The organism is Lactobacillus sp. WILCCON 0059 (assembly GCF_057197985.1).
This window is the reverse complement of the sequence record NZ_JBUBHN010000001.1, coordinates 2292007-2348144: the sequence shown is the minus strand read 5'-3', so window position 1 is coordinate 2348144 and position 56138 is coordinate 2292007. Positions and strand designations below refer to the sequence as shown.

The window sequence follows — 56138 nt, the reverse complement described above, 5'->3', positions numbered from 1 at the left end:
AAAACATTCCCTCCAAAAAATTTTTTAGCAAAATTATTTTAGCATTTACTGACCAGGTTTTCCACAGGTGGAAGAAAGAAATCCAGAATCCACAGGTTGTGGACAAGAAATAAAAAGATGACTGTGAACTCTGCCGATAATTTTATCAAAATCGGCCAAAAGTGGATAAGTCTTGTGGACAACTTTTCTTAGAACGGCAAAAGGAGAGCCTGGTTTTGACCGGACATATCCACAGGGTGTTGAAAAAGTTTTTGACAGGGTGTGGACTGTGGATAAGTCTGCAAAAAAGCCTGTTGATTGCCGGGAAAAAATTTTTTCGCGGTCTGCTTTCTGTCCACAGGCGGGGGATTAGCTTCAGGCAGTCTAAGGAAAAAATCGGGCAAGTTTGCAAGAAAAAGCTTGGTTTTTTTTGATTTCCGTGCTATTCTAGATAAGAAATTGTGCACGTAGCACTAAAAAATGGAGGTGCAAATATATGTCAACTAAGAGAACTTACCAACCTAAGAAGCGTCACCGTTCACGCGTTCACGGCTTCATGAAGCGTATGGCTACAAGCAACGGCCGTAAGGTATTGGCTAGACGCCGTGCAAAGGGTAGAAAAGTATTATCTGCTTAAGCCACTGAATCCCAGTGGTTTTTTTAATTTGCAAGAGTGTAAAGAGCTTTGAGAAAGTCATATCGAGTTAAATCTGAACAGGATTTTCAGACCGTCTTTGAAAATGGCGAATCAGTTGCCAACCGGGCTTTTGTGATCTATGTCCTGCCTAGAAAGCAGAATAAGCATTTTCGCGTCGGCATCTCTGTCGGCAAGAAGGTCGGTCACACGGCCGTCGTGCGCAACCGTCTCAAGCGCTACATCAGGGCGGTGCTGACCGAGAACCGGGATCGGATTAAGCCGGACCTGGACTTCTTGGTGATTGCCAGACCCTACGCTCGCGATTTTGATTGGGAAAAGACGCGGGAAAACCTGCTTCACGCGCTGAACCTGGCCCACGTCATTGAAGAAGAGCCAAATAAAGAGGAAAAATAGTGAAGGACATTTTATCGAAGAAGAGTACCAAGCGCCTTCTGGCCGCTCTGGCACTGGTGACGGTTTTTGCCCTTGTTCTGAGCGGCTGCGCTTCGCAGACCACCAAGAAGCCAACGCCGATCTCCCATAATTCCAGCAACTGGTGGGATGCCTGGGTAGTTTACTACCTCTCCCAGTTCGTGCTTTGGATTGCCAAAGTCTGCGGGGGCAGCTACGGCTGGGCCATCATCATCTTTACGGTTATCATCCGGGTGATCCTCCTGCCTTTGAACGCGGTGCAGATCAACAGCACCAGAAAGATGCAGGAGATCCAGCCGGAACTGAAGGCCCTGCAAGAGAAGTACTCCAGCAAGGACCTGGAGACCCGGAACAAGCTGAATGAAGAAACGCAGAAGCTTTACAAGGAAGCGGGCGTCAATCCTTACGCCGGCTGCCTGCCGATGGTCATCCAACTGCCGGTTATGTGGGCCCTGTACCAGGCCATCTGGCGGACGCCAGAGCTGCAGAACGGTAAATTCTTGTGGATGGACCTGGGCAAGCCAGACCCATACTACATCCTGCCGGTTTTGGCAGCGGTATTTACCTTCCTGTCCTCATATATCGCGACTCTGTCGGTGCCTAAGTCTTCCCAGACCACGATGACCAAGGTCATGAGCTATGCCATGGCGATCATGGTCGGGATCGGGGCCATCGTCTTCCAGTCCGCGATCTCCCTTTACTGGGTGATCTCCAACCTCTTCCAGGTTGGCCAGACCCTGGTCCTGCAGAACCCATTCAAGTACCGCAGGGAACAGGAAGCCAAGGAAGAAGCTGAACGCGAGCGCCAGCGCAAGATGCGGCGGGCTTACAAGCGGATCAAGCGGAAATAATTGAATATTCATCTAAAGTTTTTTAGATAAAGTAGTGAAAGTGCTTTATCCATCATTTTTCATGGTGGAAATTGCGCTTTTTTTATTGGAAAAAAACGAGGTAACGAGATGGTTCAACGTTTAACTGAATTTGATACGATCGCGGCGATCTCAACGCCGCTGGGAGAAGGCGGGATCTCCATCGTCCGCGTCTCCGGGGAAGATGCGGTCGCCATTGTCAACCGCTTGTTTAAGGGCAAGGACTTGGAAAAAGTTCCCAGCCACACGATCAACTACGGCCACATCGTGGATCCGGCGACTGGGCAGGTGATTGACGAGGTCATGGCCTCCGTCATGCTGGCGCCGAAGACTTTTACCAAGGAAGACATCGTGGAAATCAACTGCCACGGGGGGATCGTGGTCACTAACGACATCCTGCAGCTGCTCTTGGCCAATGGGGCCAGAATGGCTGACCCGGGCGAATTTACCAAGCGGGCCTTCGTCAATGGCCGGATCGACCTGACCCAGGCTGAAAGCGTGATGGACATCATCCGGGCCAAGACTGACAAGGCCCGGCAGGTGGCGGTCAAGCAGCTCTCCGGCGGCCTCTTGACGGAAATCCGGGCCCTGCGCCAGGAAATCCTGGACGTTTTGGCCAATGTCGAGGTCAATATCGACTACCCGGAATACGATGAAGAAGAAGTGACGGCGCAAAAGATGCTGGCTTGCGCGGAAGATGTTAGCGGCAAGATTGATCGCCTCTTGGAAACGGCCCAGGAGGGGCAGATTCTCAGAAACGGCTTGAAGACGGCGATTGTCGGCCGGCCTAACGTGGGCAAGTCCTCTCTTTTGAACTACTTGACCCAAAGCGACAAGGCGATCGTGACGGATGTGGCCGGAACCACCCGGGACACCCTGGAAGAGTTCGTGTCCGTCAAGGGGGTGCCGCTGGAGTTGATCGACACGGCCGGGATTCACCATACCGAGGACCAGGTGGAAAAAATCGGGGTTGAGCGGTCGAAGAAGGCCATTGCCCAGGCGGACCTGATCCTGCTTTTGCTGGACGGCAGCCAGGAATTAACGGAAGAAGACCGGCAGCTTTTGGATCTGACAAATGGCAAAAAGCGGATCATCGTGCTGAATAAAACGGACCTGGGTCAGAAGCTGGCCGCGTCTGAGATCGCTGAAGAAAGCGGCAGTGAAGTGATCAGCACCTCGATCATGATGAAGGAAAACCTGGACGAATTGGAAGCCTTGATCAAGAAGCTGTTCTTCAAGGGGATCGAAAACTCCAACGACCAGGTTCTGGTGACCAACCAGCGGCAGGCGGGCCTTTTGGCCAAGGCCAAGCAGCAATTGGCCGACGTGGCCAGCGGGATTGAAGACGGGATGCCGGTCGACCTGGTCCAGATCGACTTTACCGGAGCCTGGGAAAGCCTGGGCGAAATCACCGGAGATAGCGCGCCAGATGAATTGATCAATGACCTCTTCAGTCAGTTCTGCTTAGGGAAATAGCGAGGAAGGCAAGGAAGACGAAAAAGATGAAGACTTATGTTTCAAACGAATATGACGTAATCGTGGTCGGCGCCGGCCACGCGGGCTGCGAAGCAGCCCTGGCCAGTGCCCGGATGGGGGAGAAGACCCTGCTTTTGACCATCGGCCTGGACATGGTGGCCTTTATGCCCTGCAACCCGTCAGTCGGCGGCCCGGCCAAGGGGACCGTGGTCAGAGAAATCGACGCTTTAGGCGGGGAGATGGGCAAAAACATCGACAAGACCTACATCCAGATGCGGATGCTGAACACGGGCAAGGGGCCGGCTGTCCGGGCATTAAGAGCCCAAGCTGACAAGTGGGACTACCACGAAGAGATGAAGCGGACCATCGAAAACACCCCTAATTTGACCCTGCGCCAGGCGGTCGTTGACGACTTGATCGTTGAAGACGGGGAATGCCGGGGCGTGGTGACCAACACCGGGGCCCGCTACCGGGCCAAGAGCGTGGTCTTGACGACAGGGACCGCGGCCAGAGGGCGGATTTTTATCGGGGAACTGAACTACTCATCCGGCCCCAACAACACGATTCCAGCCATCAAGCTGTCAGAAAGCCTGGAGAGACTGGGCTTCAAGCTGCGCCGCTTTAAGACCGGGACGCCGCCGCGGGTCAACAAGCACACCATCGACTACTCCAAGACCGAAGAAGAGCCGGGTGACAAGGAACCCCGCCACTTCTCCTTTACCAGCAAGGATGAAGACTACCTGACTGACCAGACTTCCTGCTGGATGACCTACACCAACCCGAAGACCCATGAAATCATCAATGAAAACCTGGACCGGTCACCGATGTTCTCCGGTGACATCGTCGGGGTAGGGCCGCGCTACTGCCCGTCAATTGAAACCAAGGTCGTCCGTTTCGCTGACAAGGACCGGCACCAGATCTTCCTGGAACCGGAAGGGCGGAAGACGGAAGAAATCTATGTCGGGGACTTTTCAACCTCCATGCCGGAAGAAATCCAGCTGGAAATGCTGCACACGGTCGCCGGCCTGGAAAAGGTTGAAATGATGCGGCCGGGCTACGCCATTGAATACGACGTGGTCGACCCATGGCAGTTGACCCACACTTTAGAAACCAAGCGGATCAAGCACCTGTATACGGCCGGGCAGATGAACGGGACTTCCGGCTATGAAGAAGCCGCTGGCCAGGGCTTGATTGCCGGGATTAACGCGGCCTTGAGCGCGGAAGGCAAGCCAGCCTTTACCCTGGGGCGCGATGAAGCCTACATCGGGGTTTTGATCGATGACCTGGTAACCAAGGGGACGGAAGAACCTTACCGGCTCTTGACCAGCCGGGCTGAATACCGCCTGCTCCTCCGTCACGACAATGCCGACCTCCGCTTGACGGAAAAGGGGCATGACCTGGGCTTGATTGACGATGATCGCTATGCTGAATTTTTGGCCAAGAAGGAACTGATCCAGGAAGACCTGGACCGGCTGGGCGAGATCACCGTCCACCCGACCATTGCCGTCAACGAATACCTGGCTGGTTTAGGCGAAACTGGCTTAAACGGCGGGGTCAAGGCAGATGTCTTCCTCAGACGGCCAAAGGTGACGGTTGAAGACGTTGAGCGCCTGACCGGGCAGAAACTGGCCGGGGACCGCTATGTCAAGGAACAGGTGGAAATCGACATCAAGTATGCCGGCTACATCAAGAAGCAGGAGATTCAAGTGGCCCGCCTGCGCCGGCAGGAAGCCAAGAAGATCCCGAAGGACATCGACTATGACCAGATCGAGGGCCTGGCTACGGAAGCCCGGGAGAAGTTCGCCAAGATCCGGCCGGAAACCCTGGCCCAGGCGGAAAGAATCTCCGGGGTCAACCCGGCCGATTTGGCCATCTTGAGCGTCTACGTGCAAAACGGAAAATACGCCAAGGTTCAGAAGTAAGTTAAAAGGCGAACCCGGTGGGGTTCGCCTTTTTTTGCTGTGGGGGGATGCATATGGCTTTTTTGAGTGGATAAAAAATGAGAGTAATTCTCAATTGTTTTTGTTCTTTCTAGTGAGCTTAGTTCCGATAGCGATAAGCAAAACGACTACGGTGTAGCCACCGCCAAGCAGCAACTCTGCAAACCAGAATTGGCTGCTGGCACTAGCGAGGTGCTCACCAAAAATCATGGGACCGAAGCAGTAATAGGCATTGTAGAGGGTGATTAAGACTAGACCAAATATAATGATCAAGACTAATCCACCAAGCCAACTGACTAACTTTTTAATGAAATTCATCCCAACCACATTCGGCGCCCCAAAGAGCTACAGATCCCCAACCAATTCCAGGCATAGCAAGTTTTGCAAGACGCTTAACGGCAAAGCTTGCTACTTTCTTAGATGCATATTTAGTTATTGTGCGTACCATTATAGAAGAGGCCTTTTTCCAGGCGTGTGATTTTAAATACTTAACTGTTAAAGGTTTAAATATTACTTTTGCTAGATTTTTAAGTTCACCCATACCCATTTTATTTAGCATACATTTTCCTCTTTTTTCGAAAAACTGTACTGCTCAATTTTTTCACTCTTAGCTAAGGCTATTTCTGTAGTACTAGTTATACTTTCAGAAGTAGCAGTTGCAAGAACGAGAACAATTAGACAAGAAATCAGGATATTTTTTAGTTTCATAGTTTTACCTCATAACACAACTTATTTATAATATGTATAATAATACGCGAGCAGGAACGTGTCAATATCATTATATAAATACTGGAATACAGGAGTGGGCAGTCAGGTTATAAACTAGTGTAGCGTCATACTGATATTTTTAAAATGTTGCTAAATTCTGGTATGATCTCTGTAGTATATCTATTAATTAGCTACGGAGGATTATCCTCCATGACGCCTACTTCTAAAAAATACATTGTTACTTAAACTTCCCACTTGCAAAAGTGGGAAGTTTAAGTTCTTTACAATAATTGTTAACTTCATTGTCGCTGCAGCCGTAATCATGACCATCGCTGCTAGAGCTGGTTACCGGCGGACAGCGCGGAACATCGGCATCGCCGGAGCAGTGATCATTATTATTGCTTTTTGCGGAATGAATTATTTTATCACGTTCATGTAGTCAAGCGGTCAAGTCCCTAGGGGCTTGACCGCTTTTTTACTTGAAATAATCGACTGCCTTTATACTTTTTTAAAAATTAATAAAAACTTTACCTAAAAATATTCTCCGTAAGTTAGCTACTTTTTCACAAAAAAGAAAGGGAAGATAGCACAAACTTTTTATCCGGAAAAAGCAAGTTTGTGAATTAACTAGCTTAAAAAGCGGCTAATCCTTGCTATAGTAGGTTTTGATAGCACTTGCAAAAGTGAAAAAATGTGGTTTAATAAAGGGCTGTAAGTAATAATTTTTAAGGAGATTCACTTATGGCAAAAATTAAGGGCGCAAACGCCGTTTTAGATGTTATGTACAAGTGGGGCATTGACCACCTTTACGGTTTCCCAGGTGGTTCTTTTGACTCAACCATGAACGCGATCTACGAAATGCAAGACAAGATCAAGTTCATCGAAGTTCGTCACGAAGAAGCCGGTGCCTTGGCTGCCTCAGCAGAATACAAGCTTACTGGCAAGCTTGGTGTCTGCATGGGTTCAGCCGGCCCTGGTGCCATCCACTTGATGAACGGCTTGTACGACGCTAAGTACGACAAGACCCCAATGGTTGCCCTGGTAGCCAACGTTCCAACTCCTCGTCAAGACATCAACTTCTTCCAAGCCTTTGACGAAATGCCATGGTTCCGTGACGTTGCCGTTTGGGTACACCAAGCCAAGACCAAGGAAGCTTTGCCAGTTTTGATGGACACTGCTATCCGTCAAGCATACGCAAAGAAGGGTCCAGCTGTTTTGGTAATTCCTAAGGACTTCGGTTGGCAAGAAATCGAAGACAACTACCGCGTTTCCGCAAGCAACCACGTTGCTGACAACTACGCTGCTCCAACTGCTGAATCAATTGAAGCCGCAACTAAGTTGATCAAGGAAGCTAAGAACCCAGTTGTTTACTTCGGTTTGGGTGCTTCAGGCGCTGCTGACGAATTGAAGGAATTCTCTGACAAGTTCAAGATGCCAATGATGTCCTCATACCTGGGCAAGGGTATCGTTGAAGACAGCTTCAAGCCATACCTTGGCACGATCGGCCGTATCGGCGCTAAGGCTCCTAACGAAGTTCAAGGCCACACTGACCTGGTTGTTTGGGTTGGTAACAACTCACCATTCTCAGTATTGTGGTTCCCTAAGAACGCCAAGGTTATCCAAATCGACGTTGACCCAGAAAAGCAAGGCAAGCGTCACTCAGTTGACGTATCAATCCTGGCAGACGCCAAGAAGAGCTTGCGTGCTTTGATCGACGCTGGTGAAGCCCGTGAAGAATCACCACTTTACAAGGCTGCTTTGGCTGACCGTGAAGAATGGGACGCATGGACTGCTTCATTTGCTGACGACCACTTGAAGGACGAAGGCCGCGTACGCCAAGAACCAATCTGGGACGTCATCAACAAGGAAGCCGCAGACAACGCTGTCTTCGCTATTGACGTTGGTAACGTCAACATGGACCACGTACGTCTGTTGAACATGAACGGCAAGCAACGCTGGACTACTTCCGGTTTGCACGCAACTATGGGCTACGGCGCTCCAGCTGCTGTTGCAGCCGCAACTGCTTACCCAGACCGTGAAGTATGGCACTTGGCCGGTGACGGTGGCTTCGCTATGATGAGTGAAGAACTGCTGACTTTGGCTCGCTACAACATGCACGTATTGACTGTTGTCTTCACTAACGAAACTTTGGGCTACATCGAAGCAGAACAACGTGACGAATCAAACCAACCTCTGTCAGGTGTTATCCTGCCAGACAACGACTGGGCAAAGGTTGCTGAAGGTATGAACATGAAGGCCTTCACTGTTCACGACAAGGCTGAATTCCAAGCAGCTGTAGAAGAATGGAAGAAGATGGACGGCCCAGCCTTCATCGACGTTAAGTACACTAAGCACATGGCTTACTCAACTGAACTTAACACTCTGGACGACCCAGAATTCGTGAAGTACTACCACGCAGAAGCTCTGCACCCATTCTCATACTTTGCTGAAAAGTTTGGTTTGGAAATCGACGCGGCTTCAGGTGCTTCCGGCCACTCAGAAGACAAGGCTGACGCTTTGCAAGTTCAAGCAACTTCAAGTGCTTCAGTTCCTGAAAACGCACCAGACACTACTTCAGGTGCTTCTCACTAAGAGAAATATAAATAAAGAAGAAAGCGAAACCTTTTGGTTTCGCTTTTTTCTTGCTTGCAAGTATAATAAAAGAGGCAGACATACTAGGAGGTAAATAAATGCAACAATTTGGTGTGATCGGTTTATCGGTCATGGGCAAGAACTTAGCCCTCAATGTTAGAAATCATGGCTTTTCAGTCTCCGGCTTCTCCATCGACAAGCCGGAAGTCGATGCTTTGGCCAAGTACGAGGACGACAAGCTGAAGCCTTGCTACACTTGGGAAGAATTCGTTGATTCTTTGGAAAAGCCCCGCAAGATTCTGGTGCAGATCATGGCTGGTGACCCGGTTGACCAAACCATTCAGAAGCTGATCCCGCTTTTGGACAAGGGCGACATCATTATTGACGGCGGGAACTCCAACTTCCACGACACCAACCGCCGCTACCACGAATTAAAGAAGCACGGCCTGCACTTTATCGGCATGGGCGTGTCCGGCGGTGAAGAAGGTGCCTTGAACGGCCCGGCCTTGATGCCAGGCGGGGACAAGGAAGCTTATGAAGAAGCTGCGCCAATCCTAACCGCGATGGCCGCCAAGACTGAAGACGGCCGTGCCTGCGTGTCCTACATTGGGCCAGAAGGGGCGGGCCACTACGTCAAGATGGTCCACAACGGGATGGAATACGCGATCATGCAGGAAATCTCTGAAGTCTACGACATCATGCGCAAGGTAGCCCACAAGTCCAACAAGGAAATGGCAGATATTTTTGCCGAATGGAACAAGGGGGACTTGAACGCCTACTTGATTGAAATTGCTTCACAAGTTTTGCGGCAAAAGGATGACTTGACTGACGACGACGTGATCGACCACATCTTGAACGTTGCTTCCTACAAGGGGACTGGCAACTGGATGCTGGAAGATGCCATCAAGCTGGGCGCTCCAATTACGGTGGTAGCTGAAGCCGTTTTGGCCCGGTTTATGTCCAAGGCAACGACCCGTGAAGGCAAGGAAGTCGTTTACAAGGGCGAAGTTGCCAGCGACTTGATCGACAACTTGGGCAAGGCAATGTACCTGGCACAGATCGTGGCTTACGCTCAAGGCTTCCAGCAATTGACCATGGCCGCTAAGGCTTACGACTGGGAATTGAACTACCCGGCAATCGCGCAGAACTGGGAAGCGGGATGCATCATCCACGCCAAGACCTTGTATCATATTGAAGATGCTTACGCTGATGGCAAGCAACTGGACAACCTTTTCCAAGACCCATACTTTGCGGGCGTGATGGAAAAGAACCTGCCAGCCTTAAGAGCAGTCGTTAAGCTGGCAGCGGAAGCTGGCGTGCCGACTCCAAGCTTCAGCGCGGCTCTGAACTACCTGGAATCAATCTTCAACCCAAGCCTGCCGGCCAACATGATTCAGGCGCAAAGAGACTACTTCGGTGCGCACACTTACTACAGAAACGACCGCGAGGGCGTTTACCATACCGAATGGTATGAGGAAAAATAACAAACGGTATTGATGAAAAAGAGTGAAACTTCGTTGGAAAGTTTCACTCTTTTTGTTTGCATAGCTAGTGAAGCAAGATGCTGGGGATATGGATTAAGGAAAGCTATTACATAATTAGAATAAAAAACTGGCCATGGCTATTTTATACTGTTCTTTTCATAAAATAGCTGTTAAATATATAGTTGACAAATAAATCTGTCAGAAATATACTGAAAGCGGTTAAAAAGATATAGGGGGAGCATGTTATGGAGTTTATTCGATCTCACAAATGGCTACTGGCTATTTCTGGCTTAATTGTCGTTCTGCTGCTTGGGACATTGTTGCTGTTAAAGCACGTCGACAACAGCGCTAGCGCGATTTTGGAAGCTAGAATAACGGCTGACGATGGCTCTGGAACTAGCTTCGCGACCATCTATGACAACGGGAAGGTCGAAAAAAGCAGTTCCAGCCAAAACAAGCAGTTTGTTAAGCCGATTGAAGTAGATCCACAAGTTTTTGTGGAGCATACGGACAAGAAAAACAATATTTACTTAACGGTAAACGAGAAAGCGCTGAGGAACAACAAACAGGTCTCTTCTGATGAAAACTGGGTCAAGCTAACTAAGCTGATCGCCAAGAGAAGCAAGCACGCTATCGCGATGCTGAGCCTGTTTAAGCTTGGCGATGACTACTATGCCTTTCTAAAATACAATGCCGGTCTTTCAGATGAGGGCAGCCTTTATCAGTACAGGGGCAGCTTGACCAAAGTGGCTACGCTTGATTCTGGCAAAATATCGGGCTTAAAGGAAAAATAAGCGAGCAAAGCAATCATTGATGAAAAAATGCTGGCGGAAAGAAAATTATCTTTTTTAAAATGATTGTTCTTTTTTTCAAAAAAGTAAGATAAATATATGACTGAATAAAAACAGCCTTAAAGCCGCGTCTACCATGATGCTAGAGCATGTGTCAATGACTTTTGCTTGAATTCTTTGTTGAAATTTATGTTGACAGGGATTATATGTGGAACTATACTGAAAGCGATTAAAGGGGAAGAAAAATATAAGGGAGGAGCCGTATATATGTATATTATTAGGCAACAATGGCTGCAGGACAATGCTATACGTAAGTGGTATTTCCTAGCAGCCATTTTAATTTTATTTGGGGGATGCAGCAATGCGATTGGAGCGAGAAATGCTCCACAAAGTCAGTGGCTGGAATTGACTATATTCTCACGCTTTCTTGTTTTCAGCTTGCTAGTCCCTGCTCAGATGTTGCTTTTACTGTGCGCTTTTCGAATTCGGTTGCAGGATATTTATGTTACTGGGAGCAGGCGGATAATTTGGAAGCAGCTAGAGTACCATTTGGCGATGGCTTTGCTCGTGACTCTTGTGCCATGGGGAGTCGGCTGTCTAATGGGCATGTGTCTCAATGGCTGGGGGCCAACTTTAGAAGCAATAGCAGGTGAAATACTGATTCGCTATTTGTATCTGGCCTTGTCTTGCTTGGCGACGCTACTGATTACTAGCTTTTTCTTGCTGGTAAGTAATCAAACTTGGGCGTTTTTATCTGGCTTTATTTTGAATGGTATTTCTTTTGGTTTAAACGTTAATCGCCATCTATCTTTATTCTATGATTTCCTGATTCCAAATACATATTTTTTGCTATTAGTTATGTTCCCAATGTTACTGGTCTTGATTTTGATCTTAGTATTTATCGTACGGTTAGAGATCTTTAGAAAGGATTGGTAAACCACAACTTGAAACTATAATCATGTTTGTGTGGACCCCAATTTGAGCTTTGCTGTACGTGTTAGTTGACAGCAAGCATGGCTGGGGCTAAAGGAGGAAGAATGTTTATTGAGTTAAAGAATGTAAACAAGGTCATCTCAGGCCGGCAGCTGCTCAGTCAAGTCAACTGCGAGATTGAAGCTGGCCAGATCGCAGTTTTTGAAGGGATCAACGGATCGGGGAAGACCTTGATTTTAAAGACGATTTTGGGCTTGATGAAGGTTGATGGAGAAGTCTTGTTAGCTGGCAAGCAAGTCAAGCCGCAAGATGCTTATCCGGTCAAGGCCGGGATTCTGATTGAAAATCCCAGCTTGATTACAGACTTCACGGCAACGCAGAATATGGAGCTTTTAGCCAAGCTAGATGAGCATATTTCTGCAACTGAAATTGCAGAACTGCTGAAATACTTTGACTTAAGCCGCTTTCCTAATGAAAAGGTCAAGAAGTTTTCTTTAGGGATGAAGCAAAAGCTGGGCATTGCCGAAGCCTTCTTGGGCACATATCCGCTGATTGTCTTAGATGAACCGACCAACGCTTTGGACAGCGACAGTATTGATAAGTTGGTGGATTTGATCAAGTTGCGGCAAAGCAAGGGATGCACTTTTGTCATCGCCTCACATGACCGGGATTTTGTTGAGCAAGTGGCAACCAAGCGCTTTAAAGTTGAAGAAGGTGTGGTTCATGAAGCGTAAAGTATGGCTGGCGGCAGCCATCGTCTTGTGCGTACTGGCAGGCCTGCGCTATTGGCAAGTAAACGCTAATCCTGTTTGCCGCGGGGTAGACAAGGAAATTTTGGTTAAGAAAGGGCAGGAGGTTCATGCTCCAGGAATTGACTTTAAGATTCTATCCGCCAAGATGGTCAAAGGGAAAGATAACGTCTATTTGACTGTAAAGGTTGATCTGAAGGACCGTGGCTATTACGCGGATGGCAAGCATGGAATAATCGCCGCGGTTAACAACATGTATTTCAATATGCCATACAGCCTCAGCAATCCATCAAATAACATAGCGATTGATGGGAGAGGGCATAAAATATCTATTTGGAATTTAACAAACAAGATACCTCAGCCATTGACACTGACATTTACCAATCTGAGAGACTGGTACGATACAGAAAACTTCCCAGCCAGATTCAGCTTTTTGGTCGGGGACGGCAATGGGTATAAGAAGTATTCACTGCTTTTGGAATGAGGGAAGACAGAATGAGTTTATTATGGTCAAGATTAAATAAGCACTGGTTTGTCGCGGCGATTGCTGTTGGAATGGCAGTAAGTTTGGGGCAGATAATCGTCAACTGCTACACTGGCATGGCGAATATCGACTCGCCTTACACTCGCTGGTTATCAATTAATACTGACTCATCCGCAACGACAATTTTCTTTATCCTCTTGCCCTTCTTAGCCAGTATTCCGGCAGGAAACATGTTAAAAGAGGACTTGGACAGTGGTCTATTCAACAAGTTTAAACTGCAGGTTCCTGTAGCTCGTTTGATTATGCAATATGCGGCTATGGCATTTGTGACTGGTTTTGTGACCATCATGATTCCTATGCTTTTTAACCTGCTGGGGTATCTGTTGATTCTTCCTAATTTTAAGCCGGACAATTTGCTTAATAGCAATATTGAGGTTGTCAACTTCAACACTATGCTGGTTTCTCTGTACTATAGTCATCCATTGGTTCACGCATGTCTTAATATATTGCTAGCTTCCGTCTGGGGTGGTTTGTTTTCGGTATTTGTCTTGGTCAACTCGGTTTGGATCAGAAATCGTTTTGCGTCATTGAGTACAGCCTTGGTTTTAGAGCTGATCTTAATGGAATTGGATACTGTTTTGCCGATTGATGATATGCCAAGCATATCACCTACTGATTTCTTGCCAGAGCTGGGGGACCGTCCTTTGTTGTGGCTGACAGCTCTGATGACGATAGTGTTAGCTGCCTACTGTATGGGGATGTATAAGTTGGCTTGCCGTCGGGCAGTGCTGTAACTAAAAAATGAGCGAGTAAAAAAGCAGTCAGCTTTCAAAAAGTTGACTGCTTTTCATCTGTAAACTATTATTTGCTGTTCTTCGCGAAGTCGCTGATCTTCAAGAATTTCTTTTCTTTGGTCGTCTTGTTGACATAAACGAATTTGCAGGTTTTGTTGTTCCAAGTGTAACTGTATCTTCTGTGCCAAGTGCCATCTGCCCGCTTGTAGTAAACGGCCGGGATGTAGCCATTTGGCGTTGCATCCGAGACGATTCTCCACACGCGTTCGTACTCAGCCTTGTTGAGCTTGTTAATGTTGGTGACTGGGGCCTTTTTCCCGTTGAGGTAAGTCTCAGAGTTGGCCAAGAGCCATTTGGCAAAAGTTACCTCACCCTTATTGCCGGAAAGAGCCTTTTGCGCGTTGCTGAGCGCGTAGTCCAGGTAGTCACGGCGGTAGGAAGATGACAGCTTGTAGACCGTCTTCTTCTGGACGGCTTCAGCCTTGGCGATTTCCTTCTTCAAGGCTGCCAGCTGGCTTGCGCTGGCCGGCTGGTCGCTTGTCTTGGCCGCCTTCTTGGAAATGATGGTCGGCAGCTTTGCTTTCTTAAATTCGCTGGCCTTTAAGAAGCCATTGTATTGATCAGTTGCCTTGAAATCTTCGTCATCTGCTTGAGTTTCAAACCAGAAGAACTCGCCGATCAGGTGCTGGTCTTGCAGGTGGTAGAAGAGCTCAATCTTCTTAGTCTGCGGGTTGAGCAGGTAAGCTTGCCCATCCACGTGAACAAATAAGTTTAAAATCTTCTTGCCTTTGATGGCGGTCCCGGTCATATCGTATGTTTGCAGTTTCTTAGCTTTTCTGTCTTTGGCTACAGCATATTCGGTCTTGCCTGGCAAAAAGTCGCCAGCATCCATGTGCTGCTTGATTTTTAGGTTGCTGTCATCGAAGAAGGTACTATCTTCGTATGTTTCAGCCCAATAATCCGTATCACCCCAAAGAAGGTATTCATGGGTCTTGGCAACGCGATAGTAGAAAAGGGTATTATCGGCACTGCCGGCACTAATACACTTGTCCAGCTTAACCTTTTGCCCTTTCTTGTAGAGATGGTTGGTTTCATATAAGCGGGAGTCAAAGGAGTACATGTTCTTTTTAACCGTAGCTGTGATAGGTCCCTTGACGGTCAACTTTTCTCTTTTTATAGAGAAAACGTTAACGGCTTTGATATAGCGGTTTTTCCCGATTTTAAGGTACTTTTTCTTATAAACCTTAGGTATTGCATATGGCTTCTTTGTATTGCCGCTATAGTAGGACCACTTGTCCTTCTTGCCTTCTTTACTGCTGTACTTAACTTTTCCAGCGTAGATCAAAGGCTGGTAGACCTTGTACTTCTTGCCGGTCCGCTTCAGCTTTGAATTGTAGACGTAGCTGTTGCTGTTTAAAGCAATTGCCGGCTTGCCGTTGATCAAAATGACAGAGTCTGCCGGGACATAGCCGCCATGGCCAATGTAGTAGTAAGCTCTTACTCTCTTGTGAGTTTCTTTGACATAGTGAATGCCGTAGTAGTTGACGGTTTTGGCTTTCTCGTCAAAAAGCAGGCTGGCGCTCTTTCCGCGGTATTTTTCCAGACTGTTGCCCTTCTTGTCCCTAACTGTAGTCATGCTGGTAACCTTGATGGTGCCTTTCTTCTTGGCCGCGCTTGCCGGCTGCGGGGAGGCAGCCAGGGTCAGCAGGCCTAAGAAGGCAGAGGCGATAACCATAGCTTTCTTTTTCATGATAAAACCTCCGAAATTACACACACTGTTCTACCAATATTATATCGTTTTCGGGAAGCGCTTGCGTTAGTTCTGGGCTGCTTTTTATATTAAGTAGAGGGCGATATTTTTGATTGCATCGTAATGGTAAACGCTGACAAAATAAACTTTTTCTCGGATAAGTAAAGATTTCAACCGCTTACTTCTTATAGTGCTATAATCAAAAAAGAAAATAACTGTTAGCAGATTTTTAGGAGGAATCATGAAAACGAGAAAACTGTTGACTTCTGCTGCTGTTGTAGCCTTGGCTTTGCCGGCATTTACCCTGGGCCAAGGCAGTCATGTAAACGCGGCAACCACGCCAGCCGTAACTGCTGTTAAGACCAGCTATAGCGCCAAGACCAAGTCATTGACGATCACTGGTAAGGCAAAGGGCGCAAGCAAGGTGGCTGTCAGCTACAATGCCAAGGCACTCAAGCCAGTCAAGGTAAGCAAGAAGGGCCAATTCAAGACGACCGTCAAGTTCACCGGCTACAAGGACTTCACTCTTACTGGCTTGAACGCCAAGGGGGCTGCCGTAACCAAGGCCTACGTTTTGGCCAAGGACAGCTACGCTGCCGCTAAGCCAACCCTGCTCAAGGCTGACCGGACCAAGAAGGGGCTGACCTTCACGACCGATGCCAAAAAGAAGACTACTTTGAACTTCTACTACAAGAACAAGCTGGTCAAGAAGGCTAAGCTGACCAAGGACAAGCAAAAGGTCTTCTTCTCAGCCAAGTCACTGAAGGGCAAGAAGGGGAACTTCAAGGTCGTTGCCTCAGTTGCTGGCAAGAAGAGCAGCCAAGCTGCCCAATTCAAGATCATCGGCGTTGGCCAGGCAACCGTAACCAACTACTAAAAGCGAATATAACTCTAGAGAGCGAGACTCCATCCGTGAGCTTCGCTCTTTTTCTTTTGCCCGTTTTCTGACGAAAATGACGCGAAAAGCGGCAAATTTGACGGCTTTCGTTTACGGCCAGCTCCTTGGCCTACAATTGCCTTGTAAGTTGATTAGATGAGGAGCAAAAACAATGTTCAATTTTATTTTGGAAATGGAAAAAATCCTGGAACGTGACGGCAAAAGCGCCAAGCGGCACCGCAGAAGACAGCATAGATACAGCTTCATCTGCTTCCACAGCAATGATTAAAGCTGGAAAAATCCGCCTGTTTTCCCTTGACCGCCGGCAAGTCCTGGCGATCCTCTTGAGCTGCCTGGCCACGGCCCTGTCCTTGAAAATTCCTCTCTTGCTAAAGCAAGTGATCGATCGCGGAAAAATGCTTTCCTGGACAAACAGCCTGGGCCAGATCGGCTTCTGCCTGCTCATTTCCAGCCTCTTGGAAGCCGGCAGCCAGTACCTGCTCAGCCTGGCCGGAGACGAGCGGATCAGAGATCTGCGCCTGCTTTTGCAGGAAAAACTCCTCCGCCTGCCCTGGAACTACTATAAAGAAAACAGTCGCGGCTCCCTGCTCAGCCACGTCCTAAACGACAGCTCAGTGGTTAAGGACTTTACCGTTAGCGTTCTGCCTTCAGCCTTGGTCAGCCTTTTGACGGTTGTTGCCAGCCTGGGAATCTTGTTCAGCCTGGACGTTAAAATGACTTTGGTGATCATTTTGACTTTTGCCTTGATTGCCAGCAGCGCCTTTCCTTTAGGAAAAATCAATGAGCACTTCGCCTACCAAAACCAGGCCAAGCTCAGCCGGGTATCTGCTGATTTGGATGAAAACCTGGCCAATATCAAGCTGATCAAACTGACCAATGCCCAAGCCGGCGTTTTGCAAAAATTCCGCGGCGACCTGCAGGACTTGTTTGCCCTGTCCCGGAAAACTGACGCGGTTTTCAGCGTGACTGGACCCCTGCAGACGGTCTTGACCCTGGCCGGCTTTCTCCTAATCCTGCTCTACGGCAGCCAGCGCCTGGCTAATGGCAGCCTGTCTTTGGGGATGCTGAGCTCATTTATCATGTACATGTTCGGCATTATTTCCCCGATCAATAATTTGGGCAACTTTTACATGAGCTACGCTGAAGCCCGGGGCTCCCTTAAAGCCATCAGTGAAATCCTGGCCCAGGCGGATGAAGCTGATCCCGGCCAAGAGCTGCCTAAGAAAGCCGCTGACCTCAAGGTCCGCGACCTGACTTTTGCCTATCCAGGCAGCCAGAGCCCGGTTTTACGGGACTTATCCCTGGACTTTAAAGAAGGGGCGAAAACAGCTTTAGTTGGCCCATCTGGGGCCGGCAAGACGACCTTGATCAACCTTTTGACCCGCTTAGAAGCTGGCTATCAAGGGCAGATCCTGCTGGGTGACCTGGAAGCTAAAAGCTGCAGCTTGCCTGCCTGGCGGGACCTCTTCAGCGTGGTTGCCCAGGACAACAATATTTTTGCCGGTACAGTCGCCGACAATTTGCTCTTTGGCTTGGAAAAATCCGTCAGCCGGTCGGACATGATCCAGGCCCTGCAAGTTGCCAACCTTTGGCCGGAACTGGACTTGGACACCCGGACAGGAGAGGGCGGCTGGAAGCTGTCCTTGGGGCAAAGCCAGCGCCTGCAGCTTGCCCGGGCCTACTTGCGGGATGCCCCTTGCCTGATCCTGGATGAAGCCACGGCTAACCTGGACCCCGAGTCAGAAGCCAAGGTCAGTCAGGCCGTTGACCGGATTGCCCAAGAAAAGATTGTCATCATCATCGCCCACCGTCTGTCGACGATCGCCAATGCCGATAAAATCTACTTCTTAGATCAAGGCCAAGTTCAAGCAGCTGGCCGGCATGAAGAATTGCTCAAGCAGCTACCGAAGTACCGGGCCTATGTCGAAGACCAGCTGCGGCCTTTGGAAAGCAGGTGAAAGTGGATTTTACATGTCCGCCTAAAAGGTTTATGCTGTTTTTATATGCAAAAAAAGGTGGGCAAACAATATATGGAGAGTGAAGACAGACAAACGCGCAAATCCAACCTGCGCTTATTATTTGAAGCCCTGGTCGTGGGCCTGGTGGCTGGCATCGTTGTCGGCAGCTTCCGCTGGCTGATCGGGCAAACCCTGGCCATGTGGCAAAAGGGCTACCAGGCAGCGCACGCTAACCCAACCCTCTTGTGGCTCTTAGCTGGGGGCGTTCTGGTCAGCGTGATTGTAGCCGGCTTCTTAGTCAAGCAGCAGCCCCATGCCGGCGGGTCCGGGATCCCTGAAGTAGAACTCCAGCTGCAGGGCAAGCTGCAACTGGCCTGGTGGCCGATCCTTTGGCGGAAGTTCATCGGCGGGGTTCTGTCGATCGGGTCTGGCCTCTTTTTAGGCCGGGAAGGTCCATCAATCCAATTGGGCTCAACGGTCGGCCAGGGGGTAGCCCAGGGCTTCAAGGCCTCGAAAAGCGACTCCCGGGTCCTCCTGGCAACCGGGGCGGCCAGCGGCTTGTCCGCGGCCTTCGGCGCGCCTTTGGGCGGGGCCATGTTCATCGTTGAAGAAGTCTTTCACAACTTTTCTCCCCGGGTCTGGCTGAACGCTTTAGCCGGAGCTATCATGGCCAACTTCGTGGTTTCCAATGTCTTTGGCCAGACTCCAGTCTTAGCGATCGACTACAAGCACAGTTTCCCCATCCTTCAGTACTGGCAGCTGCTCTTATTGGGGGCTTTTTTGGGCTTGATCGGCCGCTTCTACCAGTGGGGCCTGCTCAATTTCAGCCATGTCTATCAAAAAATCACCGTCCTTCCGCGCTGGCTGCACGGGATCATCCCGGCCCTTATCTTAGTGCCGGTCATGTACTACTTCCCGGGCTATGTCGGCGGGGGCAACAACTTGATTTTGAGCTTGAACCAAATTCATGCCGTAAATGTCCTGGTCTTGATCTTCCTCTTGCGGATCAGTTTTTCCATCGTGTCTTACGATTCTGGCCTGCCGGGCGGGATCTTCCTGCCGATCTTGACCATGGGGGCCCTCTTAGGGGCAGTTTATGGCCAGTTCATGGTTGACCTGGGCCTTTTGGACCAAAAATTAGTCGTCAACTTGATCATTTTTTCCATGGCTGGGCTTTTTTCAGCCATCGTCCGCTCGCCTTTTACCGCCATCATGCTGATCGCGGAAATGGTCGGGTCACTGCTGCACCTCATGCCTTTGGCCGTGGTTTCAGTTGCTGCTTATGTCGTCAACGAACTGCTGGGCGGGGTGCCGATCTATGAAAGCCTGGCCGGCCGGATGCAGACCAAAGAAGACAACGACTATGTCGGTGAAGCAGACCAGCTGACCGTTTCTATTTATGAAGGCAGCCAACTGGCTGACCACCAGGTTAAGGAAATCGCCTGGCCGGACCGGACCCTGGTCAGAGTCATCCACCGGGGGCAAAAGGACATTATCCCCGACGGGAATACCCAGCTGCTAGCCGGCGACCTTTTAGTCTTGGAAATCGACGAAAACCAGCGGGGTCTGGTCTATGACAAGATGGCCAGCCTGCAGGAAGCCAAAGAGTAAAGCTGAAAATGCATAAGAAAAAGCCTCGACAGCAGTCGAGGCTTTTTAGCTTGGCAAAAATTGTTATTGTTATCGTTTAGACGTTCAAGATCAAGAAGTAGATCACGAAGACTACAGCCAGGATCCACATCATTGGGCTGACTTCCTTGGTCCGCTTGGCAGCAGTCATGGAGATCGGGTAAACGATCAGACCCAGGGCCATCCCGTCAGCGATGGAGTAGGTCAAGCCCATGCCGATCACGATCAAGAAGGCTGGAACAGCGATTTCCAGCTTGTCCCAGGAGATCTTGGCCAGGTTGGCCGCCATCAAAACGCCGACGATGATCAAGGCTGGAGCAGTAACCGTAGTCGTTACCACGCTCAAGAGCGGGCTGAAGAACATGGACAAAAGGAAGAAGATACCAACCCAAACGGCAGTCAGACCTGACCGGCCGCCGGCAGCGATCCCGGATGAAGATTCAACGTAGGCGCCAACCGGTGAAGTACCGATGATGGAACCAGCCATCATGGCCGTTGAGTCAGCCGCCATGGCCTTGCCGATTCTTGGCATCTTGCCGTCCTTGTCAACCAGGCCAGCCTGGTGAGCCAGACCGATCAAGGTACCGGTGGTGTCAAAGAAGGCCACCAAGAGGAAGGTCAAAACGACCGTCCACATCTGCACCGTGTTGATGTCGCCCAGGTGGAAGATGGCTTGGCCGAAGCTTGGCTTCAAGCTTGGCGCCAGGGAAACGACAGAAGTTGGCATCTTGCTTTGGCCAACGATAATGCTGAAGATGGATGACAGGACGATCCCGATGAAGATCGCGCCTGGAACCCGCCGGATCATCAAGAAGATGGTGACCAGCAAACCGAAGATGGTTACCCAGGCAGCCGGGTCCTTGAAGGAACCGATAGTTACCAGAGTAGAAGCACTGTTGACGACCAGCTTGCCGTTTTGCAGGCCCAGGAAGGCGATGAAGATCCCGATCCCGGCGGAGATGGCAAATTTCAAGTCGTTAGGGATGCTGTCAACGATCAGTTCCCGCAGCTTGAAGACAGTAATCAAAATGAAGATGATTGAGGCCACGAAAACAGCAGCCAGGGCAGTCTGCCACTTCACCTTCATGCCGATGCAGACAGTGTAGGCGAAGAAGGCGTTAAGACCCAAAGACGGGGCAGTAGCGATCGGGTAGTTGGCAAAAATACCCATGATCAAACAGCCAAGCGCGCTGGCCAGGGCAGTTGCCGTGAAGACCGCGCCCTTGTCCATCCCGCTGGCGCCCAAGACGCTAGGGTTGACGAAAAGGATGTAGCACATCGCGAAGAAGGTTGTCAGACCAGCGATGAACTCCCGCTTAGGGTTTGAACCGAGCTTATCGAGCTCGAAATACTTGTTAATAAATTCCATTTGATCCTCCAATAGATATTGTTCGGAATTTCCCTCAACAGAGGGGGATATTTCTACCTTATCACGGAATAACTTAGATGTAAATACGAATCATAATTTTATCAGTGATTATAAAGTATGCTTCCGCTGAATAAAGGGGCTAAAAAGCGCTTGGGTATGGCAACTCAAGCGCTTTCCTTTTAATTTTCCACTTGTTTTTAAAAAATCTAAACTCAGCTTAGATATTCAAAACCTTGTTCAAGAAGTTCTTGGTTTCTTCTTCCTTTGGGTGGTCGAAGATTTCTTCCGGCGTTCCCAGTTCCTTGATCACGCCGCCGTAGAAGAAGGCAACCTTGTCGGCCACCTGCTTGGCAAAGCCCATTTCGTGGGTAACGACGATCATGGTCATCCCTTCCTGGGCCAGTTTCTTCATGACGTTCAAAACGTCGCCGACCATTTCCGGGTCCAGGGCACTGGTCGGTTCGTCAAAAAGCATGACGTCCGGCTTCATGGCCAGGGCCCGGGCGATGGCTACCCGCTGCTGCTGGCCGCCGGACAGGGTGGTCGGCTTGACGTCGGCCTTGTCGTCCATGTTGACCATCTGCAGGTACTTGTGGGCTTCCTTGATGGCCGTTTCCTTGTCTTCCTTGCCCAGTTCAACCGGAGCCAGGGTGATGTTTTCCAAAACGGTCATGTTCGGGAAGAGGTTGAAGTGCTGGAAGACCATGCCGATGTTTTCCCGGATCTTGTTGATGTCGGCCTTGGGGTCAGCCAGGTCGGCCCCGTCGACAAGGATGTGGCCCTTTTGGAATTCTTCCAGCTTGTTGATGCAGCGCAGGAAGGTGCTCTTCCCGGAGCCGGAAGGACCGATGATGCAGACTACTTCGCTGGGCAGGACGTTCAAGTTGGCGCCCTTGATGACTTCGTGAACGCCATCGTAGCTCTTGTGCAGGTCAGTTACCTGAACCTTGTATTTTTCTTCCATGGAAAAAGCCTCCTTTTAACTAATGTTGCATCTTCTTTTGAATGTAGTTGGACAGCCAAGTAAGCAGGGTGATGATGATCAGGTACATTACGGCGATGATCAGCCACATCTTGAAGCCCTGGAAGTTCTGGGCAATCAAGGTGGTACCAGTTTGCGTCAGGTCCATGACCCCGATGGCGGAAAGGATGGAAGTGTCCTTAAGGGTGATGATGAACTGGTTGACCAAAGATGGAATCATCAGCTTGAAGCCTTGCGGGGCAACAACCTTCCAAAGGGCCTTGTAGTAAGGCAGACCCAGGGACCGGGCGGCTTCCCACTGGCCCACGTCAACTGATTCGAAGCCCCCGCGGACGATAGCCCCGATGTAGGCCCCTTCGTCCAGCATCAAGGTCAAGATGCCGGCAGTAAAGAGGGGCAGCTTGTGGCCCAGCAGGGTCGGCATGCCGATGTAGATAAAGAAGGCCAGAACCATCATTGGAATACCACGGAAGATGTAGATGATTACGTTGGCCAGGCCGTGCCAGAACTTGTGCTCAGCAATCCCCATGATCCCGAGGATCAAACCGAAGACCAGGGCGGCCAGGATGCCGACGATGGCCAGTTCGATGGTCATCCACAGACCCTGCAGAAGAGCGCCGGCGTTGTCCTTGATCAAGCCAAAAATTGAAGTATCAGTTACGACTTGGCTCTTAACAGCCTTCTTGCTGGTGTACTTGTTAACGATCTTCTTTAAGCGGCCAGTCTTCTTCAGCCAGGCCAGACCGTCGTTGAACATCTTGAGGAGTTCCTGGTTCTTGCCTTTCTTAACGGCAAAAGCCAGAGGAGCGTTGGCCACTTGCTTGCCGACGATGCGCAGGCCAGTCCCGTTGGCGATTCCGTAGCGAAGGGACGGACCATCGTCGAAGCAGGCGTCAGCGTTGCCGGCCTTGACGTCAGCCCAGGAAGTGTTGGAGTTGGTATAGTACTTCAGCTTGAAGCCGTACTTCTTTTGGACGGACTTGGCATAGATGGCAGAAGTGGTCCCGGTCTTGACGTTGACCGTCTTGCCCTTGAGGTCCTTCATGCTGGTGATCTTGCTGTCCTTGGCCACGGCCAGGCAGACCCCGTCAGTGTAGTAGGAGTTGCTGAAGTCGATGGTCTTCTTTCTTTCGCTGGTCACGCTCATGCCGGCGATCATCCCGTCGATCTGGCCAGACTGCAGGGCCTGGACGTCGGCGTTGAAGGACATGATCTTCAGCTCGTACTTGAACTTTTCGTGCTTGGCGATTTCCCGGAGGATTTCGATGTCGATCCCGGGGTTCTTGCCATTGTAGGTACCATCCTTGTCTTGGATTTCAAAGGGCTTGAAAGTTTGGTCGGTACCGATGATGTAAGTCTTCTTGCTGGCAGCCTGGGCCTTTGGCGCCGTTAAAAACAGCGCGGCGATGAGCAGGCTGACTGGCAGCAGGAGAAGTTTGCGAAGTTTCTTTAAATGCATATTATCTTTTCACCCTTTTTCATAAATGATTTCTTCCGCTAAAAAAACAGATTGTCAATATTGTATCACGTTTTTAAGAAACGGTTCATTTTATTCAGCTCATCTTCGGCCGAAAGCAACCGGTACCAATTTCCTTTTTAAAGTGAGAACCCAAAAATAATTAAGATAATTCATTCTGAGTGGCCAAAAAATAACTAAACAAGGAATTTGACCTAAATAAAAAAGCCCCCGCTTGGGGAGCTTTTTAAGAAGAAAATTCAATTGATTCAGTGGCAATCTCACCAGCATGCCAGTTCTTTGGCAGCTTGCCGACCTGCTTGAGCTTCTGGGTGATCTGGTCCAGGACTTCGGTCCGGTCGCTTTCGCTGGCCATGAAGTCGTAGTGGTCGCCGTCGATCATCATCTTTGGTGAGTAGTCGTAGTCATCATACCACTTCTCATAGTAGCGGAGCATCCGCTTGTAGTAGTCTTCCAGGGTCGGGTCGAAGCTGAGCTGCTCGTAGGACCGGCCCCGCTTCTGGATCCGGCTGATCATTGTTTCATAGGAAACATTGATGTGAACCAGGAGGTCAGGATGGCGCTTAGGCATCCGCTCCAGTTCCTTCATCATGCTTTCCAGCAGCTCATCGTAGGTCTGGACTTCCAGGTCATTGGCCCGGCCGATGTCCGCATTCATATGGAAGAAAAGAGAATCTTCATAGATGGACCGGTCCAGGACGTTGTTGTCGTCGCTGAGGGCTTTTTTAATGCTGTGGAAGCGCGTGTTCAAGAAGAAGAGCTGCAGCAGGTAGGTGTACTTGAGGGGGTCCTTGTAGAAAAGCGGGAGGACAGGGTTGTCATCAACGCTTTCGTAGAAAGGCTTGGTCCCCAGATATTTGGAAAGAATTGCGGTTAGGCTGGATTTACCGGCTCCAACGGGCCCACTTAATACAATAACGGTCATCACGTTCCTTCTAACAACTAACTATAAATTACCGATTTCGCGCAGCTTGTTGTCGATGATGTCCAGAACCAGATCCTGGTCATCGATGTTTTCGACAAAGTCGTACTTGTCACCATCGATCATCATCTTTGGTGAAACGTCATATTGTTCATACCAGGGCTCGTAGTAGCGTAGGAGGTTCTGGTAGTATTCCTTCAAGCCCGGGTCGGAGTCGAGCTGTTCGAACTCCCGGCCCCGCTTGCCGATCCGCTTGAGCATGGTGTCAAGGGAGACGTGGATGTAGATCAGGAGCTCCGGCTTCTTGCGCGGATTGCCTGGCACGTCTTCCATCATGTTGTCCATCAAATCGTGGTAGATTTGGTATTCAGTCGGGTCGGCCACACCGCTGTCGACGTTCATGTTGAAGAAGAGCAGGTCTTCATAGATGGACCGGTCTAAAACGTCGTTGTGGTTGCCGGCGGCAGCGTTGATTTCAGCCAGCCGCTTGTTCAGGAAGTAGGTGTTCAAGAGGAAGGTGTACCGCTTCATGTCTTTGTAGTACAAAGGCAGAACCGGATTGTTGTTGACCTCTTCATAATATGCTGTTGAGCCAAGGTGCTTGGCGAGGATACTGGTTAAACTGGATTTGCCGGCTCCAATTGGGCCACTTAAGACAATAACGGTGATCACACTCTTTCTATTCATACTATACTAGATCTACGTTGCTCTAATAGTTTATTGCAAGATATAGTGCCTTAGCAAGCTTTTTGTCCAAAAAGATTTTTTCATATGATGGAGGATTTTGAGTCAAATTAGTCCATACTGTTGCTTTTGACAGAATAAATCAATTCTTTACCTTTTGTTCGTATTCGGTTCGGTGGGGCGTGATATAATAATTCTCAGAGGTACGAGAATGTAGAAGAACTTAAAATCATAGAAATAATCCAAAGACAGTCAGTGATCTATATTACTTTTCGAACAAGTAACACTAAGGCCAGTGGATGAATTATTAGGAAAGGAGGTAAAACGAAAATGGTCCAAACGAAAAGAAAGAAAAAACAAAAGACAATTCCGAGAAATTGATGTGACCCCCAAAATTGGGACAATTTAGTATTACGCCGTTAAGGCTGTTAAAACATGATTCCGATATTCAATCGGGGTCATGTTTTTTCGTCCTGTCTTGATTCTCACGTTGTTGTAGTAATCGATGTATTTGTGAATAGCTTGCTCAAGCTCATTTAAGTCCGTGTATTTATGTTCTTGCTCCCGCTTAAGAATGCCGAAGAAGCCTTCCATTAAGCCGTCATCAAGAGAATTACCCAACCTGGACATACTCTGATCAATCCCTCTGTTAGCCAGAGCGGCTTGATTTTGCCTTGAACGCCGTAATAGCTGCTGTATTTGCGTTTCTTGCGGATTGAGATGGCGAACAAGCCCATCTTTTGCATGAGCCTCTGCACCTTCTTATGGTTGACCTCATAGTCTTCCCGGCGAAGCTGTCCGTAGATTCGCCGGTACCCATAGCGCTGTCTGTGTTCAAGAAAGATCTCTTTGATTTTATCCATCAGTTTCTGATTACCAGAATCCTTATCAAGCTTATGGGTTTGGTAGTAGTAGTTACTTCTTGAGATATGAGGCAATCCAGGGTTGGCATTGATAACGTCGATAATGTACTTAACGCTAAGCCGCAATTCTTGCCTTAATTCATTGATTGCATGAGCTAATTCTTCTTTTCTTGGCTCTTCCGTTCTTGAATTAAGGCCTCCAATTTTTTTATGTATGCAAGCTCGACTGTAAGCCTCTTTACCTGCTCTTCCAATTCTTTGATCCGCTGTTTGTCCTTGCTTTTGGGCATTCTTGGGTGGTCTACCTTTCTTCTTGGTAATGACAGTATACCCGTTTTCTTTGAAAGAGCGAAGCCAATTTGCAAGAATTCCTTGATTCGTAAGCCCTAAGTCTAAGGAAACCTGGCTAAGAGCTTCACCGCCTAGCAGAATTCTATCAATGGCAGCGAGCTTGAAATCAGCAGTATATTTCTGTTGAGGGCGATCCAAAATGGCTTCGCCATGCTTTTGGATCAAGTCTACCAAATATTGGATTCTTCCACGCTACATCCCATATTTTCGGCTGAGGTAGGTGCCTCTTCTGTGGTCGTCTACCCATTCGTGGTAGATAGCAAGTTTGATTTCTTTAGTGTATTTAGTCATGAAAATAACCCCCGAAATTAGTGTCCTAATTTCGGGGGTCATATCTGCCTTCTGTTGAGGCAGATCCTTTTGCGTATGCTGTTTAGCGGCCTTTTTTAGAGTAGTTGATCAGATACTTGGCCAAAGCAATTAGGCCAAAGACTGCTAAAATGACTACGATGACCGTCATGATTGTAAACCAAGGCATTTTCATCACTCCCAATGCTATGCAAGTTAACTATATCTCTTATCCATTATATCATCATTTCTTTTCGCTTACAGTCTTTAAAACGGATCAATCAATAATAGCCAGGCTGTTTCTTTCCAGAACTGTTGCAATTTTCTTCATTTCGTCTTCAGTATCGTCTGACAATGTTATTTGTAAGATCAGAGCTTCAGCTTCATCTGTAGTTAATCTTAATTGGTAGCCATTTCTGTGGAGAAATAAGAGCGTACTAATATACGCCGTGCGTTTATTTCCATCTTCAAAAATATATTTCTTGGTTATTTTTTGCATGATGTAGGCAGCTTTCAGCCAAATAGTCGGGTAAAGTTCTGTGCCAAAAACAACCATCTGAGGTTGCTCAACTACGACAGACAAACCTTGAGGGTATTGCAAGTCTGTTGCTTTCTGCCCTAGTCTTTCTAGAACTCGTTTATTAACCGCTACTATCTCTTCAGCGCTTAAGTATTTCATTCGTCTTTCAGCCGCTCCATCAATTCGCGATTTTCGTCAAACAGTTTATCAATTAAAGCAAGTGTTTCAGGACTAACCTTTTTCCTCTTTTTAAAAGTAATTGTTTGACCATCGGGAGATATTTCTTTATCAAAAACATCTCCAGCGTTGGCAGACAGTAATTCCTTGTCGTGCTTTGTCACTCTAAAACCATACGAATTTCCGGATTTAAACAGTTTAGACGTCCCAATTGAATGTTGCATTACCATCACCTCGTAATTACATTTTAGTATTTTGTAATTACGAAGTAAATTAATTACGCTCCTGTTTTACTTCTTATTTAAGCAAGCTGGCGGCTGCCTGGTCGGCAATCACGGTCACGTTCGGGTGCTTTTGCAGGACGCTGGCTGGGACATCCGGAGTTACCGGCCCTTCAACCATAGCCTGAATAGCCTTAGCCTTGCTTTCTCCCTTGGCCAAAAGGATGATCTCCTTAGCCGCCATGATATTGGCAATCCCCATGCAGATGGCGCTCTTTGGCACTTCATCAATGCTGTCGAAGAAGCGGGCGTTGGCCTTGATAGTGCTTTCCGTCAAAGCCACTTCATGAGTAACGCTGTCAAAGGGCGTGCCTGGTTCGTTGAAGGCGATGTGTCCGTTCTGCCCGATCCCTAAGACCTGCAAGTCTACCGGGTTTTCCGCCAAAATCTGGTTGTAGCGGCCGCACTCTGCCTGGATGTCCTTTGCCTGGCCGTCTGGCAGGTAAGAGCGCTTGAATGGCTTGTACTGGAAGAGATGCTGGTTCATAAAGTAGTGGTAGCTCTGCGGGTTTTCCGGGCTGAGGCCAACGTATTCATCCAAGTTGACGCTGGTCATTTGACTGAAGTCGAGCTGGCTGGCCACCATCTCTTGGTAGAGCTCAACCGGTGAAGACCCGGTTGCCAAGCCCAAGGTCTTGGCCCCTTCGCCAACTGCCTTTGCCAAAAGGTCAAAGGCCTGCTTGCCTAATTCACTGGCGTTTTCCGCAACAATAACTTTCATCTTGATCACGACTCCTTGATTTTTTACTCACTCATATTGGTATAGTCCATTTTAGTTCCGCGGAGATTTTTTGTCAAGGTATAGACCAATAAATCTTGCTAAAATCCAAGTGCTTTTTTCCAAAAATGGCCGCCCTTGTACTATGCTTAGAGGGAAAAAGAAATAGAAAAAAGAAACGACACAGCAAAGCAGAAAAATAGGAAAAATGGAGGCAAGAGCATGAAATACATGACCGTCAAAGGAGAAAAACTGAGCCAGCTGGGCCTGGGCACCTGGAACATAGGAGAAAATGCCGGCAAGCGGGAGGAGGAAATCGCGGCCATAAGGTATGGCTTGTCATCCGGCGTCAACGTCATCGACACCGCTGAAATGTACGGGGAAGGGCGGGCCGAAAGCCTGGTCGGTGCAGCTATTAAGGACCTGGACCGGAGCCAGCTCTTCCTCATCTCCAAGTTCTACCCCTGGCACGCCAGCCCCCAAGAGCAGAAAAAAAGCCTGGCCGCCAGCTTGAAGCGGCTGGGGACAGACTATCTGGACCTGTATCTTTTGCACTGGAAGAGCGACTATCCTTTGGCAGAAACCGTCAAGGGCCTGCAGGATTTGCAAAAAGCTGGCCTGATCCGCCACTGGGGCGTCTCCAACTTCGATACGGCTGACATGCAAGAGCTGGTAGATATCGCTGGGGAAGGGGCAGTTTTTGCCAATGAAGATCTCTATAATATCGACAAGCGGGGCGTTGAATATGACCTCCTGCCTTGGCAAAAGCAGCACGGCATCGCCTTTATCGGCTACTCGCCTTTTAACTCCGGCGACGGGCAATCCATCCCGGTTAAACCCAGCTTAAAGCAGATCGCGGACAAACGGGGCGTGTCTGTCCACCAGGTATTGCTGGCCTGGACCATGCGGACCGGGCAGGTCTTATCCATCCCCAAGGCTGGCTCAGTTGCCCACATGCGGGCCAACCTGGCCGCTGATGACCTGGTCTTGACGGCTGAAGAACTGGCGGCCTTGGACCGGGACTACCTGCCACCCAAACATAAGCAGCCTTTGGAAAGCATTTAGTTTTTTGCATACAGGAAGCAAAATTCCCGCAGAAAGCTGATAAATAAACGGATGGTGGTTGACAGCGGCTAAAGAGAGCACTATCATGCAGTTTGTAAGAATGTTGGGAAAGAAAAGAGTGTAACTGCATGAAAAATAAAAAGAATATCGCTTATTTTATTTACGCTGTTTTGACGGCAGCGATTCTGGTTCTGGCCAGAAAGCATTTCGTTGAACTGAAGGGGAGCAGCCTGGATCTGGCGAACACAGGCTATTACACCTATGCCGTCAGAGACCAGATCTTGTCAGGAGACTTGCTCTTCTTTGACTGGGTCAGCGTCATGCTGCCGCGGCTGGATCTGGCCGGGATTGAGCCGCTCTTGCTGACCCGGCACTTGAGCCGGAAGCAGTTTACCCTGTTGCGGCTCAAGTGGTCCTGGCCTTACCTGGCCTGCCTGTTTGTGATCCACTTGATCTACTGGCCGGGCAGCTGGCTGGCGGCCGTATCCCTTATCCTGCTCTTTGCCGCAGCTGCTGGGATGACTCTTTACCAGCGCCGCTACTTAGGCGGGATCAAAGACGGCATCTGGGTCTTCGCGGCCTTCGCGCTTTTGCGCCTGCTGGCAACTTTGCTTTTTAAGATCTGAAAAAAGCCTTGCTCCCGCGTGCGGAGTAAGGCTTTTCGTTTGCTTTAGTTTTTGACCAGACCTTGCTTGTCGCGCTTGATCAAGCTCAAGACGCAGGCAAAAATCAAGAGGGTGAAGACGAAGAGGACGATGAAGGCGGCTTGTGACCCCATCACTACCTGCTTGCTCTGGCCCTGGTAAGGACTGCCGGCGATGGCAATGATCACGGACATGGCCGCGGTCCCAATTGAGCCAGAATACTGCTGCAGCATGTTGAAGAGGGCGTTGCCGTCGGCGATGTGCATGACTTCCAGCTGCTGCAGGCCGATGGTCATAGAGTTGTTGTACATCATGCTGAAGCCGGTCATGAACATGACGTGGAAGATCACGATCAAGGCAATGGAGAGCTTTTGGGCAAAAATGATGTAGAGCAGAATGCCGGCCATGGCCAGGATGCTGCCGATTAAGAAGAGCTTCTTGAAGCCCTGGCTGTCCAAGAGCCGGCCCATTACCGGCCCGAAGAAGGCGGACAAGAGGCTGCCCAGGAGCAGGAGCATCCCGCTGGTCAAGGCACTGGTCTTCAGACCCAATTGCGCCAGGTTAGGGATGACAAAGGTCAGGCTGATCTGGATGAACTGCAGGAAAGTGTAGATCAGCAGGCCCAGGTTAAAGCTGATATTTTTCAAAACGGCAATATTAATGATGTGGGCCTTGCCTTCCTGCTTGGCCAGCTTGAAGAAGATGACAAAGGAAATGACCGTGACCAAAAGCCCGCCCCAAACCAGCGGACTGGCAAAGCCGGAGCTGAGGTTGTTGACGGCTAGGGTCAAGGCAACCAGGGCCAGGACGATCAAGAGGTATTCGCTGAAGTTGAAATGATTCCGGTGAGCCTCGTTGTCGCTCATGAAGCAGGCCGCGATAATGCAGAAGATGATGGTGATCGGCAGGGTAAAGATAAAGTTGAACCGCCAGTTAAGAGCTGACAGGCAGATCCCCCCGTAGGTTGGCCCAAGTGACGGGGCCAGGGCAACGATCATGCCTGCTGTCCCGACGAAAGAGCCTTGCTTGGCCCGGGGAACCTCCAGCATGATGATTGAGAAGAGCAGGGGCATGGAAATCCCCGTCCCGATCCCTTGAATGACCCGGCCCAGCAGCATGACCGACAAGGTATTGGACAGCATGCAGATCACCCCGCCGATGACAGAGGCCGTGCCCGCGGCGATGACCAGGCTCTTGAACTTGAAGCTGCGCTGCAGGTAGGCAGCCAGGACAATCGTCAAGGTAACGGCCAGCAGGTAGGCAGTGGTAATCCACTGCACGTTGTTCAAGGACTGGTTGAAGACCTTCATCAGGGTTGGGAAGGTCACGTTCATTGACGTTTCGACCAAAACCCCGCTGCAGGCCACGCCCGCGGTCCCGATGATCGACCAGATCACGGAAGGGGCAACTTTTTCATGAGCTTCCATTAAATTATTACCTCCAATAAAAAACTCCGCTTCCGCGAATTCGCGACCGGAAAAGGGTCTTTGAATTCGGCTAGAAACGGAGTTGCTACTCAGTATTAAATTCTAGCGAACTAAGCTCCACAAAGCTTGTTCTAAAAACTTGTCATTAATTTACTTTAACATTTTTTCCGAAAAAATGTCAGTAAAAAACAGGGCCAAAGCCCTGTTTTCATTATTTCGACTTGATGTAGTTTTGCCCGTCGGCAGCTGGCCCGACAGTCTTGCCGAAGAAGACCACCAGAACGATGATCGTCAAGACGTAAGGCGCGATCTGCAGGTAAACGGATGGCAGGCTGGAAATGCCTGGAATCTGGTCCCCGATGATACTCAAGCTTTGAGCGAAGCCAAAGAAGAGGGAGGACAGCATAGCGCCGATTGGGTTGTAGCGGCCGAAGATCATGGCAGCCAGGGCCATGAAACCTTGCCCGGCAATAGTGGAAACTGAGAAGTTCCCGGCAATTGCTTCAGCGAAGACGGCCCCGCCGATCCCGCCGAGGAAACCGGAGATCAAGACGCCGGCGTAACGCATCTTGTAGACGTTGATCCCCAAAGTGTCGGCAGCTTGCGGGTTTTCACCGCTGGACCGCAGGCGCAGGCCAAAGCGGGTCTTGTACAGTACCCAGTAAAGGAAGATGGACAAGACGATGGCCACCCAGGCTGGAGCTGAAGTGTTCTTGAAGAAGACCGGCCCGATAACCGGGATGTTGGCCAGGCCAGGGAAGGAGAAGTAGCCGAAGTTTTGGTTGATGTTTTCGGTCTGCCCCTTGTTGTAGATGGCCTTGACCAAGAAGACGGCCAATGGCGGCGCCATCAAATTCAAGACCGTCCCGGAAATAACGTGGTCAGCCCGCCAGTTGATCGTGGCAACGGCGTGCAGCAGGGAGAAGATGATCCCGACAACCCCGCCCAAGAGGGCACCCAGCCATGGAGTAGCGGCGCCGAAGGTTGAAGCGAAGCTCAAGTTGAAGACGATGGAGGTGAAGGCCCCCATCGTCATGATCCCTTCCAAACCAACGTTGACGATCCCTGAGTTTTCACTGAAGGTCCCGCCCAAAGCGGTGAAAATCAAGGGAGCTGAATAAACTAAAGTTGATGAAACGATTAAGGCTAAAACAGTCACGAAGTTCATTATGCTTCCCCTCCTTTTTGCTGGTCACTAGCGGCTTGCCGGCTGGCGGTTTCCGCCGTGGCAATATAGGTCGCGGTCTTGTCAGACTTCTTTTCCTTGAAAAGGAGGCCGACAGCCCAGCTGATGGCTACGAAGAAGATAATGGCAGCGATGACGATAGAAACGATTTCAAATGGAATCCCGGCTGCAGTCTGCATCCCCAGACCACCGATCTTCAAGATGGAGAAGAGCAGGGAAGCCAGCAGGATGCCGATGGCGCTCATGCCGCCCAAAAGGGCAACGGACATGCCGTCCCAGCCGATGTCCAAGGTAGTTGTTTGGGTGAAGTAGTTCTGGTAAGTACCCAGACCTTGTACAACACCGCCCAGGCCACAGAAGGCCCCTGACAGGAGCATGGAGATGATGATGTTCTTCTTGTCGCTCATGCCGGCGTAACGGCTGGCGAATGGGTTCAAACCAACCGCCTTGATTTCAAAGCCGACCGTGGTCTTCTTCATCAAGAACCAGAAGATGACCAGGGCAATGATGGCCAGGAAGATACCGCCGCTGATCCGGGAGTCGCCGAACATTTCGCTCAGCCACGGAATCCGCAGGCTGCCGTTGGCCCCGATGGTCTTGGTAGTGTCGGTGTCAACACGGAGGCTCTTGTTCATGACGTCCTGGTGCAGGTATTGGCAGAGGTAGAGGACGGTGTAGTTAAGCATGATGGTTGAGATAACTTCGTTGGTCCCGAAGTAGGCCCGCAGCCAGCCGGCAATCCCGGCAACCAAGGCACCGGCAATGATCCCGGCGATGATTTCAAATGGCAAGAGGATGTAGACCGGCAGGCTCTTGAAGGCCAGGCCGATCCAGATGGCGGTCAGCCAGCCAGCTTGTGCCTGGCCCGGCAGGCCGATGTTGAAGAAGCCAGCGGCTGAAGAGATCTGGAAGCCGATGGCGATAAAGATCAACGGGGTGGCGTTACGGATGGTTTCCCCGATCCCGTTGGCTGAGCCCAGGGCACTTTCAAACATTGAGCTGTAGGCCTGGAATGGGTCATAGCTCCAGGCCAGCATGATGATGGCCCCGACTAAAAAGCCGGCAATAACAGAAACGATCGGCACTAAAAGCCGCTTGGCTTTAGGGCTCACCTTAATCATTAGCGGCAGCCTCCTTCTTGGTATTCTTCCCGGTCATAAGCAAACCGAGTTCAGTTTCACTAGTCTCATCAGGCTTGACTTCACCTGATTCGGCCCCGTCGTGCAGGACGACGATCCGGTCAGACAGCTGCAGGATTTCGTCAAGTTCGTAGGAAACAAGGAGAACGGCCTTGCCGGCGTCTCTTTGCTTCAGCAGCTGGCTGTGGATGTATTCGATGGCCCCGACGTCCAGGCCCCGGGTTGGCTGGAAGGCAATGATCAAGTCAGCGTCCCGGTCAAGTTCCCGGGCGATGATGGCCTTTTGCTGGTTACCACCGGACAGGTCGCTGGCCGGCAATTGTTCGCTGGTCGTGCGGACGTCGAACTTCTTGATCAGTTCCCGGGCGTGTTCCCGGATGGCCTTTTCGTTCATGATCCCGTGCTTGGAGTAAGGCTCCTTGTAGTAGGTCTGGATGGCCATGTTTTCAGACAAAGGCAGTTGCAGGATCAAGCCGTACTTTTGCCGGTCGGCAGGGATGTGGCCGACGCCGGCTTCAGTAATTTGGCGGACTGGCTTGTTGGTCAGGTCCTGGCCGTTGATGACGACCTGGCCGCCTTCAACATGGCGCAGGCCAGTGATGGCTTCGACCAGTTCGTCCTGGCCGTTGCCGTCGATCCCGGCCAGACCAAGGATTTCCCCGCTGCGGATAGTGAAGGAGAGACCCTTGACTGCTTCGGTCCCCCGGTCTTCGTTGACGTGCAGGTCCTTGACTTCCAGGATATTTTTGCCCAGATTGAGGGGAGCCTTGTCCAGCTTAAAGTTAACATGGTGGCCAACCATCATTTCGGCCAATTGTTCGTCATCCGCGTCAGCGACGTTGACGGTTTGGATGGACTTACCAGCCCGGATGACAGTGACCCGGTCGGCACTTTCCTTGATTTCCTTCAGCTTGTGGGTGATCAAGATGATGGACTTGCCTTCCTTGGCCAGGTTCTTCATGATCTTGATGAATTCAGTGATTTCCTGCGGCGTCAAAACGGCAGTTGGTTCGTCGAAGATCAAGATGTCGGCTCCGCGGTAAAGGACCTTCAGGATTTCAACTCTTTGCTGCTGAGCGACGGTGATGTCGGAAATCTTAGCGTCAGGGTCGATGGCCAGGCCGTATTGCTTGGACAGGGCCAGGATCTTTTCTCTGGCGGTCTTGAAGTCCAGGGCCAGGCCCTTGGTCGTTTCGTGGCCTAAGATGATGTTTTCCAGGACAGTGAAGGCCTGGGCCAGCATAAAGTGCTGGTGCACCATCCCGATCCCCAGGCTGGTAGCGACGTTTGGGCCGGAGATGTTGACTTTCTCGCCCCGCACGTAGATTTCGCCAGAGGTTGGTTCGAGCAGGCCGGAAAGAATACTCATTAAAGTAGACTTGCCGGCGCCGTTTTCGCCAAGAAGCGCCAGGATTTCGCCCTTGCGGAGCGTGAGGTTGATATCGTTGTTGGCTTTAAAACCGTTAAAGTCTTTCACGATATGGCGCATCTCAATGATGTTTTTGATCTCTTTTTCCATATGACAAAACTTTCTGTATTACTTTTACAAAAAACACTCCGTAAATATGCGGAGTGTTTCAGATTGACTACTATATATTGTGCTACTTACTTGGAGTAGTTGCAACTTTAATTTTGCCAGCCAGGATCTGCTTGCGGGCAGCTTGAACTGCCTTCCAGGTCTTGGCATCAAGGTTCCCCTTAGTGACAGAGACGCCATCGTGAGCTAAGCCGTAGGAAATTACCTTACCGCCAGGGAATTTGCCCTTGTAGGCTTTGTCAGCGATGTCCTTGCATGCGAAACGCAGCCCCTTTAATACGGAGGTCAGCGTGAAGTTGGCCTTCTTGCCGTCTTTTGAAGTGTAGTTGCCCAGGTTTGACTGGTCAACGTCGACACCGATGACCCAGACCTTCTTGGCAGCCGTAGTTGCCTTGTTGCGGGTCTTGGCTTCGGTGAAGACACCGTTACCGGCGTTGCCGGCAGCTTGGTAGATGATGTCAGCGCCGTCAGTGTACATTGACTGGGCGATTGACTTGGCCTTGTCGGTTGAGGTGAAGTTACCGATGTATTGGTCGTAAACGGTGATCTTCTTGCCTAAGGCCTTGGCACCATCCTTGACACCTTGCTTGAAGCCGGCTTCGAAGAGTTCCAGGACGCTGGACTTGGCCCCGCCGATGAAGCCGACCTTGTTGCTCTTGGTGGTGTAGGCAGCAGCCAGACCGCCAAGGTAGGAAGCTTCGTTGCTCTTGAAGCCGACGGAAGCAACGTTCTTGCGGCCAGTTACGACAGAGTCGATGATGACGAAGTTCTTCTTAGGGTACTTCTTGGATGCGGCTTTAACTGAGTCAGTCAGCATGTAGCCAACGCCGAAAATGGTTTGGTAGCCGGCTTGAGCAGCTTGAGTCAGGTTAGGGGTGAAGTCAGCAGCAGATGATGATTCAAAGTACTGGTAACCGCCCTTGCCTTGCTTGAGGCCGTGTTCCTTGCCGTAGTCCTTGAAACCAGACCAGGCAGCTTGGTTGAAGGAGTGATCGTCGACACCGTTACCGTCAGTGATCAAGGCGATACCGTGCTTGGTGTCCTTGTTGACGGAGGTGTTGGACTTCTTGCCGGAGCAGGCAGTCAATACAGCAGCAACTGACAGAGTGGCTGCCCCAGCGGCAACCAATTTCTTGTAATTAAAGCGCATAGCGAAATTACTTCTTTCTTTTTCTTCTTTTCTTTTTCATAGACGAACGATTATGTATTAAAGATAGCATTTAGTTTGGAAAAAAGCAAGAGAATAGATAGGCGAATATTCGCTTTTTTGGACAAATTTGGAGAAAAAATTTTTTAGTGGCTAGGAAAACGGTTGATTCACGAACAAAGTAGTAACTTTGTATAGACCAGTTCCTGGACTGGGAAGTTTAAGATAGTTGTGATACAATTAGTAGCAGATTAGAGAATCAGGAAAGTTAGCTAATCTAGGGCAGCCGCGAGGCTGCCTTTTTTGTTGCAAGTTATAACCGTTAAGAAAAAGGCGCCCATCGAATGATGAGTGCCTTTGTGTTCTTGGCAAAATTAACGAATCAGGAAAGTTAGTTAATTAATTTTTACCAGGAAATTTCGTAGAGATTGTTGTACGCAGTGCAAGGATCGCCGTTTGAATCTAATGCGTGATAGGCAACGGTGAGATAAACATGATCTTCACCGATGACTTGCAAGCCTTCGACTTCAGAATGATAGCCCTTGTGGTCGATCTTGCCCCAATCACTCAAGTTGACGCTGATCCACTGGTCTGCAAAGGACCGCTTGTTGGTTGGGATCTTGATGATCTGCTTGTGGTGGGTTGTCCATTTTTTGTCTTTATATTTTGGAGCCAATTGACTAGAGATATAGATGTTGCCGTAATCATCCATATCAAAGCCTTGGTAGGAATTGATTAAGCTGCTTAAGTTAGGGTAATAGAACGACTCAAGATAGGCGATGTTACCCATATTAACGTAGTTATTGCCATCGCTAAGTGAGGCAACTTGGTCCAAAGCCTTGTTAATTGTACTCAGAGAGTAGATTGTGAAGTAGCCGTTGCCAGAAGAATCGATGGTTGCTAAGAGAAACTTTTGATGGTTTGGTGATACGGCAGCTTCTGCTCTGACAAAATCCTTTCCGGGATATGGATGACTGCCCGCACGGTTGAGGTAAGCTAAGCGGGGAAAGTCTGAATGACTGCTGTGACTTCCTTTTTGCGCCTTGATATCGACACGGGCGATTTGCTTATCCCATTTGTTCTTACGGGTATTTGTTTTCTTGACACCAATGAACCACTTGTTCGCCATACCAGCATATTCCGAATTCAAAAACATATCCATTAATATTCAAGTGAACACTAATGAACATATTCTTGTCCTCTAGCTGAAGCTAGAGGATTTTTTAGGCTTTTTCACGGGGAAATGCCTTGTGCGCTCAGTTGTATGTACCTCCACTAAAGTTTCCCTTAGCTTCTGATACTTTTATCATACGCACAGTCAAAGAGTTCGCCATATTTTGCTTAACAGAACCCGAAAGCTCAGTCTCACAAAACGGGCAGGAATATATCCTAAGTTTCCCTAGTGCCGAGGCTCTAGGGCAGCGCCCAGTCCATGACTTGAAGCAGGGACGAACCCACGCTTGTGACGCTTTGATTGATGGACTATGCCATCACTAACTGTTTGTTTGCGTAACGGTCTTCAAGAATCAACTTAACATTCTTGTATGGCATGTATTTCGTTATTTCTTTGTCATCCACTCTTTGCAAAATATTTACCGCTGCGGCTGTATTTGCGTTCATTTCTCCACAATTTGGACAGACAGCCATTTCATGATGTGCGCCTTTTCTTTCACTGAAATGTGCACCACATCTTGGACAGAACTGAGACGTATATGCTGGATTAACGTCAATGGTTTGAATTCCCAGACTGCCGCATAAATACTCGATACGTTTATCCAGTCTTCCTTTAGTCCATGACGATAACTTCCGTCTCACTTTTGCTTCATAGCGGTTTGATGCTTTAGGCAACTTTTCCTTAGCAAAAGTCAGATCTTCCTTGACAAGAACATCTGGATCTTCTGCCACAAGCATCTGTCTAATGCTTGTGTTTATCACCCGCTCCATATTGCGTTGCTTTCTTTCGTGTTGGCGGTGGTAGAGCTTGTTGCCAAGATGGTGTTCTTCAAGACGAGCAATTTGGCGCTCAAGACTTCCAATGCGGTGTTTGATACGTTTCTTTGTCTTAGCTGAATAATCCTTGGCTAACTTTTCTTGCAAAGCAGACTTTTCTTCTCTTAATTCCTTAGCTGACTGTATGTACTCATTACGATTTGTATTGCGGTTATTGATCCGCTCAACTTCAGCACCTACCAGCTTGCTGAAATCTGCTCCATATTCTTGATCACTGCTGCATGAGATGAGAGTTGCCAATCCCTTGTCCATACCCAGTTTCTTCCGTGGCTTGCGGATCTCATGAGCAACAGCTTTAATAGCACGATGAACTTCCAGCCGCTTCTTGTCTCGATCAAGAATGAGCTGGATATCGCCGCGTTTCTTCTTATTGGCATAGCAGTATGGTCCTGTCAGCTTAAACTGCTTTTTCTTTCTGCATTTGCCGTAAGCAGTGAACAGCTCATCCAATTCTTTTAGTTCGTCACCAGTTAACTTTACAGTATAAGCTCTGACTGTCTTAGTTTGGTTTCTTCTCTTTTTTCTGGTCATTTTTGGAAACGACTTTCTTTTTACGATCTTACGTTCGCGTCTAGCCGTATTATATCACAACAGCTCGTCCAAATACATTGATAACATGACCTAGAATATAAAAGACTACAAATAAGCATTAGTAGTCTTTAATTGCTATTTTTGACTATATATTTTTACAGCTGTTGACTTCCCAAGTTTGCGTGTGGCCTGCAGCGACATCACTCAAGTGTAAGATGGTCTCAGTCATATCACCAGTTTTACCGCGTACGACGTAGGTGTCTTCTTGCTTGTTTCTCAACTGAAGGCAATAAATGTAAGTTGAACCAACATTAGCTTTTTGAACGGCTGAATGATGGTGTGGATTCAGCTCTACTGTCTTCTTGAGCGAAATGCTCGTGGTTTCTTTAAATTTAACCATAAAAATTAGTCCTCCTATCATAAATTTGTACACTGGCTTCTGCCGGGTACAATGTAATTTTAGCACAAAAGTTTAGTTAAGGCAACAAGTGTTCGAGAAAACAGAATAAGTCACGATAAGGTGACTTATTAGTATAGATCAGTCGTCTTGCTTACTCTTTTGAGTCTTAGCTTTCTCAGCTTTTTTATACTTGCTTTCTTGCCAATTGATATCGAGTATGTTGATTCGATAGTTAGGATGGTTATCTTCTTCGATGTCCCAAAAAAATATATCGCTATCTTTTTTTCGTAAATTGCCCAAAAGGATATACGTTCCTGTATAGCCATGACCGGTGCCTTTTAAACGTGCATAGTATGGCTGGTCGGCATCCCAGAAAGGAAATCCATCACTGTCAGTGAATTGCCTAAGGCCATCGACCATGACGTAATCACCGTATTTATATTTCTTTTTAAGATTAGTGATTTTCTTGGTTTTGCTGTTAAATTTAAATGCGTATGTAGTTTCATCAATCATGGCTTTTTCGCCATTTGAATATTGAGAATGGTTGTTGATCTCTGAAACGTTTCTGGCTTTAATATAGGCTCCATGGCCAATGTAGTAAAAGTAGTGGCCATTGATTTTCTTATAAGGCAGCCAGTATTTTTTGTCAATTTCATAGGTATGATATTTTGTACTATGGAGGAAATAATAGCGGACGTCTTTGTCTGTCCGTTCAACCTTTTTTCTGGTTGTGTAGACGTAACTGCCCTTCTTTAGATAGCCGAGGGGACCATAAAGCCCGTTAAACCAAGGCATCCGGTTGCCATAACGGTCATAGACATAGCTGTTACAGTTTAACTGCAGTACGACTTGGCCTTTTAGGTAGGGCGTATCGTATGCGGCCTGCACAGTGTTTGCAATTAAAGCAGAAAAGCCTAGCGAAAAAGTTAAGGCAAACAGTGTGTTACGTAGCTGTTTGAGCATGGTTGTCACCTCTTTTATAAAAGCGCTTTCTTAATATAATTATAACGCAAGGGCGAAGAAAAAAGGCACTCATCGAATGATGAGTACCTTTAAAAAATCTGCTGTTTGAGATTACTTCAAGTCGCTTACGCTTTCAGCAACCTTAACCTTGCCGTTCAAGATTTGCTTGCGGGCTGCTTGAACCTTGCTCCAAGTCTTGGAGTCGATGTTGCCCTTGGTTACAGAAACACCATTGCCTTCAAGAGTGTAGACAAAGTGCTTGCCGCCTGGGAACTTGCCTTGGTATGCCTTTTCAGCAAGACGTTCAACAGCAACGTCCAGGCCCTTCAGAACTGAAGTCAGAACGAAGTTGCTCTTCTTGCCGTCCTTGGAAGTGTAGCTACCCAGGTTTGATTGGTCAACGTCAACACCGATGACCCAAACCTTCTTGGAAGCCTTGCGGTTCTTGTTGATGTCCTTGGCTTCAGTGAAGACCCCGTTACCAGCGTTGCCGGCTGCGTGGTAGATGATGTCCGCGCCGCTGGCGTACATTGATTGAGCGATTGACTTGGCCTTGTCAGTTGAAGTGAAGTTACCGATGTATTGATCGTCAACCTTGATCTTCTTGCCCAAAGCCTTGGCACCTGCTTCAACACCTTGCTTAAAGCCGGCTTCGAACAGTTCCAGGGTAGCTGACTTGGCACCACCGATGTAACCTACGTGGTTGGTCTTGGTAGTGTAAGCAGCAGCGACACCAGCAAGGTATGATGCTTGGTTGCTTTCGAAGGTAACTGAAGCAACGTTCTTTTGGCCGCTGATCACGTCGTCGATGATCACGAAGTTCTTCTTAGGGTTCTTCTTGGCAGCGGACTTGATGGCGCTGGTCAGTTGGTAGCCGACACCGAAGATGGTTTCAAAGCCGGAGCTGGCAGCTTCGTTGGCGTTAGGAGTAAAGTCGGCGGCTGATGAAGATTCAAAGTATTGGTAGCCACCCTTGCCTTGCTTCAGACCGTGCTTCTTACCGAAGGCCTTGAAACCATTCCAGGCAGCTTCGTTGAAGGAGTGGTCGTCAATGGCGTTGTTGTCAGTGATAAGCGCGATGCTGTGCTTGGTGGTCTTAGTACCAGTTGAAGATGATGACTTCTTGCCTTGGCAGGCAGTCAGCAGAACTGAAACTGAAACAGCAGCAGTAGCGATGGTTGCTAACTTTTTAAATTTAGAAACAGACACGTGATTTCCTCCGTTACAACACGAATGTTTGTGTGACAATCGCGAAAGATGTTTATTTTTATCTTAGTTTATTATAGTGTAAAAACAGAAAAAAGCAACAACATAAACGAAATTCCGAACTGCTTTTTGATAGCGGTTAACAAAAAAGCGAAACCTGGCTCTCGCAGGCTTCGCTTTCGCGGTTTATTTGAGCTTGAATTTAACCGTATTGTCGTTCCAAATTGAGGTCTTGTACTGCAGCTGCAACTTTTTGGCGGAAGTCTTTGCTTCGCCAACCAAATTTCTTAAAGATCAAGCTGTCTGTTAGGACAAAGTGATAGTGAAATCAAAATCGTGGTCTAAAGAATCATCACTAAAGTCTTGGCCACTCGCGTCAAATTTCACGCGGACACTGTTGACGTTTGAAATCTTTTCGACTGGGACAGTTACTGTTCCTTGCTTTGTTACGTTCTTTGAAATATCGCCATCCCAACTTTCAGTGGAATCTGCTCCGTGCTGTTCACCATTGGAGTAGATATATGTTCCTTGAGTCGGGTAAACTGAAACATCAGCTTTGGTCTTAATTACTTAAACTTCCCACTTGCAAAAGTGGGCTAGTACCTTGAAAATTCAATAGTTTTGCCAACAAAAAAGCACAAGGCCTTCGTTCGCTTGATATAATTAAGTCGACCAAAACATCATCAATATCAAACGAAAGGCTTGTGCTATGTCTAGTTTACCATCATTCGATACTGAAAACGAACCTAAAATTGCCCGCTCTGTTGAAAAGTTCTTTAAGGACTACAAAGTTATGGAGCTTCTCCGCAGATCTGGGCTCCGCAAGTCCAAAGGAGTCCCGCTTTGGTCGATCCTTTCATACATCTTCAGTAATGTGTTTCGAGACAGAAGCATGTACATGCAACAGAAGTCTGGCAAGTGTACTGCTGGCTTCTCCAAAAATACCTACTATCGATTCATGCAGAACCCACATATCAACTGGCTTCGCTTCACTATTCTGCTAGCTGAGAGGATCGTCAATGGGCATCTGAAAGATCTGACCTCTGACCAACGTGCGGATTGCTTCGTCTTTGACGATTCGCTCTACTCCAGAACTGGATACAAGAAGACTGAGCTGGCTGCCAAAGTATTCGACCACGTTTCGATGACCTACAAGAAGGGGTTTCGGATGATGACCATGGGTTGGACTGATGGATCCTCCTTCGTCCCAATCGCTTCATCTCTCCTGTCCTCAAAGAACGATCAGAATGTCATCGGGACAACCAAGAAGATCGACAAGCGCACAATTGCGGCCAAGAGGCGGATTATGGCCCAATCAAAGGGGACCGATGTAGTTATCCAGCTGCTCGATCAAGCCTTGAAAGCAGGGCTCACTGCCAAGTACGTCATGTTTGACACTTGGTTTTCCAATCCGCATCAGATTGTCCAAATCAGTCAACGTGGTTTGAACGTAATCGCCATGGTGAAGAAAAGCTCCAAGATCACATACGAGTTCGAAGGAAAGCGGATGAACGTCAAGCAGATCTTCAACGCATGCAAGAAGCGTAGAGGTCGCTCAAGATATCTCCTGTCCGTCCCTGTAAAGGTTGGAGATCCTGCCAAAGATGGTGCCCAGATTGATGCCAGAATAGTCTGTGTGAGAAATCGCTCCAACCGCAAAGACTGGATCGCTCTTATTTGTACGGACATGACGATCGATGAAAATGAGATCATCAGAATTTACGGCAAAAGATGGGACATCGAGGTCTTCTTCAAGACCTGCAAGAGCTTCTTGAAGCTTGGCACTGAATACCATGGACTCTCATATGATGCATTGACTGCCCATACGGCTTTCGTCTTTCTGCGCTACATGTTCATGTCAGTTGAGAAGCGAGACGATGAAGACGATAGGACAATAGGCGAGCTCTTTTATTGCATGGTAGACGAGCTTGCGGACATCACTTTCAATCACTCGCTTCAGATCCTGGTGGAAGCCATGTTCGAGAGTGTGAAAGAGATCTTCCAACCAACAGAAGAGCAGATGGAAAGGTTCACCAAAGCTTTCATTTCCCGCCTCCCGAAGTACATGCAAGAGGCATTATCGCCATCACTAGCAGCTTAATTGAATATTTACTGGCTAAACTATTGAGTTTTCAAGGCTTCATAGTTCTTTTTGGTGTGGGAAGTTTAAGTTAATTACGTAATGAATCTGCATGAAACCTTGAATAGTAAATTTGCCATCGTTGGCACTATCATAATTGTAGGCCTTGGCTGTCTTGTACAAAGTAATGCTGTCGACAGATACGCTGCCGCCGGCCCAGCTGTTATTCGTATAGTTCGGCTTAAAGGTCTTTTCCGAAGAAATTTCGTAATTTTTATAGCTGACAGTCAGAGTTTTCTTAGCATTATTTTTCCCAGAAGACTTGTCGTCAGTAGTGCTCTTAGAAGAACTCTTTGATGAACTGGCTACAGAGGCTTCGTCACTGGAGTCGTCACTCGAAGAAGCGGCAGAGCCGAAGATGTAGCCGACAAAAAATACGAAAATGAAGGCGATGGTCACAGCCCACCATTGCTTGTAAAATGGCTTTTTATTGGACTTCATGGCAAGATCCCCCCGGCTCTAAGACTCAGAACTATTCAGCTTGTTGTTAACGCTTAAGAAGCCGAATCCCGACAACAGGGCGGCAAGAGCGCCGACAATACATGCTACGCCAATATCACCGAACATCATCAGCCCGATGGCAATACCAATAACGCCTAAAATGATTAACAGAATTCCAACTACTTTCATCTTATCCTCTCCTTAACCAAGTGACTTAATTGATGCTGAAAGCTGAAAGTCTGCTAGCACACATTCCATTTTTGCCTAAAGCGGCTCAAGCAGAATTCTCAGCTAAAAAAGTCTCCATCTTGCATGGGTCAGCATCCAGTTTAAGTGTAGACTTTTAAAGAGAAGGATTGGTGGGCAGGCAGCCCACTAATGGCCAAAAGATGAAATCGCTACCGATAAGGCGGCTAAAGCCGTGGTCAAAACCGTGGCCACAAGCAGGTAGCTGATGATGATCCCGCAGGCCCGGGTAAATTTGGACTTGGATGAATGGAAAAGGCACATGCTCTTGATATTGCGGTAGTTGCAGGCAAACAGGACGATCAAGAAAAGAACCATGAAAAAGGACAGGCGGAGCAGGAAACGGTCAGCCGCTGAGTCGCTCTTGGCGTCCATATTAAAGGAACTAAACAGCATCAATAAGTAGCCGCAAGCAGCTGTAAGCATGCGGGCGGGCTGATGGCCGCGGAAGCCTGGCAAAAGCCAGCTGGACCGACCTAAGCCAATAATCGCGTCCTTAAATTCCTGGGCGCTTTGGTAGCGTTTCTGGCTGTTGATATGGGTGGCTTTTTCAATGATTTCCCGTTCAGGCCCTTGATAAAGCTGAACGCTGGGCAGGCAGCCGGTATACAGAACGTTCATCAAGACCCCGACCGCATAGAAATCGCTGGCTGGCCCGCTTTGGCTGAAGCCGAATTGTTCTGGGGCCGCGTAGCCTAGTGACCCTAGGACGCGGGTGTCGCGGTCGGCATCTTTCTGCATGTTCCGGGCGATATCGAAGTCAGCCAGGATCAGCTTTTTGCCATCATAAAAAATATTCTCCGGCTTGATGTCCCGGTGAATGATCGGCGGCGTCTGCTGGTGCAGGACCGCGAGGACGTCCAGCAGCTGGCAGATCAAGTCGTGGATCTGGGCAGAAGTGAGCTTGTGGGTCTCTAAGTACTGGTCGAGACGGGGAGAGTCGATGTATTCTTCGATGACGGTCAGGCGGTCGCTTTTTTCCAGGCAGACAATCTTGGGAATCGCGGTGTCCAGCTCAGCCAGCTGTTCATATAAGGGAGCGTACTCTAAAGGAAGGACCCGCTCGATATAAGGCGTCGGGTTCAGCTTTTCAACTTTGAAAATTGCCTTGTCGTCCGTTATTTTAATGGGAACAGGATTAACGTAATCACTTATTTTTCCTTGCTTCATCTTATATAAAATCTTTCTGCCATAATGGTAACAATGGGGGTAAAAATGGAAACTGAAAAATTACTCGCTGCTTTGAAAGCAGATCATATTTCTAATGTACTAGATCAAGTGGTTGATTACAATTTTGCCGGTTATTTGAACAAGCTGATCGAAGACAAGGGGGTCAAGAAAAGCGAACTCTTCAATGAGGCCATGATCGAACGCAGCTATGGCTATCAGATTTTGAAGGGGCGGCGCCTGCCATCAAGGAATAAGGTTTTGTCCCTGGCCCTCAGCTTGAAATTGTCTCTGGCTGAAACCAACCGACTGCTGTCTTTGAGCGATAATGGTGCGCTTTATGCCAACGTAAAACGGGACGCGGTCTTGATCTACTGTTTGGTTAGGGGGATGTCGGTGATCGATACTGACCAGCAGCTGGCAAATTACGGCTACCAGAGCTTGAACGAAGAAGAATAATAGAGTAGGATGGCGGATATTAGTTGTTGGAGGAGGAAAGGGTGAAAATGGAAGAGCTGGTATTGATTGCTTTAGCAGCTGTTTCAGCTTTGTTTGAGCTGACAAGTTTGGCTAGATTAATGCATGTGAGTTGGAAAATAGAAGACCTGCTGACGGCCGCGGGCTTGGGTGTCTTGACTTTTGAATTTATTCTGGCGAAAGAGGCAGACCAGCAGGTCGCCTTGTATCTGGCAAACATTGTTTTGCTGCTGTCGGCTTTTTACTTTTACCATCGGCAAAACTGGCAAATGCTTCTGTTTTATGGCTTGAGCGTGGCTTTGGGGAACCTGCTGCTTTTACAAGCGTTTCTCAAAGCTGGAAGGAGCTCTTTGCTGCTTATTCTGGCTTACGCGGTTTTGGCATTAGCGGCAGAAGGCTGGCGGCGGCTGAATGAAAAAAGGCATAAGCAGCCGGATTATCTGCTGAAAATATATCTGCTGTCTAGTCTTTTAGCTTGGGATTTCAGCTTGTGGCTGTTTGGCTGGTCAGAGGCCAGCCTTTTGATCTTGCTGCTTTTGCAGGGCTGCTTGACCCTGCTGGTGTTATTGGCCAATCAGCGGGACTATGAACGGCAGCTGGCTGACCAGGAAAGAGAGAACTTGCGCAGCTATCTGCAGAGTGTCAGAAAGAGCGAGGAAGAATTGCGGCGCTTTAAGCATGACTATCAAAACATGCTGCGCAGCTTGGAGCTTTCTTTAAAGAATGACCAGGCTTCAGCTGCCTTGGACAGCTTGAAAAAGTACTCTGATGACATTTTGGAAAGAGAAGAACTGTGGCAGTTCAAGGACGTTGACCGGATTGCTGACCTGCAGCTGCAGAGCTTGGTGATTGCCAAGCTGCAGGAACTCCGCCGCCAGCAAATCCGCTATGTTTTCGAAGCTCGGCAGATGATCGAAGTCCCAGCTGGAATTGACGTATATGACTTGATCAGAATCGTTGGGATTGCTTTTGACAATGCCATTGAGGAAAGCATTTTATACAAAGCTGGTGGACAGGTTCCTGTTGTTGAGATCATGTTTTACCGGGATCAGGAAAATTCTCTGGAATTTACCATAAAGAACAAGCTGCGTGACCAGCAAAAGGAAGATTTACCGGTTTTCAGCCAGGCAAACTTTACCAGCAAGCGGGGACACGCGGGTTTGGGGCTGAGCAATGTGCAGGAGCTGCAGAAGAAATACGCGAATTTGTTTGTTGAGTATCGAATTGAAGGAGACAAGTTCATTTTTGCGCTGACTATCGCGTGATTAGGGGGAAAGATGACTGAAATTCTGGTATGTGATGACGACCTGTTGCAGGCTCGGTCTTTGGCAAAGACGGTCAAGCTGGCGGGAGAATTTTTAGCGGAGGATTACGGACAAAGCGTTTCTGTTTCAGCAATGGGATCTCCGCAAGAAGCTTTGGCTTACGCTGCTGACCGGCAGGTTCAGCGGGGAATCTATTTCTTGGATATTGAATTTGCCAAGTCAGAAATGGACGGCTTGGACTTGGCTGAAGCGCTCTTGCGTCTTGACCCACAGGGACAGATTGTTTTTGTAACCACGCATTCGGAGCTGGCCTTGCAGACTTTTCAGCGAAGAATTGGTACGCTGGACTATATCGTAAAAAATGCTGATTTGGATAGTCTGCAGGAGAGGGTTGTGGCAACTTTGCGCCTGGCACTGGAGAGGCTTACGCGGCTGAATTTGGTCAAAAAGCAGACTTTTACCTATAAAGTCGGCCGGCAGCTTAGAAATGTCAACACTGATGACGTCTACTACGTCGCGACGACGCCATTTCCACATAAGCTGCAGCTAGTCGCGAAAAATCTGCGGGCGGAGTTTGTCGGCAACCTTAAGCAGCTTGACCAGGAATGTGATTTTTTGCTAAAAATCTCCCAATCTTGCTTGATCAATCCTAAAAATATAGCTGAGATAGACCTGCGCGCCAGGACTATCACTTTATTTGACGGGGAGAAGCTGAAATACGCGCGGAGCTGTGGCCGCCAGCTGCGGGAGCTGAAGCAGAATTGACCGATTATGACGGTTAAATGACTGGATTTGAATTTCTTGCCCCTCTTTTTTGCGCTGAAACTATAATTCTGATTAGGCCGAAAGGATAGTTCGGATGTAAAAGGGAGGAAAGAAATGAATAGCTTGTTTTGGGTAAATTTGTTGATCGGCTGCGGGATGCTGCTGAGCGGCTTTAAGCAGTTGCCGGTGACTTTTAGCTGGCGGAAATTGGCGGTGATTTTTCTGGCAAGCGGGAGTCTACTCCTGGTTGAAGGGATGCTGGTCAGAAAAGAGTTCGAAACGGCGCTGGTACTTTTTGTGATCGCGGCTCTCTATTTGCTGCTGGGCCTTGCCGGCTTGGTCATGATATTTGTTAAAAAGGACCGGCAAGCTTTCACCAGCGAAGATTGGCGCGATTTCGCGGCCGTCTTGATCATCAGCGCCTTGCTGGCCTTCTACTTTTTGCGGGATGCTGCTTTTGACTTATCCAGCATGCTGCTGCCAGAAGCAATGTTTCTCGCTGGCCTGCTCCTGGTCTCTTGGGCTGTTAAAGCCGGGAAAAATTGATTAATGTAAAAGTGCTGAGCGAAGGCTCAGCACTTTTTATGTCCATTTCCAAAAAAGATACCATTAGCATAAAAAAGAGTATATTTTCAGTAAAGAATGAAAAGTTAAAGCAAGGTGAGTGAACAATGAAAAAAGAAATTCCAACCCTGCCCTTCAATTCCTCGCAAGGAATGATCATGCTGGCCGCCAGCATCTATAGCGTAGCCCTGTCCTTCATAGTCCAGGAGTATGTTTCCAGCCCCGCGGTCAACAGCTTGGTCAACAACATCAGCGTTGCCGTAAGCGTGGCCTTTGCCCTGGCTATCGGCAGCTTCGTTGACCAGCATGGTGCCTGGCGGATCCTTTTTTTCACCACCTTGCTTTCTGGAATAGCCTGCCTGCTTCCGCCGCTGATTTTTGACCTGGACAAGGCGGCCTTCATCGGCGTCTTGATTGTCGTCGACATTGTCATTTCCGTTATCAGCGAGTTCGACAACGCCGCCAGAACCGTCTATATCGTCCGCAAGGAGAACCGGGAGGCCATTCCTTTGGTGCAGCAGGGGATCAGCTCGCTGAACTCTATCGCCTCAATTGTCGGTTATCTGCTGGTTTTCGTGACCCTCAGCTTCGTGGCTTTGCCCAACTATCTCTACCTCTGCGCCGCCCTTTACCTGCTGGCCCTTTTAATCTGGCTGCGGGTGCCGGCTGACCAGGTTGTGGCTGATGCCCAACCCTCCTTCAGCTTTTCCATCTTGGCCCGCGACATCCGGGAATCAGTCAGCATCGTCTTTAAAAAAAGGCATTGCCTTGATCTTTGCCGCCGAAGTCCTTTTTACCTGCCGGAACCAACTGGTCATGAGCCTGGTAATTTTAAAAATCGGCCGCTATGATCCCAAGTTCAAGTCAATCCTGGTGATTGGCCTGGGCATCATCTTAGCCGTGGCTGTCGGTGCTGGCCTCAACCGGGCCGTGGTCAGCCTGCCTGCTGGCCACAAAAAGCTCTCTGTCCTTGCCTTGATCGTCCTTTCTGCAGGGGCAACCTACCTAAGCGGCGGGGCAGGCCGCCAGCTGTCTCCCTTTGTTTTCGGCCTCCTGCTTGGCAGCATTTTTGGTACCGGCATCCCCGTCTACACCTACCTGGAAACCAGCCGGATCATGAAAACTCCCGCCGCCTACCAGGGACGGAGCACGGCCTTGCTCCGCTTCGTGGGCATCTTTTTGACCTTGATCATGGCCCTGGCCCTTAGCTTCTTTGAAGGCCGGGTAAAGAGCAGCGTGGCCCTCTACTTCTCAGCTGGCGCCATCATCCTCCTCGTCATCTTCTGCCTGGTATTGCTCCAGTCCAGCCGCGAAAAAAACGCCTAATACGCAAAAAAATCTCTGAGCTACTCGCTCAGAGATTTTTATTTGCTTACTTGCTTGGGTGGCTTGGTACGGAAACCTTGCCGGCCAGAATCTGGCTGCGGGCAGTTTGTGCCTGCTTCCAAACTGAGTCAGCCACGTAGCCCCGGGTCAGGTAGACACCGTTGTGCTTCAAGCCGTAAACCAGCTGTTTGCCGCCCGGGAACTTGCCCTTGGCTGCCTTGGTCGCGATGTCCTTGACCGCCACGTTGACCCCAGTCATCACGCTGGTCAGGCAGAGGTTGGACTTCTTGCCGTCCTTGGACTTGTACTTGCCCAGGCTGGACTGGTCAGAGTCGACCCCGATGACCCAGACCTTCTTGCTGGAGTTGGCAGCCAGGCCTTCGTTGACTGACTTGGCTTCACTGAACAAGCCTTGGCCGGCTGAACCTGAAGCGTGGAAGATCACGTCCGCCTTCTTGGCAAACATAGCCTTGGCAATTGACTTTTCCTTGTCAGCAGCCGTAAATGAGCCGACGTATTGGTTCAAAACCGTGATCTTCTTGCCCATCTTCTTGGCCGTGTCTTGCACGCCCTTGGCAAAACCAGCATCAAACAAGTCGACGATGTCCCCGTGAACCCCGCCAATGAAGCCAACCACGTTGGTCTTGGTGGTCCGGGCCGCAACTACCCCGGCCATGTAGGAAGCATCCTGGGACTTGAAGTTGGCGGAAGCCACGTTCTTTTGCCCCTTGATCACATCGTCGATAATGACGAAGTTCTTGTCAGTGTGCTTCTTGGCTGCTGAAGCAATCGCGCCCTTAAGTGAGTAACCAACGCCAAAAATAGTCTTGTAGCCGGCCGCAACCGCCTGGTTGATGTTTGGCGTAAAGTCAGAAGCTGAACTTGATTCAAAGTATTGGTAGCCGTTGGTCCCCCGCTTTAAGCCCTGGGACTTGCCGTAAGCCACCATCCCTTCCCAGCCGGACTGGTTGAAGGAGTGGTCGTCAACCCCGGCAATGTCAGTGATCAAGGCCACGCTGGCTGAGCTCTTCTTGTTGGAGCCGCCGCCGTTTTGCTTTGCCCCTGAGCAGGCTGTCAAAGCAATCCCCGCTGCCAAAACAGTACCAGTGGCCAAAACTTGCTTGAATTTGATTTTCTTCACGATAAAATCCCCCTTAAATTTAACACGATTACGATCTTATCAATATTTGGTAGTTGTGTCAAAAGTCCACCTACTAGATAAAGTGTTGATTTGACGGGATTCCTGTTTTTGCCAAAATGCCCTCAAGATATATGGCTCTAAGCTGGAAGGGCATACTAGAAAAAATAAAAAATTACCTGGATTTTCCCAGGTAATTTTAAAAAGTTAAAAGACATTTAGCAGTTTGCAAATTGCCAAGGCAATGTAGCTGGCCACGATCAGGGCCATCACGGTGAAGTGGCGGAGACGGTTCATGACGAACATCCCGGCAAATTCCCGCAAAACCGCGTTGGGCAGGTAGTAAGGGCGGGTGTAAGAGCCAATCCCATTGGCGTCCAGCCCCGCCTGCTTGGCAAAAATTGCTGCCCGGAAGACGTGGTAGTTGCTGGTAAAGAAGCAGGCCTTGAAGTTGTCATTGCCATAGTCGTTGTAGGCCACGATCTGGGAGAATTCCATGTTCTGCTCGGTATTTCTGGACTGGTCTTCCAGCAGGATCAGTTCCTTTGGGACTCCCCGCTTGATGGCGTAAGCGGCCATGGCTGCCGCTTCAGAGATTTTTTCATTCGGGCCCTGGCCGCCGGACATGATGAACTTGGGCAAGGGCTGGCCCTTTTCCTGCTGGTGGTAGGCAAACTGGATGGCCCGGTTGATTCTGGCCGCCTGGATGTTGGAAATCTGGTCCCCATGGATCAGGCCCGCTCCCAAAACGATCAGGTAGTTCTGGTGGTAGCGGCGGGGGACTATCTGGTAGAGCAGGAGGTTGACCAGGAAGTTGTACATGACGGCCGCCAAGTAAACCGCGATCGTCGGGAAAATGTCCAGGATGAGGCGTAGGCCGGTCGGCGTGCTGCGGGTGAAGTGGCCGATGAAAATGAAGATCCAGAGGCCCAGCATGGCTACCGCCAGGATCAAGGTCAGCAGGTTGGGCAGGGTGTGGCTCTCATGCTTCAAGACCACGTAGGAGTTCCATAAAAGCAGGATCCAGGAGAAGGAGACGATGACGGCCACGGTTACTGCCAGGATCGCCAGGACCCAGAGGTAGACCTTGCGGAAGCTGGGCAGATTGGTGGCATAGACCAGGAAGGTGAACCAGGCCCCCAGCGAAGCGATGAAAAAGGTGAAAAAGACCCCGTTGATCAGGCGGCGCGGGTCGCTCAGCCAGGAGAAAATAAAGGTTACCGCGGCGATCGCCACCAAAATGGTGAAGTAGCTGAAAGCCCGGTTCTGGCTGAACAGAAAGAGCAGGGTATTTAATCTAGATGGCATTTTTTAGGTCCTCGTCCATATCATTTAGAAAATTGGTCAAACTTTATTATAATAGAGGATAAGAATTTTTTTGAGACAACAAGGTGACAAACGTGAAAAAAATTGGGCATTATCTCTTTTACCTGATCGAAATCGCAATCGTGTTCGCGCTGTACACGACCCTGCAGGAGTTTTACTTCTACCCGGACATCTTTGGCTTCGGATCGGCTGAGGCCTTCATCCTGGCCCTCTCCACCGTCCTGGTCTTCTGGTTCAGCTTCTGGCTCTATAAGGGGCAGCTGGATGACAAGAACGAATGGGGCTTCAGCCAGGACTTCCACTGGGATTGGCGGAAGCTGGCCACCTCAGTCGGGGGCTTCTTCTTGATGCAGCTGCTCTACATCCTCTTGATGAACCTGATCGGCGGCGGGGTCTCCGTCAACCAGCAGAACCTGGACGACCTCCAGCAGACGGCGGGCCCGACCTACAATATCATGGTGGTCCTGGTTGCCCCGGTTATGGAGGAAATCATCTTCAGAGGGATGTTCTTCAACCTCCTCTTCAACCATGCCGGCAAGGTTGCCAAGTGGGCTGGGATCCTGGTTTCCGGTTTCTTCTTTGCCTTTGCCCACAATCCTTTCTGGTCACCATATCTCCTGGTTTACTGGATGATGGGGTCAGTCCTGGCCTGGGTCTACATGACCACCAAGGACCTGCGCTACTCCATGGCCACCCACATCATGTGGAACATGCTCAGTCTTTTAGGCTAGGCAAAAAGAGAAAAGATAACTATAAAGATAAAGAGAAAACTATCTATATACATAAAAAGCAACGAAGCAAAGCTTCGCTGCTTTTTAGTTTTACGCTTCTTCTTTTTTGATGTAGTGGTTGAGCATGATTGGGGAGATAACCGTCGTCAAAATGATGACCAGAATCAAGCTGGAGTAGATGTCCTTTGGAAAAAGGTGGTGGGCAATCCCGATCTGAGCCACGATCAAGGCTACTTCCCCCCGGGAGACCATCCCAGCCCCGACGATGCTGCCTTCCAGGGGCTTAAGGCCAAAGGCTTCTGAAGAGTACTTGCCGGCCCAGTACTTGGACAGAACGCCCAGAATGGTCATAACTACGATGAAGAGGAAGTCCTTGCCGATGGAGGCAAAAGTCATCGACAGGCCAATGTTGACGAAGAAGGTTGGAATGAAGACTGAGTAGCCGATCGCGGAAACTGAGGAGTTGACTTCAGCTTCCTGCTTGGTCTGCCGGATGGCCAGGCCGCCGAAGAAGGCCCCGACTACGGCGCTCAAGCCGACTAATTCAGCAATGTAGGCCATGCCCAAAGACAGAATCAAAGAGGCGATGACCACGGAGTAGTTGACGTTGATTTTTTCCGCCAGCTGCATAAACTTCGGCGCGATGAACTTGTAGACCAGCCAGACGAAGACAAAGTAGAGGGCTTCAAAAAGCAGGTTCAAGAAGAAGTTGTCGGTCAAACCCGACTTGCCGCCTTCATGGCTGAAGGTGGTGAAGAGGCTGAGGACGATCACCGCCAGGATGTCATCGACCACCGCTGCCCCCAAAATCGCCGTTCCGGCCTTGGTCTGGAGTTTCCCGGTGTCACGCAGGACTTCTACTGAAATGGAGACGCTGGTGGCCGCGAAGACGATCCCGATGAAGAGGGCTTCCAGGAACTGCATCCCGAAGAGCATGGAGGCTCCGCCAATGAAAAGGATAGGGAGGATAACCCCGACCGTGGCCACCGTGAAGCTGATCTTAAAGTACTTCTTCAAGAGGTCCAGGTCGCTTTCCATCCCGGCTAAAAACATCAGCATGATGACCCCGATGTCGGAAAAAAGCGACATCGTTTCATTAGGGTGGATCCAGCCCAAAAGAGCCGGTCCCAGCAGGATCCCCGATAAGAGCTGCCCAATGACCGGGGGCCAGTTGAAGCGGGCAAAGACTTGCCCCAGCAGGGTCGTCATCAGCAAGACCAGTATCAGTTGTCCAATAAATTCCATATTGACCTCCGTTTCAAAAAAGGGCTGGCAAGCAAAAAAACTCCCAAGAAAAAGCTTCTTGACCCAAAGAAGCAAATTCTTGAAAGTTTTGAAACTCCAACCTCTGAAAGTGTTATGTTAACTAATAATACTTTAGCAAGAAATTGGAAAAAAGACAAATTTTACAAACCGGTCTGTTTTGGATTCTTCGGTTCGGTCTTGGCCAAAAGGGCTAAGCAGATGGCGATCATGTCGACCACTTCCTGCAAAACAGCGCCCCAGAAGGCTGGGATAAGACCCGTGAAGGCCACCAATTCCAAAAGGATAACGACTACGATGGCAGTGATGACGTCGACTTCGGCCACTTTCATGGTGTGCTTGGAAATGGCCACGGCATCATTGATCTTGCTCAAATCGTTGACCATGATGACCGCGTCGGCGCTTTCGCTGGCCGCGGTGGCACCCTTGGCCCCCATGGCAATGCCGACATCAGCAGCCGTCAAGCTTGGCGCGTCGTTGATCCCGTCCCCGGTCATGACGACTGGGCGGTTTTCAGGCGCCACGTTCTTGATTGCTTCAATCTTTTGTGCTGGCAAAAGGCTGGCCCGGACATCATCGACGCCGGCCACGTCAGCAATCGCTTGGGCAACATCCTTGTTGTCCCCGGTCAGCATCATGATGTGCTTTGCGCCTTGCTTGCGCAGGCGGGCCAAAGTTTGCGGAGTTTCTGGCCGCAACTGGTCCTTGAAGGTGATGCAGCCGGCATACTTGCCGTCAACAGAAACGTAGACAGCAGTAGTCTTGGCCTTGTTTACGTTAGCGTCTGGCGCTACGTAGGAAAGCTTGCCGACCATGACGGTCTTGCCGTCAACGGTCCCGCTGACCCCGTTACCGGTTGATTCCTGCAGGTTGCTTACGGCTTGGATCATGGACTTGTCAGTCCCTTGAACCAGGGAGTTGGCGATAATGTGGCCGGACTGCTGTTCCAGGCTGGCCGCGTAGCTTTGGATGGTTTCCTTGTCAAAGCCATTTTCCGGCAGAACGTCTTGGATGACCAATTGGTTCTGGGTCAAAGTACCAGTCTTATCGAAGGCAAAAGTCTTGGCCTTGGCAAGTTGTTCCAAGGTTGGACCGGACTTGACGATGATGTGGTGCTTGGACATGGAGCTCATCCCCGCTACCAGAGCAACTGGAGCGGCGATCAAGAGCGGACATGGGGAAGCAACGACCATGACTTCCGCGAAACGGGTGAAGTCGCCGGCCGCAACCCAGGCAATGATCCCGATAGCTAAGGAAATGATGGTAAACGGCACGGCGTAGCGGTCGGCCATCTTGACG

General features: G+C 49.2%; 53 protein-coding genes, 2 pseudogenes and 1 other annotated feature (1 of these 56 running past the window's edge). Of the genes and pseudogenes, 25 read left to right on the top strand and 30 right to left on the bottom strand.

The features are described from left to right. Nucleotides 1-475: 475 nt before the first annotated feature. The 5 genes from rpmH (at nt 476) to mnmG (ending at nt 5315) form a co-directional block, all read left to right on the top strand. Nucleotides 476-616 carry a 50S ribosomal protein L34 gene (rpmH, locus tag ACYVUT_RS11030; protein ID WP_008459582.1) on the top strand — a complete coding sequence of 47 codons (141 nt, stop codon included), beginning with the start codon at nt 476-478 and terminating at the stop codon, nt 614-616. A 48-nt stretch (nt 617-664) separates the two neighbouring features. Further along, complete coding sequence (rnpA, locus tag ACYVUT_RS11025; RefSeq protein WP_439775012.1) at nt 665-1030, top strand: ribonuclease P protein component; 366 nt, start codon at nt 665-667, stop codon at nt 1028-1030. Beyond that, on the top strand, nt 1030-1899 hold the full coding sequence (locus ACYVUT_RS11020) for a membrane protein insertase YidC (RefSeq protein WP_484502040.1): 870 nt from the start codon (nt 1030-1032) through the stop codon (nt 1897-1899). Before rnpA ends, ACYVUT_RS11020 begins: the two co-directional genes overlap by 1 nt. Before the next feature lie 108 nt (nt 1900-2007). Then, nucleotides 2008-3393: a tRNA uridine-5-carboxymethylaminomethyl(34) synthesis GTPase MnmE gene (mnmE, locus tag ACYVUT_RS11015; protein ID WP_439775010.1), complete on the top strand. Its 1386-nt coding sequence runs from the start codon at nt 2008-2010 to the stop codon at nt 3391-3393. A 26-nt stretch (nt 3394-3419) separates the two neighbouring features. After that, a complete protein-coding gene (gene mnmG / locus ACYVUT_RS11010) occupies nt 3420-5315 on the top strand; it encodes a tRNA uridine-5-carboxymethylaminomethyl(34) synthesis enzyme MnmG (RefSeq protein WP_439775009.1) in 1896 nt (631 codons plus the stop codon). 90 nt (nt 5316-5405) lie between these two features. On the opposite strand, the gene ACYVUT_RS11005 is transcribed toward mnmG, so the two are convergent. Both ACYVUT_RS11005 and ACYVUT_RS11000 read right to left on the bottom strand, forming a co-directional pair. Further along, nucleotides 5406-5651, bottom strand: a complete 246-nt coding sequence (locus ACYVUT_RS11005) for a hypothetical protein (RefSeq protein WP_373868171.1) — start codon at nt 5649-5651, stop codon at nt 5406-5408. After that, entirely contained in the window at nt 5638-5892 is a 255-nt protein-coding gene (locus tag ACYVUT_RS11000) for a hypothetical protein (protein WP_439775008.1), read from the bottom strand. The genes ACYVUT_RS11005 and ACYVUT_RS11000 overlap by 14 nt, the downstream gene beginning before the upstream one ends. An 890-nt stretch (nt 5893-6782) precedes the next feature. On the opposite strand from ACYVUT_RS11000, the gene spxB reads away from it, so the two are divergent. The 7 genes from spxB (at nt 6783) to ACYVUT_RS10965 (ending at nt 13868) form a co-directional block, all read left to right on the top strand. Next, nucleotides 6783-8633, top strand: coding sequence for a pyruvate oxidase (spxB, locus tag ACYVUT_RS10995; protein WP_484499356.1), 1851 nt, complete (start codon nt 6783-6785; stop codon nt 8631-8633). 98 nt (nt 8634-8731) lie between these two features. Then, on the top strand, nt 8732-10117 hold the full coding sequence (gene gndA / locus ACYVUT_RS10990; protein WP_439775695.1) for an NADP-dependent phosphogluconate dehydrogenase: 1386 nt from the start codon (nt 8732-8734) through the stop codon (nt 10115-10117). Nucleotides 10118-10362: 245 nt separating this feature from the next. Further along, on the top strand, nt 10363-10911 hold the full coding sequence (locus ACYVUT_RS10985) for a hypothetical protein (protein ID WP_484502039.1): 549 nt from the start codon (nt 10363-10365) through the stop codon (nt 10909-10911). A gap of 264 nt (nt 10912-11175) precedes the next feature. Next, nucleotides 11176-11844: a beta-carotene 15,15'-monooxygenase gene (locus tag ACYVUT_RS10980; protein ID WP_484502038.1), complete on the top strand. Its 669-nt coding sequence runs from the start codon at nt 11176-11178 to the stop codon at nt 11842-11844. Nucleotides 11845-11945: 101 nt separating this feature from the next. Next, nucleotides 11946-12575 (top strand): ATP-binding cassette domain-containing protein, encoded by a 630-nt coding sequence (locus tag ACYVUT_RS10975; protein WP_484502037.1) that lies wholly within the window; start codon nt 11946-11948, stop codon nt 12573-12575. After that, nucleotides 12565-13074 carry a hypothetical protein gene (locus ACYVUT_RS10970; protein WP_484502036.1) on the top strand — a complete coding sequence of 170 codons (510 nt, stop codon included), beginning with the start codon at nt 12565-12567 and terminating at the stop codon, nt 13072-13074. Before ACYVUT_RS10975 ends, ACYVUT_RS10970 begins: the two co-directional genes overlap by 11 nt. A gap of 11 nt (nt 13075-13085) precedes the next feature. Beyond that, nucleotides 13086-13868, top strand: a complete 783-nt coding sequence (locus ACYVUT_RS10965; protein WP_484502035.1) for a hypothetical protein — start codon at nt 13086-13088, stop codon at nt 13866-13868. 67 nt (nt 13869-13935) lie between these two features. Here ACYVUT_RS10965 and ACYVUT_RS10960 read toward each other — a convergent pair whose 3' ends face one another. After that, the gene (locus ACYVUT_RS10960; protein WP_484502034.1) at nt 13936-15618 is read right to left on the bottom strand and encodes a hypothetical protein; all 1683 of its coding nucleotides are present in this window, start codon (nt 15616-15618) and stop codon (nt 13936-13938) included. A 241-nt stretch (nt 15619-15859) separates the two neighbouring features. Here ACYVUT_RS10960 and ACYVUT_RS10955 point away from each other — a divergent pair, with 241 nt between their 5' ends. From ACYVUT_RS10955 to ACYVUT_RS10945, 3 genes are all read left to right on the top strand, one after another. Continuing rightward, nucleotides 15860-16495, top strand: a complete 636-nt coding sequence (locus ACYVUT_RS10955) for a zinc metalloproteinase (protein ID WP_484500873.1) — start codon at nt 15860-15862, stop codon at nt 16493-16495. A 281-nt stretch (nt 16496-16776) separates the two neighbouring features. Further along, on the top strand, nt 16777-18474 hold the full coding sequence (locus ACYVUT_RS10950; RefSeq protein WP_439774831.1) for an ABC transporter ATP-binding protein: 1698 nt from the start codon (nt 16777-16779) through the stop codon (nt 18472-18474). 72 nt (nt 18475-18546) lie between these two features. Beyond that, nucleotides 18547-20085, top strand: a complete 1539-nt coding sequence (locus tag ACYVUT_RS10945; RefSeq protein ID WP_439774830.1) for a ClC family H(+)/Cl(-) exchange transporter — start codon at nt 18547-18549, stop codon at nt 20083-20085. A gap of 76 nt (nt 20086-20161) precedes the next feature. On the opposite strand, the gene ACYVUT_RS10940 is transcribed toward ACYVUT_RS10945, so the two are convergent. The 9 genes and pseudogenes from ACYVUT_RS10940 to nagB all read right to left on the bottom strand — a co-directional run bounded on the left by ACYVUT_RS10940 (nt 20162) and on the right by nagB (nt 28738). After that, a complete protein-coding gene (locus ACYVUT_RS10940; protein WP_439774829.1) occupies nt 20162-21472 on the bottom strand; it encodes an NCS2 family permease in 1311 nt (436 codons plus the stop codon). A 217-nt stretch (nt 21473-21689) separates the two neighbouring features. Then, a complete protein-coding gene (locus ACYVUT_RS10935; protein WP_484502033.1) occupies nt 21690-22436 on the bottom strand; it encodes an amino acid ABC transporter ATP-binding protein in 747 nt (248 codons plus the stop codon). Between the two features lie 19 nt (nt 22437-22455). Continuing rightward, the gene (locus tag ACYVUT_RS10930; RefSeq protein WP_484502032.1) at nt 22456-23913 is read right to left on the bottom strand and encodes an ABC transporter substrate-binding protein/permease; all 1458 of its coding nucleotides are present in this window, start codon (nt 23911-23913) and stop codon (nt 22456-22458) included. Between the two features lie 244 nt (nt 23914-24157). Next, nucleotides 24158-24856 (bottom strand): deoxynucleoside kinase, encoded by a 699-nt coding sequence (locus ACYVUT_RS10925; RefSeq protein ID WP_270448896.1) that lies wholly within the window; start codon nt 24854-24856, stop codon nt 24158-24160. Between the two features lie 21 nt (nt 24857-24877). Beyond that, nucleotides 24878-25525 (bottom strand): deoxynucleoside kinase, encoded by a 648-nt coding sequence (locus tag ACYVUT_RS10920; RefSeq protein ID WP_484502058.1) that lies wholly within the window; start codon nt 25523-25525, stop codon nt 24878-24880. 423 nt (nt 25526-25948) lie between these two features. Further along, nucleotides 25949-27042: pseudogene (locus tag ACYVUT_RS10915) on the bottom strand (IS3 family transposase). Between the two features lie 274 nt (nt 27043-27316). Beyond that, nucleotides 27317-27718 carry a type II toxin-antitoxin system death-on-curing family toxin gene (locus ACYVUT_RS10910; protein WP_439775215.1) on the bottom strand — a complete coding sequence of 134 codons (402 nt, stop codon included), beginning with the start codon at nt 27716-27718 and terminating at the stop codon, nt 27317-27319. Beyond that, nucleotides 27715-27960 (bottom strand): AbrB/MazE/SpoVT family DNA-binding domain-containing protein, encoded by a 246-nt coding sequence (locus ACYVUT_RS10905; RefSeq protein WP_302188485.1) that lies wholly within the window; start codon nt 27958-27960, stop codon nt 27715-27717. The genes ACYVUT_RS10910 and ACYVUT_RS10905 overlap by 4 nt, the downstream gene beginning before the upstream one ends. 73 nt (nt 27961-28033) lie before the next feature. Next, on the bottom strand, nt 28034-28738 hold the full coding sequence (gene nagB / locus ACYVUT_RS10900) for a glucosamine-6-phosphate deaminase (protein ID WP_484502031.1): 705 nt from the start codon (nt 28736-28738) through the stop codon (nt 28034-28036). 219 nt (nt 28739-28957) lie between these two features. Here nagB and ACYVUT_RS10895 point away from each other — a divergent pair, with 219 nt between their 5' ends. Next, entirely contained in the window at nt 28958-29800 is an 843-nt protein-coding gene (locus tag ACYVUT_RS10895; protein ID WP_484502030.1) for an aldo/keto reductase, read from the top strand. 128 nt (nt 29801-29928) lie between these two features. Continuing rightward, complete coding sequence (locus ACYVUT_RS10890; protein ID WP_439775212.1) at nt 29929-30426, top strand: hypothetical protein; 498 nt, start codon at nt 29929-29931, stop codon at nt 30424-30426. 44 nt (nt 30427-30470) lie between these two features. Here ACYVUT_RS10890 and ACYVUT_RS10885 read toward each other — a convergent pair whose 3' ends face one another. The 11 genes and pseudogenes from ACYVUT_RS10885 to ACYVUT_RS10835 form a co-directional block, all read right to left on the bottom strand. After that, nucleotides 30471-31871, bottom strand: a complete 1401-nt coding sequence (locus ACYVUT_RS10885; RefSeq protein ID WP_484499357.1) for an MFS transporter — start codon at nt 31869-31871, stop codon at nt 30471-30473. Between the two features lie 211 nt (nt 31872-32082). Beyond that, nucleotides 32083-33039 (bottom strand): ABC transporter permease, encoded by a 957-nt coding sequence (locus ACYVUT_RS10880; protein WP_439775210.1) that lies wholly within the window; start codon nt 33037-33039, stop codon nt 32083-32085. Next, a complete protein-coding gene (locus ACYVUT_RS10875) occupies nt 33039-34178 on the bottom strand; it encodes an ABC transporter permease (protein WP_484502029.1) in 1140 nt (379 codons plus the stop codon). The genes ACYVUT_RS10880 and ACYVUT_RS10875 overlap by 1 nt, the downstream gene beginning before the upstream one ends. After that, nucleotides 34171-35715, bottom strand: a complete 1545-nt coding sequence (locus ACYVUT_RS10870; protein WP_484502028.1) for an ABC transporter ATP-binding protein — start codon at nt 35713-35715, stop codon at nt 34171-34173. The genes ACYVUT_RS10875 and ACYVUT_RS10870 overlap by 8 nt, the downstream gene beginning before the upstream one ends. An 82-nt stretch (nt 35716-35797) precedes the next feature. Continuing rightward, entirely contained in the window at nt 35798-36883 is a 1086-nt protein-coding gene (locus ACYVUT_RS10865; protein ID WP_439775207.1) for a BMP family lipoprotein, read from the bottom strand. Between the two features lie 403 nt (nt 36884-37286). Further along, nucleotides 37287-38009: a helveticin J family class III bacteriocin gene (locus tag ACYVUT_RS10860; RefSeq protein ID WP_484500867.1), complete on the bottom strand. Its 723-nt coding sequence runs from the start codon at nt 38007-38009 to the stop codon at nt 37287-37289. 353 nt (nt 38010-38362) lie between these two features. Next, nucleotides 38363-39448 (bottom strand): RNA-guided endonuclease TnpB family protein, encoded by a 1086-nt coding sequence (locus ACYVUT_RS10855; RefSeq protein ID WP_484502057.1) that lies wholly within the window; start codon nt 39446-39448, stop codon nt 38363-38365. A 118-nt stretch (nt 39449-39566) separates the two neighbouring features. Then, nucleotides 39567-39821: a hypothetical protein gene (locus ACYVUT_RS10850; RefSeq protein ID WP_484502027.1), complete on the bottom strand. Its 255-nt coding sequence runs from the start codon at nt 39819-39821 to the stop codon at nt 39567-39569. Between the two features lie 138 nt (nt 39822-39959). Beyond that, on the bottom strand, nt 39960-40784 hold the full coding sequence (locus ACYVUT_RS10845; protein WP_439775205.1) for a hypothetical protein: 825 nt from the start codon (nt 40782-40784) through the stop codon (nt 39960-39962). Between the two features lie 111 nt (nt 40785-40895). Beyond that, nucleotides 40896-41993 (bottom strand): BMP family lipoprotein, encoded by a 1098-nt coding sequence (locus tag ACYVUT_RS10840; protein WP_201331776.1) that lies wholly within the window; start codon nt 41991-41993, stop codon nt 40896-40898. Between the two features lie 183 nt (nt 41994-42176). Next, nucleotides 42177-42275 (bottom strand): annotated as a pseudogene (locus tag ACYVUT_RS10835) (DUF4352 domain-containing protein); the annotation flags it as partial. Nucleotides 42276-42699: 424 nt separating this feature from the next. On the opposite strand from ACYVUT_RS10835, the gene ACYVUT_RS10830 reads away from it, so the two are divergent. Then, a complete protein-coding gene (locus ACYVUT_RS10830; RefSeq protein WP_484499835.1) occupies nt 42700-44091 on the top strand; it encodes an IS4 family transposase in 1392 nt (463 codons plus the stop codon). 39 nt (nt 44092-44130) lie between these two features. Here the strand turns inward: ACYVUT_RS10830 and ACYVUT_RS10825 are convergent, their stop codons facing one another. The 3 genes from ACYVUT_RS10825 to ACYVUT_RS10815 form a co-directional block, all read right to left on the bottom strand. Then, nucleotides 44131-44571 (bottom strand): hypothetical protein, encoded by a 441-nt coding sequence (locus ACYVUT_RS10825; protein ID WP_484502026.1) that lies wholly within the window; start codon nt 44569-44571, stop codon nt 44131-44133. 18 nt (nt 44572-44589) lie between these two features. Then, nucleotides 44590-44760, bottom strand: coding sequence for a hypothetical protein (locus ACYVUT_RS10820; RefSeq protein WP_002878348.1), 171 nt, complete (start codon nt 44758-44760; stop codon nt 44590-44592). Between the two features lie 186 nt (nt 44761-44946). Further along, nucleotides 44947-45987 carry a serine/threonine protein kinase gene (locus tag ACYVUT_RS10815; protein WP_439775202.1) on the bottom strand — a complete coding sequence of 347 codons (1041 nt, stop codon included), beginning with the start codon at nt 45985-45987 and terminating at the stop codon, nt 44947-44949. 45 nt (nt 45988-46032) lie between these two features. On the opposite strand from ACYVUT_RS10815, the gene ACYVUT_RS10810 reads away from it, so the two are divergent. The 6 genes from ACYVUT_RS10810 (at nt 46033) to ACYVUT_RS10785 (ending at nt 50381) form a co-directional block, all read left to right on the top strand. After that, nucleotides 46033-46443 (top strand): hypothetical protein, encoded by a 411-nt coding sequence (locus ACYVUT_RS10810; protein WP_439775201.1) that lies wholly within the window; start codon nt 46033-46035, stop codon nt 46441-46443. A gap of 47 nt (nt 46444-46490) precedes the next feature. Further along, the gene (locus ACYVUT_RS10805; protein ID WP_484499359.1) at nt 46491-47726 is read left to right on the top strand and encodes a GHKL domain-containing protein; all 1236 of its coding nucleotides are present in this window, start codon (nt 46491-46493) and stop codon (nt 47724-47726) included. A 12-nt stretch (nt 47727-47738) separates the two neighbouring features. After that, nucleotides 47739-48491, top strand: a complete 753-nt coding sequence (locus ACYVUT_RS10800) for a LytR/AlgR family response regulator transcription factor (protein WP_439775199.1) — start codon at nt 47739-47741, stop codon at nt 48489-48491. Between the two features lie 114 nt (nt 48492-48605). Further along, the gene (locus ACYVUT_RS10795) at nt 48606-49037 is read left to right on the top strand and encodes a hypothetical protein (protein ID WP_439775198.1); all 432 of its coding nucleotides are present in this window, start codon (nt 48606-48608) and stop codon (nt 49035-49037) included. Between the two features lie 125 nt (nt 49038-49162). Then, the gene (locus tag ACYVUT_RS10790) at nt 49163-49906 is read left to right on the top strand and encodes an MFS transporter (protein ID WP_439775197.1); all 744 of its coding nucleotides are present in this window, start codon (nt 49163-49165) and stop codon (nt 49904-49906) included. After that, entirely contained in the window at nt 49872-50381 is a 510-nt protein-coding gene (locus ACYVUT_RS10785; RefSeq protein WP_439775196.1) for a hypothetical protein, read from the top strand. Before ACYVUT_RS10790 ends, ACYVUT_RS10785 begins: the two co-directional genes overlap by 35 nt. Nucleotides 50382-50427: 46 nt before the next feature. On the opposite strand, the gene ACYVUT_RS10780 is transcribed toward ACYVUT_RS10785, so the two are convergent. Further along, nucleotides 50428-51522 (bottom strand): BMP family lipoprotein, encoded by a 1095-nt coding sequence (locus tag ACYVUT_RS10780; protein WP_300617656.1) that lies wholly within the window; start codon nt 51520-51522, stop codon nt 50428-50430. Nucleotides 51523-51726: 204 nt separating this feature from the next. Beyond that, nucleotides 51727-52827, bottom strand: coding sequence for a YdcF family protein (locus ACYVUT_RS10775; RefSeq protein WP_439775194.1), 1101 nt, complete (start codon nt 52825-52827; stop codon nt 51727-51729). A 92-nt stretch (nt 52828-52919) separates the two neighbouring features. Here ACYVUT_RS10775 and ACYVUT_RS10770 point away from each other — a divergent pair, with 92 nt between their 5' ends. Further along, nucleotides 52920-53576, top strand: coding sequence for a CPBP family intramembrane glutamic endopeptidase (locus tag ACYVUT_RS10770; RefSeq protein ID WP_439775193.1), 657 nt, complete (start codon nt 52920-52922; stop codon nt 53574-53576). Nucleotides 53577-53666: 90 nt separating this feature from the next. On the opposite strand, the gene ACYVUT_RS10765 is transcribed toward ACYVUT_RS10770, so the two are convergent. Together ACYVUT_RS10765 and ACYVUT_RS10760 are read right to left on the bottom strand one after the other, a co-directional pair. After that, entirely contained in the window at nt 53667-54821 is a 1155-nt protein-coding gene (locus tag ACYVUT_RS10765; RefSeq protein ID WP_439775192.1) for a cation:proton antiporter, read from the bottom strand. 53 nt (nt 54822-54874) lie between these two features. After that, nucleotides 54875-54923: a sequence feature (sodium ion sensor (DUF1646 type); this cis-regulatory element may regulate processes involved in with the transportation of sodium ions), on the bottom strand. Between the two features lie 59 nt (nt 54924-54982). Then, nucleotides 54983-56138 carry the 3' portion of a heavy metal translocating P-type ATPase gene (locus tag ACYVUT_RS10760; RefSeq protein ID WP_439775191.1) on the bottom strand. Its footprint extends 659 nt past the window's final position, so 1156 of the gene's 1815 nt are visible here — the last part of the coding sequence; its start codon lies beyond the right edge, outside the window — the gene reads right to left on this strand; its stop codon occupies nt 54983-54985.

Bases quoted from the DNA above. Each gene is read 5' to 3' on its own strand.
- rpmH (WP_008459582.1), top strand. From the start codon at position 476: ATGTCAACTAAGAGAACTTACCAACCTAAGAAGCGTCACCGTTCACGC.
- mnmE (WP_439775010.1), top strand. From the start codon at position 2,008: ATGGTTCAACGTTTAACTGAATTTGATACGATCGCGGCGATCTCAACG.
- mnmG (WP_439775009.1), top strand. From the start codon at position 3,420: ATGAAGACTTATGTTTCAAACGAATATGACGTAATCGTGGTCGGCGCC.
- ACYVUT_RS11005 (WP_373868171.1), bottom strand. From the start codon at position 5,651: ATGAATTTCATTAAAAAGTTAGTCAGTTGGCTTGGTGGATTAGTCTTG.
- ACYVUT_RS11000 (WP_439775008.1), bottom strand. From the start codon at position 5,892: ATGCTAAATAAAATGGGTATGGGTGAACTTAAAAATCTAGCAAAAGTA.
- spxB (WP_484499356.1), top strand. From the start codon at position 6,783: ATGGCAAAAATTAAGGGCGCAAACGCCGTTTTAGATGTTATGTACAAG.
- gndA (WP_439775695.1), top strand. From the start codon at position 8,732: ATGCAACAATTTGGTGTGATCGGTTTATCGGTCATGGGCAAGAACTTA.
- ACYVUT_RS10985 (WP_484502039.1), top strand. From the start codon at position 10,363: ATGGAGTTTATTCGATCTCACAAATGGCTACTGGCTATTTCTGGCTTA.
- ACYVUT_RS10980 (WP_484502038.1), top strand. From the start codon at position 11,176: ATGTATATTATTAGGCAACAATGGCTGCAGGACAATGCTATACGTAAG.
- ACYVUT_RS10975 (WP_484502037.1), top strand. From the start codon at position 11,946: ATGTTTATTGAGTTAAAGAATGTAAACAAGGTCATCTCAGGCCGGCAG.
- ACYVUT_RS10970 (WP_484502036.1), top strand. From the start codon at position 12,565: ATGAAGCGTAAAGTATGGCTGGCGGCAGCCATCGTCTTGTGCGTACTG.
- ACYVUT_RS10965 (WP_484502035.1), top strand. From the start codon at position 13,086: ATGAGTTTATTATGGTCAAGATTAAATAAGCACTGGTTTGTCGCGGCG.
- ACYVUT_RS10960 (WP_484502034.1), bottom strand. From the start codon at position 15,618: ATGAAAAAGAAAGCTATGGTTATCGCCTCTGCCTTCTTAGGCCTGCTG.
- ACYVUT_RS10955 (WP_484500873.1), top strand. From the start codon at position 15,860: ATGAAAACGAGAAAACTGTTGACTTCTGCTGCTGTTGTAGCCTTGGCT.
- ACYVUT_RS10950 (WP_439774831.1), top strand. From the start codon at position 16,777: ATGATTAAAGCTGGAAAAATCCGCCTGTTTTCCCTTGACCGCCGGCAA.
- ACYVUT_RS10945 (WP_439774830.1), top strand. From the start codon at position 18,547: ATGGAGAGTGAAGACAGACAAACGCGCAAATCCAACCTGCGCTTATTA.
- ACYVUT_RS10940 (WP_439774829.1), bottom strand. From the start codon at position 21,472: ATGGAATTTATTAACAAGTATTTCGAGCTCGATAAGCTCGGTTCAAAC.
- ACYVUT_RS10935 (WP_484502033.1), bottom strand. From the start codon at position 22,436: ATGGAAGAAAAATACAAGGTTCAGGTAACTGACCTGCACAAGAGCTAC.
- ACYVUT_RS10930 (WP_484502032.1), bottom strand. From the start codon at position 23,913: ATGCATTTAAAGAAACTTCGCAAACTTCTCCTGCTGCCAGTCAGCCTG.
- ACYVUT_RS10925 (WP_270448896.1), bottom strand. From the start codon at position 24,856: ATGACCGTTATTGTATTAAGTGGGCCCGTTGGAGCCGGTAAATCCAGC.
- ACYVUT_RS10910 (WP_439775215.1), bottom strand. From the start codon at position 27,718: ATGAAATACTTAAGCGCTGAAGAGATAGTAGCGGTTAATAAACGAGTT.
- ACYVUT_RS10905 (WP_302188485.1), bottom strand. From the start codon at position 27,960: ATGCAACATTCAATTGGGACGTCTAAACTGTTTAAATCCGGAAATTCG.
- nagB (WP_484502031.1), bottom strand. From the start codon at position 28,738: ATGAAAGTTATTGTTGCGGAAAACGCCAGTGAATTAGGCAAGCAGGCC.
- ACYVUT_RS10895 (WP_484502030.1), top strand. From the start codon at position 28,958: ATGAAATACATGACCGTCAAAGGAGAAAAACTGAGCCAGCTGGGCCTG.
- ACYVUT_RS10890 (WP_439775212.1), top strand. From the start codon at position 29,929: ATGAAAAATAAAAAGAATATCGCTTATTTTATTTACGCTGTTTTGACG.
- ACYVUT_RS10885 (WP_484499357.1), bottom strand. From the start codon at position 31,871: ATGGAAGCTCATGAAAAAGTTGCCCCTTCCGTGATCTGGTCGATCATC.
- ACYVUT_RS10880 (WP_439775210.1), bottom strand. From the start codon at position 33,039: ATGAACTTCGTGACTGTTTTAGCCTTAATCGTTTCATCAACTTTAGTT.
- ACYVUT_RS10875 (WP_484502029.1), bottom strand. From the start codon at position 34,178: ATGATTAAGGTGAGCCCTAAAGCCAAGCGGCTTTTAGTGCCGATCGTT.
- ACYVUT_RS10870 (WP_484502028.1), bottom strand. From the start codon at position 35,715: ATGGAAAAAGAGATCAAAAACATCATTGAGATGCGCCATATCGTGAAA.
- ACYVUT_RS10865 (WP_439775207.1), bottom strand. From the start codon at position 36,883: ATGCGCTTTAATTACAAGAAATTGGTTGCCGCTGGGGCAGCCACTCTG.
- ACYVUT_RS10860 (WP_484500867.1), bottom strand. From the start codon at position 38,009: ATGGCGAACAAGTGGTTCATTGGTGTCAAGAAAACAAATACCCGTAAG.
- ACYVUT_RS10850 (WP_484502027.1), bottom strand. From the start codon at position 39,821: ATGGTTAAATTTAAAGAAACCACGAGCATTTCGCTCAAGAAGACAGTA.
- ACYVUT_RS10845 (WP_439775205.1), bottom strand. From the start codon at position 40,784: ATGCTCAAACAGCTACGTAACACACTGTTTGCCTTAACTTTTTCGCTA.
- ACYVUT_RS10830 (WP_484499835.1), top strand. From the start codon at position 42,700: ATGTCTAGTTTACCATCATTCGATACTGAAAACGAACCTAAAATTGCC.
- ACYVUT_RS10825 (WP_484502026.1), bottom strand. From the start codon at position 44,571: ATGAAGTCCAATAAAAAGCCATTTTACAAGCAATGGTGGGCTGTGACC.
- ACYVUT_RS10820 (WP_002878348.1), bottom strand. From the start codon at position 44,760: ATGAAAGTAGTTGGAATTCTGTTAATCATTTTAGGCGTTATTGGTATT.
- ACYVUT_RS10815 (WP_439775202.1), bottom strand. From the start codon at position 45,987: ATGAAGCAAGGAAAAATAAGTGATTACGTTAATCCTGTTCCCATTAAA.
- ACYVUT_RS10810 (WP_439775201.1), top strand. From the start codon at position 46,033: ATGGAAACTGAAAAATTACTCGCTGCTTTGAAAGCAGATCATATTTCT.
- ACYVUT_RS10805 (WP_484499359.1), top strand. From the start codon at position 46,491: ATGGAAGAGCTGGTATTGATTGCTTTAGCAGCTGTTTCAGCTTTGTTT.
- ACYVUT_RS10800 (WP_439775199.1), top strand. From the start codon at position 47,739: ATGACTGAAATTCTGGTATGTGATGACGACCTGTTGCAGGCTCGGTCT.
- ACYVUT_RS10795 (WP_439775198.1), top strand. From the start codon at position 48,606: ATGAATAGCTTGTTTTGGGTAAATTTGTTGATCGGCTGCGGGATGCTG.
- ACYVUT_RS10790 (WP_439775197.1), top strand. From the start codon at position 49,163: ATGAAAAAAGAAATTCCAACCCTGCCCTTCAATTCCTCGCAAGGAATG.
- ACYVUT_RS10785 (WP_439775196.1), top strand. From the start codon at position 49,872: ATGAGCCTGGTAATTTTAAAAATCGGCCGCTATGATCCCAAGTTCAAG.
- ACYVUT_RS10775 (WP_439775194.1), bottom strand. From the start codon at position 52,827: ATGCCATCTAGATTAAATACCCTGCTCTTTCTGTTCAGCCAGAACCGG.
- ACYVUT_RS10765 (WP_439775192.1), bottom strand. From the start codon at position 54,821: ATGGAATTTATTGGACAACTGATACTGGTCTTGCTGATGACGACCCTG.